A 57671-nucleotide genomic window follows, 5' to 3' on the forward strand; every position below is an offset into this window, starting at 1 on the left:
GGCGCTGTATGCGCCGTCGTCGGCCCTTCCTTTGCTGCGTGGGGCTAAAGCTGTGGCTTAGTTGAGGTAGCCGTTCGGGTTCAGGACATACTTCGTGGCTGCTCCGGCGTCGAACTCTGCGTAACCCCGGGGTGCGTCCTCCAAGGAGATGGCCGTAGCGTTGACGGCCTTGGCAATGTGAATCCGGTCATGCAGGATGGCCATCATCAGCTGCCGGTTGTACTTCATCACCGGGCACTGGCCGGTGGCGAAGGAGAGGGACTTTGCCCAGCCGGTGCCCAGCGAGAGGGACAGGCTGCCCTTCTTGGCGGCCTCTTCCGTGGCGCCGGGATCGCCCGTGACGTAAAGCCCCGGGATGCCCACGGAACCGCCGGCGGTGGTGAGGTCCATCAGCGAATTGAGTACCGTGGCCGGAGCTTCCTGGGCGCCGTGGCCGTGGCCGCGGGCCTCGAAGCCGACGGCGTCGATGCCGGAGTCCACCTCCCGGACGCCGAGGATCTGTTCGATCTGGTCGGCGGGGTCGCCGTTGGCCACGTTGACGGTTTCGCAGCCGAAGGACCGGGCCTGGGCCAGGCGGTCCTCGTTGAGGTCACCGACGATGACCACCGCGGCACCCAGCAGCTGCGCACTGGCGGCCGCGGCGAGGCCCACGGGTCCCGCTCCGGCAACGTAGACGGTGGAGCCGACGCCGACGCCGGCCGTGACGGCTCCATGGAAACCGGTGGGCAGGATGTCCGAGAGCATGGTCAGGTCCATGATTTTCTCGAGGGCCTGGTCCCGGTCCGGGAAGCGCAGGAGGTTCCAGTCGGCGTAGGGGACCAGGACGTATTCGGCCTGGCCGCCCACCCAACCGCCCATGTCCACGTAGCCATAGGCGGAACCGGGACGGTCCGGGTTAACGTTCAGGCAGATGCCGGTCTTGCGTTCCTTGCAGTTGCGGCAGCGGCCGCAGGAGATGTTGAAGGGGACGGAGACGATGTCTCCCACCTTGATGAACTCGACGTCCGGCCCGGCCTCAATGACTTCACCGGTGATTTCGTGTCCCAGGACCAGGCCGGCCGGAGCCGTGGTGCGGCCGCGGACCATGTGCTGGTCCGAGCCGCAGATGTTGGTGCTCACGGTGCGCAGGATGACCCCGTGCGGGACCTTCCGGCCAACATTGATGGGGTTGACGCCGGGGCCGGCCTGCAGTTCAAAGGTGGGGTAGGGGGTGTCGATGATTTCGACGACCCCGGGCTCCTTGTACGCAACGGCTTTGTTACCTGACATGGGCGTTCTCCTTTGGTTGGTGTTCCGATTGCCACGGAAGGCCTGACGCTTGGTTGCATCAGACCTTCCGTGGGACAGCTATTGACAGTTTTGGTGCAGCGGGTCGGGTTCAGTCGTTGATGCCGCAGCGGGTGGCTACGCGTCGATGACCATGTCCGTGCGGGCGGTGGAACAGCAGGGCAGGAACTTGCCGGCGTCGATTTCCCGCTTGCGGATTCCACCCTGGTGGTTCATGTCCACCTCACCGGACAGCTTGACCACCTTGCAGGAACCGCACATGCCCTCCTTGCAGTTGGCGCCGATCCGGACACCCGCACGCTGTGCCACCTCGAGGATGGGGAGCTCCGGGTCGATCCGCACATTGATGCCGGTGCGCATGAATGACAGCGTGAGGCTGCCGGTTCCCACGGTGTCGAAGCTGGACGCGTCGGGAGCGCTGGTTTCCGGCGCGGTGCCGGTGGTCTCTGCGGCCGGAGCATCCGGGTCCACCGCTTCAAGCGGCATGCCGCTGGCCTCCAGCGTGCCATCCTCGTCGTAGCCCGGCTCGTACATGCCGAACGCCGCAGGCTGGCTTTCGTAGTAGTCCTCGGCGGAATCGGCGATCTCCTCGGCGATTTCTTCGGCAATGTCCGCTGCCAGCGCCAGCTCCGCCTGGTACTCCAGGAGGGTCTGCCGGTCACCCGAGAAGAACTCCATGTAGATAGAGGTATCGTCGACGCCCACCTTCTTGAGCAGCTCGGTAGCGGTGTTCAGGTAACCCTCCGGGCCGCAGGCGTAGACCTGCCGGCCGTTGGCGTCGGGAGCCACCTCGTCGATCATCGCCGCGGACAACCGTCCCTTGAACCCCTCCCATTCCTCGGGCAGGCCGCGGTCACCCAGGGCGTAGAAGACCTTGACGCGCGAGTCCACGGACGCGATATAGGCCAGCTCCTTGTGGAAGGCAAAGCCTCCGGCTTCCGCACCGTGGTAGAGGACCACCACGTCAGCGGTCCCGGGCAGGTCGTGAATGGTCCGCAGCATCGACATGATCGGTGTGATGCCCGCGCCGGCCGCCAGGAAAAGGTACCGTGCGCGCCGGTCCGCATCAGGCAGGTGGAACGCGCCCACGGGGCCCAGCATGTCCAGGACCGTGCCGGGCCTGACGTTCTCATGCACCCACGGTGAAACCAGTCCGCCGGCGTCCTTCTTGACGGTGACGCTGAAGGTCCAGGGTTCCGTGGGTGAACTGGACAGCGAGTAGCTGCGGTCCACCGGTTCCTGGTCGTCGCCGTTCACGGGGAAGGCAATGTTCACGTACTGGCCCGCGCGGAACGCCAGGGGAGCCCCGTCGCAGCGGCGGAACACGAACGTCATCATGCCGCCCGCTTCGGGAACGGTCTCGACGCATTCGGCCATGAACTCCTGAGGATGCCACGGACCCAGGGCCTTGGCTGCGCTGGCGGGTCCCTCGAGGCTGCCCATGACCCGGTTCCACGGCATCTCCAGGCCGCGGATACGCTGCGGCTCCTGGGTTGCCGCCGTCTCAGTGAGGAGCTCAATCATGCCAAGTGCTCCTGCACCCGCTGCGTGTACCAGTTGATGAAGGCCTCAACCTGGTATTCGCTCTTCATGTACGGGCCGGGCTCGTAGGCGGGGCTGGCCGCACCCTGCTGGCAGAGTTCCACGAACGCCTTGTCCTGGATGTTGGTCTGCTCCCAGGTGTAGGTCAGCTTCTCACGGTCGTAGTCGACGCCTTCCACGGCGTCGTCAGCTACCAGCCAGGTGGTGCGGACCAGGGTCTGGTGTTCGTTGATGGGGAAGACGCCGAACGTGATCACGTGGTCGCTCTGAAAGTGGAACCAGCTGTTGGGCTGCAGGTGCATGGAGCAGCGGCCCAGGCGGAAGTCCCGCAGGTCGCCGAGCAGCTTCTTGGAGAGCCGGCGCCCATCGGCCGAGAAGGATTCGCCTTCTCCGTCAAGGGATTCCCGCGAGATCCGGATGCCCGCGATGCGGGTGTCCAGTTCCTCAACCACCTCGTAGGGGAGGCCGTAGCGGCGGCACCGCTCCTCGAGCGAGGACTGCGCTTCCTTGTTGCGTTCCCAGACCTCCTCGAGGTGGGTGGGGATCAGGCCTTCCGTCAGGCCCCAGGTGGGGAAGAGGGAGCAGGCGAGTTCCGGGTGCCCGTCGCAGTGGTAGCACTCACGGTTGTTCTCCATGACGAGCTTCCAGTTGCCCTCTTCGATGATGTTCTGCTGGTAGGCAATCTTCGTCTTGGACAGGTCGTGCGGGGCGAGGTAGGGCTCGAAGATCTTCGAGGTCTCATCGAAGTCTGTGGGCGGTTCGTCAGCGATGCAGACGAAGATGAGGCCGGCAACCTCGCGGCTGTGGGCCTTCTTGAGGGCGAAGCAGTTCTTGTCGAACTTGGCCTCGCCGGGGGCGGAGGCGTGGATCAGGTTGCCCTCGGGGGAGTAGGTCCAGGAGTGGTAGCCGCAGACCAGGTTTCCGGTGGAACCGGTGGCTTCGGTCAGGACGCGGGCGCCGCGGTGGCGGCACACGTTGTGCAGGACGTTGACGCCGCCGTCATCGTTGCGCAGCACGATCAGGGAGTAGGGGCCGTAGTCGACGGTGATGTAGTCGCCTGGCTCGGGCAGCTCGGCAACGCTGCCGGCAAAGATCCAGTGCTGGCCGAAGATGGCCTCCATGTCGATCTTGAAGATCGTCGGGTCAGTGTAGAAGGGGGCGTCGAGGGAGTAGCCCGTGCGCCGGAACTCGAACAGCGCAGCGATCTCTGCCTGCTGCTCTGCAGGCAGCGATGAAGCGAGTTTTCCGCGTGTGTTGAGGGGCACGTTCACTGGAGCAGTCATTTTTTCCTCCCGGGAGGCTGGGTAAGTATGCGGTTGGTGGGGAGACTTTGGAGTTGGTGGAGACAACTCGCGGTGTCGGGAATGTCGCCGTTACGCGGTGGGGGAGGATCGATGCGGAAGAAGGCCCGGCGTACGGATTGAGCTTGTGGCAAGCATCTCCATGTTTGGGTCCTTCCGTATGCGTCTTACGCAACAACAATCATGATGTGCAACAGCGTGACGTATGCCACGCCGACTGTCAAGTAGTTACAAATGCATGGCGGGGGCCACAGAAATGTCTTGACATCGTGGTGCGTCGCGCCGCCGCGGCCTGGCGGTGGATTGGCCCGCCGGGCGCCGGTGGGTCAGCGTCAAAAAGCCTCGAAATCCGTCCCGCAGGCGGGCAGCACGGAAGGGCCGACGACGGCCTGGCGAGTGCCGTCGTCGGCCCTTCAAAGTGCGTTGTGCAGCAGGCGGTGGTGCCACCTAGGGCACCTTTGCCGGGACGGCCTCCTCCTTAGCCGGGGCGGCACCCAGTACGGCGTCATGGGCCGGGCCTGCGGACGGGTGGGCCGCCACCGCGGCGGCGTGCTCGGCCAGCACGCCCGTCTGGTGCCTGATCTTCAGCCGGTACAGGAGGGCCCCGCCGCCGGTCACTGCAGCAACGAAGAGGACCCCGCCCCACTGGAGGTACCACTCGAAGGGCGGCACCGAGTTGTAGATCTCCGGCCGCGGCCAGATCAGGTTTACGGTCATGGCGCCACCCCACAGGACCGCGAGGATGTTCACCGGCAGTCCCCACTTGCCCATGCAGAACCCTGGCTCGGCGCCGTCGGCATCGGCCAGCGGCCACTTCTTCAGGAGCCGCTTGCGCAGCAGGGGCACCGTCACCAGGAGGTAGGACAGGTAGATCAGCACGATGCTGATGCTGGACAGGATGGTGAAGATGGCCGGCTGCATCACGTTGATGAGCAGCGGAAGAACCGCAAGGATGCCGATGACAATGGCGGCCACGGTGGGGGTGCGGCGGACGGGGTCAACCTTGCTGAGTTGCCGGCTGAACGGCAGGTTGTTGTCCCGGGCCATGGCAAACATCATCCGGATTGCGGCCGCGTGGACGGCCAGGGTGCACACCACCACCGCCACCACGATGCATGCCAGGAACGCCTTGCCGAACGGTCCGCCCAGGACACTGAGCACGATGTACTGCAAGCCTCCGTCGGCCGCTCCCACCTTGGGGTCGGCCAGGTCCGGGGCCGCAAGGATGCCGAACAGCAGGATCAGGCCGCCCAGAAGGAATGACGCCGTGACCGCCCGGAGGATGGCCTTCGGTGCCGTTTTCTTGGGGTCCTTGGTCTCCTCGCCCAGCGAGCTCGCGGTGTCGAAGCCGTACATGACGTAGCCGGAGGCCATGGCCCCGATCAGGAAGACCCCGAAGAAGCCGAGGTCATGCCCTTCGCCGAAGCCCGCCGTATCGAAAAAGACCTCCGGGCCGCGCACCACATGCCAGCCGAGGGCCAGGATCAGCAGCACCGCCGCCACCAGCTCCACAAAGACGCCGATGCTGTTGATCCGCGTCATGAGCTTCACGCCGAAGGCGTTGATCAGGGTGGAGATGGTGATCATGATGGTGGCCAGCACCACGCCGTTCATGGCGAAGTCGTACGGGCCTGTACCGTCGCCGACGAACTGGAAGCCGGACCAGAGCTGCGGCAGCGTGATCTGCAGCGCCAGCGCCACCGATCCCAACGCCATGATGGATGAGAGCAGCAGCAACCAGCCGGCCAGCCAGGAGGAGGTCCCGGACGCCAGCCGCTTGGCCCAGTTGTAGACGGAACCGGCCACCGGGTAGCGGCCGGCCAGTTCGGCGAAACAGAGGGCCACCATCAGCTGGCCCACGAACACGATGGGCCAGGACCAGGCATACGCCGGGCCGGCCATGGAAAAGCCGAAGTAGAACAGCTGGAAAACACCGGTGAGGATGGAGATGTAGCTGACACCTGCCGCGAAGCTGGCAAACTTGCCGATGCTTCGGTCCAGCGTCTGGGTGTAGCCGAATTCGTCCATGCCGCTTGAATCAATACTCTTGCTGGGTTCCATATGGACTCCTAGATCAGAAAGCACGATGGGAACGGCCGCCCTGGGGTGCGGCGGGATAAACGTTCTGCGGGGGGCCGGCGCTGTTGGGAACGCCGCCCCCTTTTCCTGCCGCTTAGGCGAAGGACGTGGTGAGCTCCTTCTCTTCCAGTGCGTCAGCTCCGGCATAGTCCGCCTTGATGAGATCGGCACAGCGCTCGCCGATCATCATGACGGTGATGTTGGGGTTGACCGTGACGTGCTCGGGCATGACAGAGGCATCGGCGACCCGGAGGCCGGTGACCCCCTTGACCCGCAGACGGGCATCCAAAGGTGACATGCCGTCGTCGTCCGCTCCCATGCGGACGGTGCCCACCGGGTGGTAGACGGTGTTGTGGGTCTTGCGGATATAGTCCTGCAGCTCCTCGTCCGTCTGCGCCCCGACGCCCGGCGAGAGCTCCCGGCCGGTCCATTCCGCCATGGCGGGCTGGGCAGCGATCTCGCGGGCCTTACGAATGCCGGCCACCATCACGCGCATATCGTGGCCCTCGGGATCGGTGAAGTATCGCGGATCCACCATGGGCTTGTCACGGAAGTCGCGGCTGCGCAGCCGGACCGTACCCCGGGAGCGGGCGTGCGTGACGTTCGGGGTGAGGCTGAAGCCGTTCTCCGTGGTGGGGTAGCCATACCGCAGCGTGTTCATGTCGAACGGAACCGAGCCGTAGTGCATCATCAGGTCCGGGCGGTCCAGGCCGTCCTCGGTGGGCGTGAAAATGCCGATCTCCCACCACTGCGTGGACGTCTCCACCATGGGCTGCTTCGCCTCGAACTGCACCACGCCCTCGGGGTGGTCCTGCAGGTTCTCACCGACGCCGGGGGAGTCCACCAGGACCTCGATGCCGTGTGCGGCGAGGTGGTCTGCCGGGCCGATGCCGGAGAGCATGAGCAGCTTGGGGGAGTCGATGGCGCCGGTGGACACAATGACTTCCCGGTGGGCGGTGATCCGGTGCGTCCGGCCGAACGCCCCGTCCACCACGTCCACGCCGGTGCAGCGCCTGTCCGCGTCGATCACCAGCTGGCGGGCGCGCAGGCCGGTCAGCAGGGTGAAGTTGGGGCGGTCCACGATCGGGTGGATGTAGGACACCGAACTGGAGGAGCGGGTTCCGTCCGCCCGGCGGTTGATCTGGAAGAAGTTGGCGCCGTTGACCACGGTGGCGCCGGTGTTGAACTTCGCCCGGGGGATGCCCGCCTGCTCACAGGCGTCCAGGAGCGCGACGCCGGAAGGATCCGCCGGGGGCACGTTCATCAGGTGCACGGGGCCGGAGTCGCCGTGGTGGGGTGCGTCCGGGCCGGCGTCCTCATTGGTCTCCAGCCGCTTGTACAGCGGCCAGGCGTTGGCGGCGTTCCAGCCGGCGGCGCCGTACTTGGACTCCCATTCGTCGATGTCCTCGCGCGGGGCCCAGAAGGCGATGCAGGAGTTGTGGCTGGAGCAGCCGCCCATCACCTTGGCGCGGGCGTGCCGCATGAAGGAGTTGCCGTTCTCCTGAGGCTCGATGGGGTAGTCCCAGTCGTACCCGGATTCCAGCAGCTCCATCCAGCGGTCCAGCTGCAGGATCTCGGGGATGTTCCGGTCGTCCGGGCCCGCCTCGACGAGGGCCACGGTCACGTCCGGATCCTCGCTGAGCCGGGCGGCGACGGCGGCCCCGGCGGACCCGCCGCCGATCACCACGTAGTCGAACGCGCGGTCGCTAAGGTCATCGATGTTGTCGTAGTGCATCTAGTTCTCCTTGCTGTGGTCAGCGAACCAGCCGGTGACCTGCGGGCTGGTGTTCTGGTAGATGTGCTTGGCTTCCTGGTATTCGGCCAGGCCGGTGGGGCCCAGCTCGCGGCCGACGCCGGACTGGCCGAAGCCGCCCCACTCGGCCTGGGGGAGGTAGGGGTGGTAATCGTTGATCCAGATGGTGCCGTGCCGGAGCCTGCCGGCCACGCGCTGGGCCTTGCCGGCGTCCTGGGTCCAGACAGCGCCGGCCAGGCCGTAGACGGTGTCGTTGGCGGTGGCCACGGCTTCGTCCTCGGTGCGGAAGGTTTCCACAGTCACCACCGGGCCGAACGCCTCGTCGGTGACCACGGACATGCCGCGGGAGACGCGGTCCAGGACGGTGGGCTGGTAGTAGAAGCCGGCGTCGTACTTCTCGCCCTCCGGTGCAGCGCCGCCGGTGCGGAGCCGGGCACCCTCTTCCATGCCGCGCTGGACATATGCGTGGACTTTGTCCCGGTGCGCGGCGGAGATTAGCGGCCCGGTCTCGGCGTCCTCGTCGAAGGGGCCGCCGATCCGGATGTCCTTCGCGCGGCGGACCAGTTCGTCCACGAAGCGTTCGGCGATGGATTCCTCCACCACCAGCCTGGCCCCGGCGGAGCAGACCTGGCCGGAGTGGACGAAGGCGCCGTTGAGGGCGTTGTCCACGGCGGCATCGAAGTCAGCGTCCGCGAACACCACGTTGGGGTTCTTGCCGCCGAGCTCCAGCGCCACCTTCTTGACACTCCCGGCCGCGGCTGCGGCGATGCGCTTGCCGGTTTCCAGGCCGCCCGTGAAGGAGACGAGGTCGACGGCGGTGTGTTCCGAAAGGGGTGCGCCCGCCTCGGGGCCGGCTCCGGTAACGAGGTTGGCCACCCCGTCCGGCAGGCCGAGGTCCTGCAGCAGCTGCATGGCCAGGATGCTGGTGGATGGGGTCAGCTCGGAGGGCTTGAGGACGAAAGTGCAGCCGGCGGCCAGCGCGGGGGCGATCTTCCAGGCGGCCTGCAGCAGCGGGTAATTCCAGGGCGTGATCAGACCGCAGACGCCCACGGGTTCGTAGGCGATCCTGCTGACGACGGCGGAATCCCCGGCGTCCACCAAACGGCCGGCCTGCTGCCCGGCGAGCCTGCCGAAGTACTCGAAGCACGCGGCGATGTCGTCCATGTCGATGCGGCTTTCCACCATCCGCTTGCCGGTGTCCAGCGATTCCGCGCGGGCAAACTTCTCACGGTGCTCGCGGAGCCCGGCGGCAACCTTGAGCAGGAAGGCGCCGCGCTCAGGGGCCGGGACATTGGACCATACTCCGGAGTCGAAAGCGGCACGGGCCGCCGTGATGGCGCGTTCGGCGTCTTCGCGGCCTGCCTCGGACACTGTTGCGACCAGTTCGCCGTCGGCCGGGTTGCGGATTTCACGGACGGCGCCGGTCGCGGCGGCCTCCCACGAGCCGTTGATGAACAGGGTGTTTGCTGTAGCTGTCATGTGTCTCCCTAGGTGGTAGGTCACGGGCCGCGCCGGCGCTCGCCGGATGGTGCGGCGGCCGTGCTGCGGGCACGGCGGAGCAGCGCCGGATGGTGCGGCGGCTGTGCTGCGGAGGTGACTTGTGCGGTGCGCGATGTCCGTGGTGCGGACAACGCGCCGGGGGTTTTGAGCCGGTGGGGCTTAGCGCGGCGCGGCGCGGAGGGTGAAGCGCCGGGCCTTGTCGGCGGGAACCCGGCCAGGTGTGGCGTACGTCATAGAAGGACAGTAATGCATGTTGAACGAGTGTTCAATAGCAAGTTGAACACTCGTTCAAATATGACTCCTGAAATGGGAGTTTGTGGTGCTGCTGCCTAGCCGGCGTCCGGTGCAGGGGCGAAGGCGATGTCCTCGGTGCGCTGGATGCTGCGCTTGATGGAGGCTTTATCCACGCCCAGGAGGGAGGTCAGCCACATGCCGTTCTGGATGACGACGATGTCTGACGCGCGGTCCCGGCACTCCGCCCAGCTAAGCCCGGGCCGGGCGTTGGCCACGAGGGTGGCGAGGCCGTCAATGTACCGGTCGAAGGCGGCGGCATTGATCTCGGCATAGCCCTCATCAGCCTGGGCGAGGGCCCAAAGGTGGAGGCGCAGCGACAGGTACTTGGTGGTCAGCAAATCCGCGCCCGCCACCCGGCGCAGGGCCGTGCGCAGCTGTTCATCGGGCGTCAAGTCCGGATCCGGCGTAACCAGCAAGAGATCATGCTCGTCGACGCGGTGGAGGGCAGCCCGGATCAGGCTGGTCTTGTCGTCGTAGTAGTAGTTCACCAGGCCCAGCGCAACCCCGGCCTCCCGGGCCACGGAGCGCATGCTCACCCCGGAGATCCCGTGCCGGGACAGCAGGTCCAGGGCCGCTTCGAGGATGCGGGACTGCCTGTCGAGCTGCTCGCCGGAGTTCACGGTATTAGTCCCCATCTGGCCAGACTATTGCCAAACTTGCCGGCAGTGCACCTTCCCGGGCCGGCGGGACCTGAAGGGTTACGCAAACGGCGCCTTGGTATCGCCGGATAACGCAGAATCCCCGTCCGGGCAGTGTTACCACTGCCCGGACGGGGATCCATTCGTCGGCGGTCCGCTTACTTCTTGGGCAGGCCCGCCGGGTTCAGTTCGGACTTCGGGATTGCCTCGGAGGACAGGCCCCAGCGGTCCAGGATCTTGGCGTAGGTGCCGTCCTCGATCAGGTGGTTCAGGGCACTCTGTGCGGCGACGGCCAGGCCGTTGCCCTTCTTGGTGGTGAACGCGATCTCGGCCTTCAGCGGCCAGCCGCCCTCCAGGGTGCCCACCTGCTTGGTCTTTCCATCCTTCGCCGCCTTGTAGGCAGCGCCGGCGTTGGGCCCGAAGGTCAGGTCCGCACGGCCCGACTGGAGGGCCAGTCCGGAGGCGGAGTCGTCGTCGTAATACTGGAACTCCACCGGCTTGAGGCCGTTCTTCTTGTTCTCCTCGTCCCAGCGCACCAGGATGGCTTCCTGGTTGGTGCCGGAGCCCACGATGATCCGCTTGCCCGCCACGTCCTTGGCTTCCTTCACCTCGGTGATGTCCGAGTCACTCTTGGCATAGAAGCCGAGCAGGTCGTTACGGTACGTGGCGAAGTCGAACTTCTCCTTGCGGGCCTCCGTGACGGTCACGTTGGAGAGAACGGCTTCGTATTTGGCCGACTCGATGCCCAGCGGCCAGTCCGCCCACGCGACCGGGAGGACCTCCACCTGCAGGCCGAGGGTCTCGCCCACGGCGTAGGCAATGTCCACCTCGCTGCCGATCAGGGTCTTATTGTCGGAGGCGAACGTGCTCAGCGGGGCCGTGCCGCCGGTGGTTACCACGGTCAGCTTGCCATCTGCCTTGATGGCGTCAGGAACCTGCGCGGCCGCTGCCTGGTCCACGTCCACCTTGAAACGGTTCTGTTCAGGGGTCAGGTTGAAGGTCTTGCCGGCTGCGGTGGCGGTAGCTTCCGACGTCGGCGCTGTCGCCGCCGTCGCGCCCGGATCGGCGCATGCGGCCAGGCCCAGCAGAGACACTGCCAGGGCGGCAATAAGGGCCGGTTTCGGCGTGGGGATGGCCATGGTTTCCTCCTTGGAGGTACGAAGTAGATGCGGCGGATGATGCGCGTTGCAGCAACTATCCGGGAGTGCCACCGGCAGAATCAAAGGCCCCGAAACGGAGCGATACGGGAAGTAACCGCAGTTAACCGGGGGACCGCTGCGGTCACAATCCGGATGCGCAGAAGGAGGGGACCAGCTCAAACGAGCTGGTCCCCTCCTTCAGTAAATCGGCGTCAGGCCGCCCCGCCGGAAACCGGGGAAGCCTGTCAGCCCAAAGCCTTGATGACTTCCTTCGCCACGTCCTCGCTGGACTGCGGGTTCTGGCCAGTGATCAGGTTGCCGTCGCGGACCACATGGGAGGACCAGGCAGCGGCGTTGTTGACGATCGCGCCCTTCTCCTTCAGCGCGTCCTCCACGAGCCAAGGCGTGTTCTCGCCCGTGCCGCCGTTCAGTTCCTCTTCGTTGCTGAAGACCGTCAGGCGCCGGCCCGCAAAAGTGAACGTCCCGGCGTCGTCCGTTGCGCTGAGCAGGCCCGCCGGGCCGTGGCAGAACGGCGCGATGACCTTGCCATCCTTGTCCGCGGCCACCAGCAGGCGGCCCAGGTCGGCGTCCTTGTAGAGGTCCGCCATCGGGCCGTGGCCGCCGGGCATCACCACGGCGTCATAGGAAGCGATGTCGACGTCGGCCAGCACCAGGGGTTCGGACAGCTCGCCGCCGATCTTGGCCAGGTAGTCGCGGAAACCGTCAGCGCGTTCCTCGCCGCCCGCGGACTCCGGTGCCAGGCTGACCTGGTCCACTGTGGGCTTGGCGCCGCCAGGTGTTGCGATGTGGACTGTGTGTCCCGCGTCCACCAGGGTCTGGTGGGAGACCACCAGCTCCTCAGCCCAGAAGCCGGTGGGGTGTTCGCTGCCGTCCTTCATGGTGAGGGAATCGGCTGCTGAAACGACCATCAAAACGTTAGCCATGCTGTTCTCCTGCCTGTTGTGTTGCTGGGCACTGCGTGGAAAGCCGCCGCTACTTGCCGGCAGCCTCCAGCCCAGCGTACGTGTCGTCGTCGAGCGTGATGCCCGCCGCTGCCATGTTCTCCTCGAGGTGGCTGACGGATCCGGTGCCGGGGATGGGCATCATGACGGGGGAACGGCGGAGCAGCCACGCCAGCGCCACCTGCGACGTCGTGGCACCAAGCCGCTTGGCCGCTTCGTCCAGCGGACCCCCGGGCTGCGCCAGTTCGCCCGCGGAAATCGGGGCCCACGGAATGAAACCGATGCCGTTTTCCTCGGAGTAGCGCAGCACGTCCTCGGAACTGCGGTCGGTCAGGTTGTAGCGGTTCTGGACGGTGGAAACCGTGAAATGCTTTCCCGCGGCCTCGAGTTCGGCCACGCTCACCTGCGACAGGCCTAGCGCCCGGACCTTCCCTTCGTCCTGGAGCTCGCGCAGCACGCCGAACTGTTCCTCGGCGTCCACCTTGGGATCGATCCGGTGCAGCTGCAGCAGGTCGATGCTGTCCACCTTGAGCTTGCGGAGGCCCAGTTCGGTCTGCTGGCGCAGGTACTCCGGTCGGCCTACAGGAATCCACTTGTTGGGCCCGGTTCGCGTGAAGCCCACCTTCGTGGCGATCCTCAGCCCGTCCTTGTACGGGTGCAGGGCTTCGGCGATGATTTCCTCGCTGATGTTCGGGCCGTAGGAGTCCGCGGTGTCAATGAAATCGACGCCGAGTTCGACGGCGCGGCGCACCACGGCCACAGCAGCCGCCCGGTCCGCGGGCTCGCCCCACACGCCGTCGCCCACGATGCGCATGGCACCGAAGCCGAGCCGCTGTACGGTTCCCAGGTCCTTGAGGTCGATGGTGGCGGACAGTTCCAGCTGGTTCGTTGAATCTTGGCTCATAGGGGCGGCAACATCATCAGTGTGCTGAGTATTCCGCAGATCACAGAAATAAGCCGGGTGCCGCCGTCGTTATGCCCTTAGTGCCCGCCGCGACCCGGTGGGCCCGACTACGCAACGTTCCCTATACGCGACCCATTGAAAGGCCGGCACCCGACGTGACCCTCCCGCTTTCCATCCTTGACCTGGCAACCATCGGCAAAGGCCAGACGGCGGCGGAGAGTTTCGCGGGCAGCGTGGCCATGGCGCAGAGCGCCGAGAAACTGGGCTACCGGCGGGTCTGGTACGCCGAGCACCACAACATGTCCTCGATCGCTTCGTCCGCCACCAGTGTGCTGATCGCCCACGTGGCCGCCAATACCGAGAGCATCAGGCTCGGCGCCGGCGGCGTCATGCTGCCCAATCACTCGCCGCTGACCATCGCCGAGCAGTTCGGCACCCTCGAAACCCTGCACCCGGGCCGGATCGACCTTGGCCTGGGCCGCGCCCCCGGCAGCGACCAGAACACCATGCGCGCCCTCCGTCGCGACCCGATGTCCGCAGACAGCTTCCCTCAGGACGTCCTAGAACTTCAGGGCTACCTCACCGGGCCCACCCGGATCCAGGGAGTGGAGGCAACCCCCGGCAAGGGCACCAACGTTCCGCTCTACATCCTGGGATCCTCCCTGTTTGGCGCCCGGCTCGCCGCCCAGCTGGGCCTGCCCTACGCCTTCGCCTCGCACTTTGCGCCCAACGCGCTGAAGGACGCGGTGGCCGTCTACCGCCGTGAATTCAAACCCTCAGCCCAGCTGGACGCCCCCCACGTCATCGCCGGCGTCAACGTCATCGCAGCCGATTCCGCGTCCGAGGCGCAGGAAATGATGCAGGCCACCAAGCGCGCCCGCGTGTCCCTGTTCTTCGGCGGGGGAACCCGCGAATTCACCGACGACGAAGCGGACATGATCCTCGACTCCCCGCAGGGCCAGCACGTCTCGCAGATGATGACCTACTCCGCTGTGGGCACGCCCGACGTCGTCCTGGATTACCTCGACGGCTTTGGCAGGCACGCTGATGCCGACGAACTCATCGTGGCCCACCAGAGCACCGGAACGGACGCGCGGCTGCGGTCCGTGGAACTGCTGGCCGAGGTAGCCGGACTGGCGCGCGTCTGAGGTTCCACTCCCGAACTTTTACACATACGCAATGAAGGGGATATTCGGGAGAAACCGCCGGGGATGACCATGGGTAATGCTCCCCCGGGAATCCGCCAGGATCTCCGGGAGGGGCGCCAACCGGTAGTCCGCAGGTGACCCAGCGGCTGCAGTCCCGGCCTGGTTCTGCCTCGAAGGGGTTCCCCGATGCCCACGCCTTTGAACCAGAGCGTGGCGGATTCCGCCCTGCTCACCCGGTCCCTTCCGCTGGACGTACTCCGGTCCTTCGTCCAGGCTGATGCGGCGGACAGCGGGCTGACCCCGGCGCTGCTGGACGAACTGAAGGTTCTGGCCCGTGTCCCTGCGCTTTTGGTGGCCTGCAACTACGGCGGCACCTTGTGCGACGCGGAAGGAATTTCCACCGAGATCCTCCCGCTGGGCAGCGCTGCCATCGCCTTGCGGGCGCTGGCCGCCCTGCCCAGCACCCACGCCGCCATCATCTCCGGCCGCTCACTGAGGGACCTTGCGGCTGTCTCACGGCTCCCCGTGGAGGTCCACCTCATCGGATCGCACGGCGCGGAGTCAGACATGGGCTTCGCGCACACCCAGACGCTTGCCACCGAATCGGTCCTGCAGAAGGTCAACGCCGCACTCAACGAGGCCGTAGGCTTCCAAAGCGGCGTGTGGATCGAACGCAAACCGGTAGCGGTCTCGGTCCACACCCGCCCGGCCCCGCCAGACGTCGTGGCGTCCGTGACCGAAACTGCCCGGGAGATAGCTCGCGCCCACGGACTCTTCTTCATTGTGGACGGCTCGGTGCTGGACCTCTCCGTGGTGGAACCGTCCAAGGGTGAGGCACTGGAAACCCTCCGGTCCCGGCTCGGCGCCAGTGCCGCCATGTTCGCGGGCGACGCCGACAGCGACGAACTGGCCATCGCCACCCTCCGCGGCCCGGACCTGGGCCTGCGGGTCGGCGGAGGCGAAACCGCAGCGGCACACCGGGTCCGCGACCCCGAGTCCTTTGCCCGGGTCCTCGCCCTGCTCTTCGAACTGCGGCGGGCCTGGCTGTTCGGCGAGGACGCCGTGGGCCTCGAACGGCACACCATGATCGGCAACGGCTCCTCCACCGCGCTGCTGACCCCGGACGCCAAGGTCTGCTGGATGAGCCACCCGCTGCCGGACTCCGGCTCGGTGTTTGCCCACATCCTGGGCGGTGACGCGGCCGGCCACTTCTCCGTGGAACCGGCCAAGGCATCGCAGGTGCTGGGCCAGCGGTACGTGGACAGCACGATGATCGTCGAAACCCGGTGGGCGGACGTCACGGTCACCGACTACCTCGAACCGGCCCCGGACGGCATCACCAGCCTGGTCCGGGTGCTGACCGGCACTGGAGCTGCCCGGATCACTTTTGCGCCGCGGCCGGACTACGCCAACGCCCCGTTCGTCATGGAGGCCCGGGGCGACGAGCTGCATGTGGTGGGTACGTCGGAACCGATCATCCTTTTCGCGCCGGGCGTGACGTTCAGCATTTCCTCGGACGGCAGGCACGGTACCGCCACGGCCTCGGTGAACCTCCAGTCCGGGCCAGTGGTGCTCAACCTGCGCTGCGGTGACACGGAACCCCAGCCCGCAGACCCGCAGGGGGAGACCGACCGCCGGGCAGAGGTAGCCCTTCATGCCCGCAAGTGGGTGCAGAAACTTGCCCTCCCATCCGTGAAACCCTCTCTGGTCAGGCGCTCGGCCCTGGTGCTCCGGGCGTTGGTCCACGAACCCACCGGCGCAGTCCTCGCCGCCCCCACCACCTCGCTGCCCGAGGGCATCGGAGGAACACGGAACTGGGACTACCGGTACTGCTGGCTGCGGGACGGATCCATGACCGTCAATGCCCTGGCGGACCTGGGCTCCACTGCGGAGGCCATCGGGTTTCTCGCCTGGCTGGGGCGGATCCTTGAGCATGCCCCCGGCCCGGAGTGGCTGCATCCTCTGTACTCCGTCACCGGTGCGCCGCTGTCCACGGAAGCCGTGGTGGACAGCCTCCCGGGCTACGCCGGTTCCCGCCCGGTGAGGATCGGCAACGCGGCGGACCATCAGGTCCAGCTGGACGTCTTTGGCCCCGTTGCAGAGCTGATCCATACCCTGAGCGAGAAGGAGGGCACACTCGCCGACGAGCATTGGGAGCTGCTGGTCCAGATGGCCTCGGCAGTCCTGGCCCGCTGGCATGAGCCGGACCACGGCATCTGGGAAGCCCGGCGCCCGGCACGGCACCACGTCTACTCCAAGGTGATGTGCTGGGTGACCCTGGACAGGGCACTGCGGACAGCTGACCGGCACGGCAGGGAGCCTGACCCTGCCTGGGCTCCGATGGCCGCCACCATCCGGGACGAGGTCCTGCGGGAGGGCTGGGACGAATCGGCCAGGTCCTACACGGTGGCTTACGACAGCCCGGACCTCGATGCCGCCGTCCTGCATATCGGTCTTTCCGGTTTGCTGGATGTCACCGATCAGCGCTTCCTGGATACGGTCACCGCCGTGGAACGGGAGTTGAGGGTGGGGCCCACAGTCTTCCGCTACCGGTACGACGACGGCCTGCCGGGCCTGGAGGGCGGCTTCCACATCTGCACCACCTGGCTGATCGAGGCGTACGTCGCCGTGGGCCGCCTCGATGAAGCCTGGGATCTGTTCGACCAGTTGGTCAACCTTTTTGGGCCAACCGGGCTGTTGCCGGAGGAATACGACCCCGGCACCGAGACCCACCTGGGCAACCACCCGCAGGCGTATTCCCATCTGGGCTTCATCCGCTGTGCCCGCCTCCTGGATGCGCACCAGGCCGGACGGTAGGCAGCGTTCGTCCGGGGTACCTAGAGTGGAAGGACAAGGGATACAGAAACCGAATCGAGACTCATGAAGACCGCCCGCGCCCAGGGGGTGGGGTTCCGCTCGGAGCGCGGCCCCATCCTCATCGCCTTGATGCTTTCCACCGGACTGGTGGCTATCGACTCCACCATCGTGGCTACCGCCGTCCCGTCGATCGTCCGCGATGTTGGCGGGTTCTCGTCGTTCCCGTGGCTGTTCTCGGCGTACCTGCTGGCCCAGGCTGTCTCCGTGCCCATCTACGGCAAGCTGTCCGACATGGTGGGCCGCAAGCCGATCATCCTGACCGGCATCGGACTGTTCCTGTTGGGATCCGTCCTCTGCGGCGTGGCGTGGAGCATGCCCTCCCTGATCGCCTTCCGCGCGCTGCAGGGGTTGGGCGCCGGCGCGGTCTTGCCGGTCAGCATCACCATCGCCGGTGACATCTACTCACTTGAGGAGCGCGCCAAGGTCCAGGGGTACCTCGCCAGTGTGTGGGCTGTGTCCTCAGTGGTGGGACCCAGCCTGGGCGGCGTCTTCTCGGCGCTGGGAATTTGGCGTGGAATCTTCCTGGTCAACATCCCGCTGTGCATCCTGGCCGGCTGGATGCTGGTGCGGACGCTGCACGAGAAGGTGGAGCGCGCCAAGCACACGGTGGATTACGCCGGCGCGGCACTGATGGCAGGCTCTTTGGGCCTGCTGATCCTCGGCGCTTTGCAGGGCGGCGAGGCGTGGGCGTGGGATTCGCCGGTGAGCTTTACCGTCTTTGGCGTCGGCGCGGTGCTCCTGGTGGTTTTCATCCTGGTGGAACGGCGCGCCGCGGAACCCATCCTGCCGTCCTGGGTGGTGCAGCGGCGCCTGCTGGTGACTACTGCGCTCGCATCCTTTGGTGTGGGGGCGGTGATGATTGGCCTGACCTCCTACGTGCCCACTTTCCTTGAGGGAGCACTGTCCGTCTCGCCGCTGGTCGCGGGCCTTGCCCTGGCGGCACTGACCCTCGGCTGGCCGCTCAGCGCATCACAGGCCGGCCGCCTGTACCTCCGGATCGGGTTCAAGGCCACCGGCCTGATCGGCATCTCCATCACCGTGGCCGGCCTGCTCATCCTGGCGCTGACGGCCGGCACCCCGAACGTGGCGCTGATCGCGTCCAGCTGCTTCGTGGTGGGAATGGGCCTCGGCCTGCTCGCAACGCCCACGCTGATCGCCGCGCAGTCCAGCGTGCGGTGGAACGAGCGCGGCGTGGTGACCAGCACCAACATGTTTGCCCGCTCCATTGGAAGCGCCCTGGGCGTGGCGGTGTTCGGCGCCGTTGCCAACGCCATCTACTCGGGCAATCCGGGCGGGGAGGAGAACGGCCAGGCTGTGGTGGCCGCATCCAGCGCCGTCTTCCTGGCGGCCCTGGTGGCCGGGCTCCTGACCGTCCTGGCCGTGTTGGCCATGCCCGGGATGAAGGCCGCGGGGGCCGGGGGAGATGCCTTGGGGCAGGACCAGCCTTCCGAACAGGGCACAGCTTCGAAACAGGATGCAACCGACGGCATGCACGAGGGCAACGACGCCGGCGCGTCCGGCGCCGGGCCGGGCCGCGCCGAAGTGGAGGATTCCGGCCGCCGCGGCAGCTGATCCGGGCCAGCCAAACCAGGCGGCTGTTGTTAGCGCGAGGCGCTAAAAATAGCGGGGGCCGGGCGGGTGCCCGTGGCGAGGTCGGCAAGGATCCGGCCCACCACGGGCGTGAACTTGAATCCGTGCCCGGAGAACCCGGCGCCGATCACCACCGGTCCAATCCGGTCCAGGACGAAGTCCTCGTCCGGCGTAGTGGTGTAGGTGCAGCTGATGGCCTCGAAGGCATCCGCGTCCACGCCCGGCAGCCACGTCCTCGCGTAGGTTTGCAGGGCGGCCAGCTGGACTGGCTCGGGCTGGAAGGACCGCCGGTCCGGATCCACCACCGGGCCAACACCATGCCAGCCTGCCTTGACGCCCTCGCCGGGGGTGTGCATGCCGTAGACCGGGGAGTACCACCCCGCGTACTGTGACCCGCCGCCCGGGTAGTGGTTGAAGCCCGGCCACACCGCACCGGAATCGGTAATCCGGAAATGCGCGGGCTGTTCCTGTGTCACCCTGAGCTTCGGCGTCCGCAGGCGTCCGCCCACGGCAGCGCCCAGAAGCTTCTCCGTCCAGCCGCCGGCCGTCACCACAACCTGCGCAGCGGTGACCATCTCGGTGCCGGCAGCGGACTCCAGCCCCAGCCGGACGCCGTCGTCCGCCACCTCGAAGGACACCACTTTGGTGTGGTGCCGGATGTCGGCGCCCCGGGCCGCGGCGAGGCGATGGAATGCCGGCAGCGCAGCTTCCGGGTTGAGCTGGCCGCCGTCGGGCATGTAGAGAACCTGCTGGTCGAACCGAATGCCGCGCCAGCGCTCGCCTGCCTCGTCCGGATGCAGGAACTCGGCACGCAGGCCGGCTTGGGTTAGCGCCGCCGCGGCGTCCGGCAGCATGGGCTCGGGTCCGTGCGTGACAATGCCGGTCCGTGCCAAGAGCGCCTCGCCGCTGTCCTGCTCCAGTTCGTTCCAGAGGTCCAGGGACTCGGCGATCATGGCCACGTACTCGGGCCGGTGGTAGCCGGGATTGAAGTTGCGCGTGGTGCCGTGGGAGGCGCCGATCTTGTGCCCCGGCCCGAACTGCTCCACCAGCGTCACCTGGCGTCCACGCCGGGACAGCGCCCACGCGGCAGCGGAACCCATGGCGCCGCCGCCGATCACCACGGTGTCAAGGGTTGTTGTCACAGGTTCTCCGTTTCCATGGGGTTATGCCAGCAGAAGCGCGACGCCGATCATCGCCGGAACAGCCACTACGGTAGTGATCAGCACGGTGTCCTTGGCTACTGTGAGGCCGGTCTTGTAGCGGCTGGCGGCCACGAACACGTTCTGCGCGGTGGGCAGGGCGGACGTCACCACCACGGCGAACAGGGCGTGGCCGTCCATCCCCAAGGCAAATCGGGCAAAGACATAGGCCAGTGCCGGCTGGACGGCCAGCTTGAACGCGCTCGCCAGCAGGGTGTCCACTCGCCGTCCGGCCGCTGCCTGCAGCGGCCGGGTCCCGTTCAGGCTCATGCCGAAGGCGATCAGCATGGCCGGGATCGCGGCACCACCGATCAGGTGGATGGGCTCCATGACAAGCTCGGGCACCTTGAAACCGGTGCCGGCAACAATCAGGCCCAGCGCCGAACCCACGATCATCGGATTCCGCAGGATCATCACCACGAAGCCCAGTGGAGTGGTCCGGTGCGAGCTGGTGCTGGAGTCCAGGATCATGAGGAACATCGGCGTGAAGAAGGCCAGCTGGAAGATCAGCAGCGGCGCTACATAGCTGGCATCGCCCAGGACATATACCGCAATGGGAATACCCAAGTTCGCCGAGTTCGCGAGCGACGCGGACATTGAGGACATCAGCGATTCGGGCAGCGAACGCTTCAGCCAGAACTTGACGATAGTGAAGAAGATGGCAGCCGTGGTGATGGCCGCCACCGCGGTTACCAGCAGCGGAGCGGCGAACACTTCCTGCAGCCGGGCCTTGCTAAGGGTCTCGAACAGCAGGGCCGGGCTGGCCACGAAAAAGGTGAGGGAGCTGAGGACCTGGCGGGCGTTCTCACCAAGGATCTTCTGCCGACCAACAAACCAGCCCACCAGGATGATGCACCAGACAACGAAGAAACCGGCGAGTACCCCTAGCACGGAGGAACCCGTGGCGGGCGGCGGAGGAGGGTACCGGCTCTCACGCCCCGGCTACAGGGCGGCGTTGTTGAGCGCGAACGGCGGACGCGTCATGCCGGGGGCGATGCCTTCGGCGGGGTCGTTCCCCAGCTGGATAATGCGGTTGTCCTGGTCCACATGGACCACCTTGGGCTCGTAGGCCTTGGCTTCCTCGGTGGTCATCTGCGCATAAGTGATGAGGATGACGAGGTCGTTCTCGTGCATCAGGTGCGCGGCGGCACCGTTGATGCCGATGACACCGGAGCCGCGTTCACCTGCAATGGTGTAGGTCTCCAGCCGGGCGCCGTTGGTGATGTCGACAATCGAAACAAGCTCGCCCGGCAGGATGTCCGCTGCCTCCAGCAGGTCCAGGTCAACGGTGACGGAACCTACGTAGTGCAGGTCGGCGTGGGTGACGGTGGCCCGGTGGATTTTGGACTTGAACATTGTTCGATTCATAACGGCTCCAGTCTAGCGCCGGGGCCGGGCCGCCGCAGTGACGCAGGGAACACGCGGCAGGCGTACGACGGCGGGTGGTTACGTTGGGTCATTCCCCGCCACCGCGGCGGCAGCGGCAGCAAGGGTTTCCCTTGCTGCGAGGATGGCGGGCCGCTGCACGCTGGACCGGCGGACGGACGTGAAGATGGTGCGGTGCGGCTTGCCCGGAAGCTCCAGCAGCCGCGCGGTGGTGCCGCGGCCCGTCCATACAAGGTCCGGCATCAGGGCCACAGCGTTGCCGGATTCGATCAGCCGGGCTTGGGCCTGCAGGTCTGCCGTTTCAAAGCGCACGTCCGGTTCGAAGCCTGCGCTCCTGCACGCCTGTTCCGCCCAATGGCGCGACGCCGCACCCCGCGGTTCCATCACCCACGGGAGTCCAGCAGTGTCCGCCAGCGCGCGGATGGCTGTGCCGCCGTCGGACGCCGGAACTGCAAGCCGGATGGCGTCCGTAGTCAGCTTCACGCGGTCCAGCTCCGGGTAGTGGGGAGCCGCGTGGCCGGGGTACTGCTCGGCGATGACCAGGTCGAAATCCCGGGCCCAGGTTTCGTGGAGCGCCGTCTCCGGTTCCCGCTGGATCATCTCGATCCGCACTTCCGGGTAGGTAGCAGCCATCCGGATGAGGGTATCCGGCATCAGCGCCAGCGCTGCCGACTGGAACACGGCAATCCGCACCGTGCCCGTAACGGTGGTCAGTGACGCCGCCAGGTCCGCCTCCGCCTGTTCCATGGTTTCAAGCAGCTGCGCCGTATGTGCCACCAGCACCTCGGCCTGCGGGGTGAGCTGCACGCGGCGGCCGGTCTTCCGCAGCAACTCCACGCCCACCTCCTTCTCCAGGAGGGCAAGCTGTTGGGAGACCGACGACGGGCTGTACTGCAGCGCCTCAGCCACCTCGGCGAGTGTTCCCCGGATGCTCAGTTCCCGCAACAGGCGCAGCCGGCGAACGTCAAGCATGGGGAATTCCTAACTGAAACTAATGAATATAGGTTAGAAGTAGTCACTTTATCTAATGCAAGCAGGCTTGCATACTGTTGGGACTGAGTTACCCCCGTCACAGCCTTTACAGGCGTGCCGCGGCGGGGCAGCACCCCACAGCAGGAGTTCCTGATGAGCACTAGAGATATGAGCCAGTCCATCATGCGGCGAAAGCCCATTGATGACATCGAAGAAGAAAACAAGCACAGCGGCCTGTTCAAATCGCTGGGCCTGTGGCAGCTCACCGCCATTGGCGTTGGCGGCATCATCGGCGTCGGCATCTTCTCCCTCGCGGGGCTGGTGGCCGCAGGAAGCGAAGGCAACCCGGGAGTGGGGCCCGCGGTGCTGATCTCCTTCCTCGTGGCAGGCCTGGCCTCGGCGGCCGCGGCCCTGTCCTATGCCGAGTTCGCCGGCATGATCCCGCGCGCCGGCTCGGCCTACACCTATGGCTACGTGGCCCTGGGCGAGGTGATCGGCTGGTTCATCGGCTGGGACCTGCTGCTCGAGTACATTGCCATCGTGGCTGTGGTGGCCATCGGCATCTCCGGCTACCTGGACGCGTTCCTGTCCGGCATCGGCATCCACATGCCCATCTGGATGACGTCCACGGTGGATGAGGGCAAGGGCGGCATCGTCAACATCCCGGCCATCCTCGTCTGCCTCCTGGTGACGTGGATCCTGTCCCGCGGCACGAAGGCGTTTGGCCGGTTCGAGCTGGTGGCGGTGGCCATCAAGATCGTCCTGATCCTCTTCATCGTCGGCCTGGGAATCTTCTACATCGACACCAACAACTACAACCCGTTCATGCCCTCCGGCTTCGGGCCCGTGCTGGCCGGTTCTGCCACCGTCTTCTTTGCGGTCTTCGGCTACGACGCCATGAGTACCGCGGCCGAGGAAGCCAAGGACGGCAAGAAGCACATGCCCAAGGCCATCATCCTCTCGCTCATCATCGCCATGCTGCTCTACGTGGCGGCCACCCTGGTGCTCACCGGCATGCAGAACTACAAGGACATCGACCCCAAGGCCGGATTCGCGTCCGCCTTCACTTCCGTTGGCCTGCCGGTCATTGCCACCATCATTTCCGTCTTCGCGGTGCTGTCCATCCTCACCGTGATGCTGACCTTCCTCCTGGGCGTTACCCGCGTCTGGTTCTCCATGAGCCGCGACGGGCTGCTTCCCGGCTGGTTCGCCAAGACCGACCGCCACGGCACGCCGCAGCGCGTTACGTGGATCGCCGGCATCGCCTCGGCGTTCCTGGCCGGTGTGTTCCCCATCAAGGAGGTCGCGGACCTGACCAACATCGGCATCCTGGCCGCGTTCGTCGTCGTCTGCCTGTCCGTGATCATCTTCCGCTACAAGCGTCCGGACGCGCCCCGCACGTTCCGGCTGCCTCTGATGCCCCTGGTCCCGGCCGTCGGTGTCCTCGCCTCGGCCTTCCTGATGTTCCAGCTGCACTGGGAAACCTGGCTGCGGTTCGGGGTGTGGCTGGTCATCGGCCTGGTCATCTACTTCTTCTATGGCCGCAAGAACTCGCTGATGAACCCCAACAGCCCGCGCCACCAGGAGATCGAGGAAATGCACCGCCCCCTCGCCTGACCCCGCCCCGGGCGCGTCACTCCCGCGCGTCCCCCAGCCCGCCGGCAGGCGTTCCACCCATGCAAACCCCCGCGTTGCCCTATCACTTTTGGTCCCTAAACAGGCCTTTTGACGACCAAAAGTGGTAGAGCAACCGGGGAGGGTGGGGCGCTTGCCGTTTGGCATTTAAGGACGTCTTCAGCCGCCGCTTTATTGGTTGGCTTTCCTAACCTGTATTGGTTGGAAAAGATCGCTTTATCTTATGTGATTAGGCGCGCATACTGATGAAAAGACCTCCTCCCACCCAAGGAAAGATCGGGAAAACCATGACCCACATTGCAATGGAACCGGCAGTCACCCACGCGGCCACCCCGCAGACGGTCGACGTCGACGTCCCCCAGGCCAAAGCCCTCGCCACTGAGGCGGTCGACTTGGTCCGTCGCTGGCTTACCGAGGCCGCGAAAGTTCCGGTGGATGCCTCCGCCGAACAGCTCGCCGGAGTGCTGAAGGATCCCAACGGCTTGGACTTCACGGTGGGCTTCGTGGACGGCGTGGTCCGCCCCGAGGACCTGAACGTCGCCGCCCGCAACCTGGCGGCACTGGCCCCGAAGGTTCCGGCCTTCCTCCCCTGGTACATGAAGAGCGCCGTGGCACTTGGCGGCACCATGGCCCCGGCCATGCCGCAGGTGGTTATCCCCGTAGCCCGCAAGGTCCTGCGCGAAATGGTGGGCCACCTGATCGTGGATGCCACCGATGCCAAGCTTGGCCCTGCCATCGCCAAGATCAAGAAGGACGGCATCAAGCTCAACGTCAACCTCCTGGGCGAGGCAGTCCTCGGCGAGCACGAGGCATCCCGCCGCCTCGAAGGCACGCACGCGCTGCTGGCGCGTCCCGACGTCGACTACGTGTCCATCAAGGTCTCCTCCACCGTGGCCCCGCACTCTGCCTGGGCCTTCGACGAAGCCGTGGAACACGTCGTCGAAAAGCTCACCCCGCTCTTCCAGCGCGCCGCTTCCTTTCCCACGTCCAAGTTCATCAACCTGGACATGGAGGAATACAAGGACCTGGACATGACCATCGCGGTCTTCACTAGGATCCTGGACAAGCCGGAGTTCAAGGACCTCGAGGCCGGCATCGTGTTGCAGGCCTACCTCCCGGATGCCCTGTCCGCCATGATCCGCCTGCAGGACTGGGCCGCGGAACGCCGTGCCAACGGCGGCGCCGGCATCAAGGTCCGCGTGGTCAAGGGCGCCAACCTGCCCATGGAACAGGTGGAAGCGTCGCTTCACGATTGGCCGCTGGCCACCTGGGGGTCGAAGCAGGACTCCGACACCAGCTATAAGAGCGTCATCAACTACTCGCTGCATCCGGAGCGGATCAAGAACATCCGGATCGGCGTTGCCGGCCACAACCTGTTTGATATCGCGTTCGCGTGGCTGCTGGCCAAGCGGCGCGGGATTGCGGATACCGCACAGCAGAGCATCGAATTCGAGATGCTGCTCGGGATGGCGCAGGGGCAGGCCGAAGCCGTCAAGAAGGACGTCGGCTCGCTGCTGCTGTACACGCCCGTGGTGCACCCGGCCGAGTTCGACGTCGCCATCGCCTACCTGATCCGCCGCCTCGAAGAGGGCGCCAGCCAGGACAACTTCATGTCCGCCGTCTTCGAGCTCGACAAGAACGAAGCCCTGTTCGAGCGCGAGAAGCAGCGTTTCCTCTCTTCGTTGGAGTCCCTGGACAACAGTGTGCCGCGGCCCAACCGCCAGCAGAACCGCAGCCTGCCGCCGGTCGCGATGCCGCACGATAGGTTCAAGGACACCCCGGACACTGACCCGTCCCTTCCCGCCAACCGCACCTGGGGCCGGGCCATCCTGGACCGCGTTCCGGGCTCCACACTGGGCAACGCCTCGGTGAAGGCAGCCTTCATCAACGACGAAGCCACCCTCAACACGGCTATCGAAACCGCGGTCGACAAGGGCAAGGCCTGGGGCGCACTGTCCGGCGACGAACGTGCCGCCATCCTGCACCGCGCCGGCGATGCCCTCGAGGCCCGCCGTGCCGACCTCCTCGAAGTCATGGCCAGCGAGACCGGCAAGACCATCGACCAGGGCGATCCCGAGGTCAGCGAGGCAGTGGACTTTGCCCACTACTACGCCGAGTCCGCGCGCAAGCTGGACGCGGTCGACGGCGCCACGTTCGTCCCAGCGAAGCTCACCGTCGTGACGCCGCCGTGGAACTTCCCGGTCGCCATTCCGGCAGGGTCCACCCTCGCGGCACTCGCCGCCGGCTCCGCCGTCGTCATCAAGCCTGCCAAGCAGGCCGCCCGCAGCGGCGCCGTGATGGTCGAAGCCCTGTGGGAAGCCGGCGTCCCGAAGGACGTCCTCACCATGGTGCAGCTGGGCGAGCGTGAACTGGGCACCCAGCTGATCAGCCACCCGGCCGTGGACCGCGTCGTCCTCACCGGCGGCTACGAGACCGCCGAACTGTTCCGCTCCTTCCGCAAGGACCTGCCGCTGCTGGCCGAGACCAGCGGCAAGAACGCCATCATCGTCACCCCCAGCGCCGACCTGGACCTGGCGGCAAAGGACGTGGCGTACTCAGCATTCGGCCACGCCGGCCAGAAGTGCTCCGCCGCCTCCCTGGTGATCCTGGTGGGCTCGGTGGCCAAGTCCAAGCGGTTCCACAACCAGCTGATCGACGCTGTTACCTCGCTGAAGGTTGGGTACCCGCAGGACCCCACCAGCCAGATGGGCCCGATCATCGAGCCCGCCAACGGCAAGCTCCTCAACGCCCTCACCACCTTGGGCGACGGCGAAAACTGGGCCGTGGAGCCGAAGAAGCTGGACGGCACCGGCAAGCTGTGGAGCCCCGGTGTGCGCTACGGCGTCAAGCGCGGTTCCTACTTCCACCTCACCGAGTTCTTCGGCCCGGTCCTGGGTGTCATGACCGCCGACACCCTCGAGGAGGCCATCGCCATCCAAAACCAGATCGAGTACGGCCTCACCGCAGGGCTGCACTCGCTCAACTCCGAGGAACTCGGTATCTGGCTGGACGGCATCCAGGCCGGCAACCTGTACGTCAACCGCGGCATCACCGGCGCCATTGTGCAGCGGCAGCCGTTCGGCGGCTGGAAGAAGTCCGCTGTTGGCGCCGGAACCAAGGCCGGTGGGCCGAACTACCTGGCCGGGCTGGGCGACTGGACCCCCGCCGAGGCATCCGCGAAGGCTGAGGTCACGCACCCCGGCGTCCGGCGGATCATCAACGCCGCGGGCGCCGCCCTTGAGCCGGCGCGCCTTGAGTCCGTGCAGCGGGCCTTGGCGTCCGACGCCGAGGCCTGGGCCAACGAGTTCGGCACCGCCAGGGACGTCTCGGGCCTGAGCGCGGAGCGCAACATCTTCCGCTACCGGAACCTGCCCGTCACCATCCGCCTCGCCGAAGGTGCGCCGCTGGCGGACCTGGTCCGGACCGTGTCGGCCGGCGTACTGGCGGGCTCGCCGCTCACGGTGTCCACCGCCGTCGAACTTCCCGCCCAGCTGCGGGCCGTGTTCCTCGGCCTCGACGTTGACCTGACGGTGGAGTCCGACGCCGGCTGGCTGGCTTCGGCAGGGCGGCTCGCCTCGGCCGGCAAGCTCTCCGGCGCCCGCATCCGGTTGCTGGGCGGCGACGCTTCGGCCCTGGCGGAAGCGACCGGCGGCCGGCCGGACATCGCTGTCTACTCCCACGCCGTGACCGAAGCCGGCAGGGTTGAGCTGCTTCCGTTCCTGCACGAGCAGGCTGTCAGCATCACCGCCCACCGGTTTGGCACCCCGAACCACCTCTCGGACGCGCTGATCTAAGTTCTGGCAGGGCATTAAAAGACCGGTGGTTGGGCTTGTCGAAACCCGGGTTTCGACAAGCCCAACCACCGGTTTTGTGTATCAGCTACCCCAGGTACCAGCCCGGCGGAGTCCAAGTCACGGGCACGCTATGGGCCGAGAAATCCTCGCACCGGGTGCAGGTGTAGGCCACCTCGCCCAGTGCGGCGACCGACCCGTCGTGCCGGTAGGTGGGGGGAATATAGGACTCAAGGTAGATGAATTCGTCCGTCCGGCACTTTTCGCAGGTCGGCTTGCCGATGTATCCCGAATCGGTGGTGCTAAGGCCGGTGCCGAGGTTGGACTGACGCGTGGCCGGCCGGGCGCTGGTGTGCGGGCGGGCGTGTGCGGCACTGATGTGGGTGTTCCTGGCTGTCGTCATTGGCTGCCTGTCCCGGGCGGCGTGCCATGGTGTGCAGGCGCGCCCGTAGTATAGAACCGGCCTGCTGCTTGACCCTGGAGAAACCAGCATAGATTATGCAACGATCTGACATCAATGAAAGTTTTCTCCGGTCTTCGGCTTGCCGGTTCACCCTTGCCGGTTGATGATTCGCCCAACAATGGACTGTGTGAGCGCGTCGATGACTTCGGCATTGGCCAGCGGGTTCCGGATGAGGGTGAAGTCCACATCTCCAACCGCCGGCAGGTCGAACCGGCGGGTGATGATCTTCAGGTCCTCCGGTACCAGCGATGACGGCATGACTGCCACCCCGATCCCGGCCCGGACCGCGGCCAGGACACCGCTGATCTGGCGGGTGGTGCAGGTGATTCGCCAGGTCCGGCCGTGTGCTTCGAGTGCGTCGATGGCGAGTTTCCGGCTGAGGCTGGGGGAGGGGTAGGCAATCAGCGGCACCGGCGCGCCCGGTTCGAGGGACGTCTGCTCCAGCCCCACCCAGGAGAAGGAATCATGCTGGACCACCGTGCCGTCCTTGGCCCCCGCCACCCATTTGACGAACACCAGGTCCAGTTGGCCGGCGTTGAGCTTGCGGTAGAGCTGGTCGCTTTGCCCCACAGTGAGTTCAAGGTTGATCTGCGGGTAGATCTGCCGGAACTCGCGCAGGATCCGGGGAAGCCCGGTGATGGCCAGATCGTCAGCGGTACCGAAACGCAGCCGGCCCCGCATCGCCGAACCCGAAAAGTAGCGGGCTGCGGCGTCGTGGGCCGAGAGGATGTTCCTGGCAAACCCCGCCATGGCGTCCCCGTTGTCCGTCAGCCGCACGTCCCGGGTGTCCCTGGTGATGAGGACACGCTTGGCGGCGGTTTCCAGCTTCCGGATGTGCTGGCTGATGGTGGGCTGTGCCAGCCCCAGCCGGTCCGCGGCCTTGGTGAAGCTCAGGGTTTCGGCGACGGCCAGGAATGATCGGAGCTGGGCTGGTTCGAACACTGTGGACTCCATCGGCTGCACGTTGTATTGCGGTTTGCAATACGAGTTATAGGGACAATACGTCTCCATAATCTGTTAGCGCCACCATAGCGTTAAGGGCATCCCGGACCGCACCCACTTTGAGGACAAACCTGTGGCACCCCCACCGCCGTCGTCGGCAACCGTCAGCCAGCCCGTCATCGATTCCGCGAGTTCAGCACCAGCCCTGCCGCCCACCACGCAAACTTCCGACGTCCGGAACCGGGACGCACTCACCCAGCCGTTGCCCGTCGTCGCGGAACGCCTGCCGTGGAAGCACACGTTCATCTCCCTCAGCGTGCCCAACTTCCGCATCTTCGCGGTGGGCCACTTCATCGCCGTGATCGCCATCTGGATGCAGCGCATCGCCCAGGACTGGCTGGTCCTCCAGCTGTCCGGCTCCGTCACCGCCGTGGGATTCACGGTGGCGCTGCAGTTCCTGCCGTCGCTGCTGCTGGGTCCGTGGGGCGGCATGGTTGCCGACCGGTTCGCCAAGCGGAAGATCCTGATCCTGTGCCAGAGCATGGCCGCGGTCCTGGCGGCCCTGCTGGCCACGCTGGCCCTGACCGGCGCCATCGCGGTGTGGCACGTCTACGTCATCGCCCTGGTCCTGGGCCTGGTCACCGTGCTCGACCAGCCCGCGCGCCAGGTGTTCGTCAACGAACTGGTGGGTCCCACCCACCTGCGCAACGCCATCAGCGTCAACTCCACAACGTTCCAGCTGGGCGGGCTGATCGGACCGGCGCTGGCGGGCCTGCTCCTCACCGCGGTGGGTGCAGGCTGGGCGTTCGCAGCCAACGCCGTGGCCTGCTGCTCCACCGTGGCGATGCTGCTCATCCTCCGCAAGGACCAGTTGCACGTCAGCGCTCCCACTCCCAAGAGCAAGGGCATGCTGCGCGAGGGACTCCGGTATGCGCTGGGCAAGCCCACCATCTACTGGCCGTGGCTGATGGCCGGCTTCATTTCGGTCTTCGCCATGAGCCTGCCGGTGATCCTCGCAGCCTTCGCAGACCATGTCTTCCGTGTGGGCGCCGGCGGGTATGGCCTCCTGAACGCGCTGGTGGCGCTCGGCGCCCTCGCCGGCGCCATAGCCTCGACCCGGCGCCGCCAGCTGCGGCTGCGCTCGGTGGTGTTCTGCGCGGGCATGTATGGGACCATGCTGTGCCTGGCGGCGCTGGCGCCCTCGCTGGCAACGTTCGGGGCTGTGATGGTGCTGTCCGGGTTCTGGTGCCTGATGTTCCTTACAGGCTCCAACCAGCTGGTGCAGATCAGCTCGAACATGGGGATCCGCGGGCGCGTGATGAGCCTGTACATCATGGTGCTCATTGGCGGCCAGGCGCTCGGCGGGCCAATGCTCGGGTGGATCGCCGAACACGCCGACCCGCACGTGGCCCTCCTGGTATCCGGCGGGGTGCCTGCGGCCGCGGCCGTTGTGGTGGGAATCGTGCTGGCACGGAAGGGCTCACTGTACCTGAAGGTGGACGTGCGGAACCGGCGCCGGCCGATCCGGATCGTGGACCGGACGGCGCCCGCCTAGCCCTATCCCTCGGGTGTTCCTACCCAAGCCAACGCGGCCACCACCAGCGCCGAGATCCCGGCGTCGAGCGTGGGGCGGATGACGGGGGCAAAAGTCGGCGAGTGGTTGGACGGGATGGTGGATGCCACCGTCCCGTCCTGGACCGCCCTGCCGTAAGCCTCGGGATCGGTGCCGCCCAGCAGCCAGTACACCAAAGGTGCCCCTGCAGCTGTGGCGAGGGTGCCCACGTCCTCGCTGCCGGTGACGGGGCCGGGATCGACGGCGCCGCCCAGCTTCGCGGCGAACGCTTCGCGTACGCGGGCGGTGGCGTCGTGGTTGTTGACCACAACGGGAAAGTGCTGCCCGGCGGTGATCGACGGCGGTTGGGGAGCCCCGGACGCTGCGGCCTCGCCGTTGATGATGCGGGTCATGCCGCTGATCATCCGCTCCCGGACTGCCGGATCCGCGGTGCGTATGCTGATGCCCAGCCGGGCCTCTTCGGGAATGATGTTGTCCTTGGTGCCGGCGTTGAGCTGGCCGACGGTGAGGACAGCCGTCTCGTTGCCGCCGATTTCGCGGGATACCAGCCCCTGCAGCCGCATGATGGTGGCCGCGGCCATCACCACAGGATCCACGGTGGTTTCCGGACGGGAGCCGTGGCCGCTCCGGCCGAACAGCGTCACAGCAAAGCTGTCGGACCCGGCGAAGGCCGGTCCGGCATGCACGCCCAGTGCACCGGCCGGGAACGGCGCCACGTGCTGTCCCATGACAACGTCCGGCACGGGGAAACGCTCAAAGAGGCCGTCCGCCACCATGTCGCGGGCGCCGGCGCCGGTTTCCTCGGCCGGCTGGAACACCGCCACGATGGTCCCGGACCAAGCCGGGAGATGGTCGCTGAACAGCGTGGCCGCACCGAGGAGGCAGGTGACATGGATGTCGTGGCCGCACGCATGCATCACGGGAACGTCTGCTCCGTCGGGACTGGTGCCGCGCGCCGTGCTGGCGTAGCCAAGCCCTGACTTTTCCAGGACAGGGAGGCCGTCCATGTCCGCACGGAGCATCACCGTGGGGCCGTCCCCGTTCCGCAGGACACCCACGACGCCGGTTCCGCCGACTGCGGTGGCGACCTCCCAGCCCAGCCCGGTGAGCCGTTCGGCCACGATCCCGGCGGTCCGGACTTCGGCTCCGGACAGCTCGGGATGCTGGTGCAGATCCTCGTAAACTCCGGCGAGGTCCTGTGCCACCCCGGCAACGTCGTCCAAAACCTTTGTCATGACAGTCCTTACTAACGGGTTCGCTTGCCTTGCGACCCTACGCCCCTAGGCAGGCAGCGAGGGGGCCGAAGGCCGGGCGTTCACCGACCGCAAAACAGTCGCCGGAACGGGCAAAAGTGTGGCCATGCCGGCGGCAGCCCGTCAGGAGCGGGCCGAACGATCACCGGCGCAGGAAACGGCAGCACGGTTTGGCTGATCTCCTGCTGGAGGAGTTCCGGAGGTTGGAGGGGCTGGTCCAAAGCGCCGTACTTATCGTGGCGGCCCACCGGATACATCACTCGGCAGTGCCGGCCTGGGGAAACTGGAGCGGCTGACGGGAATCGAACCCGCGTATCAAGCTTGGGAAGCTAGCGCTCTACCATTGAGCTACAGCCGCGTTGCCGCCGCATCTGCGGGGCAGAACTTAGCTTAGCGCAGATGGAACGGCGGTCCGGCCACGGTGCCGGCAGTTCCAGCCGTGTCTGTGATCCGGCACGTCATCCCGTAACTCTTCAATAACGTCGCCGCATCTGGCTAGGTGGGCACCCGGCGGGCTGGTTAACCTGAACCGGAATGCTGTGGCGCCAGGGGGAGGCGGTCCGGGCAGCATGCCGCGTCAACCAGAGAAAGATCCCCCATGGCATCCGCAGAACACGAGGTCCTCATCCGGCGTGACGCCATGGCCGTGTACCTGTACTTGATGGACGCCACCAACCTGCCGCACTGGCGCGAGGCTGTGCGCAGCGTAAAGCTGGTGCAAGGCTCTGCCGGTACCAAGGGTGCCGTTTACCGCAAGATGGTGGCGGGACGGTCCGGGCTCAGCATTCCCGCCGAGCTGGAAATCACCCAGGCCAGGCCCGGCGCCGAAATCCAGTTCCGCGTGACCTCCGGCCCGTCGAACCGTTCGGGCGGCTACTACCTCAGCACCGAGAACGACGGCACCCGGCTCCGCTACGCTCTCGAAGCCCGGCCGGAAGGCTCATTCTCCTTCCTGGACCGGTTCGGCCTCCTGAACAAGATCGCCCAGCGACGGGTCCGGGCCGAAGTGTCCCAGCTGGACCGGCTCAAGGACGTACTGGAGCTGCAGACCGTCAGCTAGCCAGGCGACATCCGGCCGGCAGCTTCCACCGCTGCCGTTCCAGTGCGGGTAACCAGCCTTTTGCCCTGGTACCTATGCTCAGCGCCTATTGCGCCAGCCGCTGGCCGGTCCAGGGCCCTGCAATGTTCGACGGCGACGCCAGGCTTCCGCCCGAGAGGTCCCAGTACTGCACAACGTCCGAAGCCCTGCGGAGCGCGACTCCGGTGGAGTTCAGGCCGGTAACGTTCTTCAGCGCCCTGATGCCGGTGACATCCTGCCAGCCGGTGGCCACCGTAGGCCGTGCCTCGGCGCGGAGGGTGGTGGTTCCCCAGCCACGGTAGAGCTGTACTGCGCCATCAGCACGGAGGGCGAGGACATCCTGGAAGCCGTCGGCGTCGTAGTCCACCATCGCGAGGCGGGACGCGTTGATGCCGCCCGTGATGAGGGCCCTTGACGACAAATCGCTGGTGCCCTTGTTGGGGTACAGGAAGAGGTTGCCGCTTCCGTCCAGTGCGAGGATCTGCGGCATCCTGTTGTTGGCGCACCAGCCGCCTACCGCGAGGGTAAGGGACTGCCAGCCGCCGGATCCCAGCGTGATTGCTGCCTGGAACCCTCCGGTGGCGATGCCGCGGTGCAGGGTGAGGTTGCCGTTGGTCCACTGGGTCACGAGGTCGTAGGCGCCGTCCCGGTCCCAGTCGGTGACGAAGACTTCCTTCGCGCCGCTGAAGCCGGAGCCGATGACCTTGGCGGCGCCGTAGGTGCGGACACCTGTTGACGCCCTGTTGAGAAGCTGGCCCGAAGAATTTACGGTCACAAGGTCGCTTGGCCCCGTGATGGCCGCGGCGCTCAGGTCCAGGGTGGGAGGCATGTGCCGCCCCGTGGCATCGCACAGTGTGGGTGCCGGCGGCGGGAAGGCAGAGCCTCCGCCGGACCCGCCGGACCCGCCGGGCGAATCCACGGTACCGGCAGGGAGGGTGGTGTAGCCGAAGAAGTTCACCACACCCCAGATCTGGTAGGTGGAGTTGGTGTATGAGATACCTGCGCCCATGACATTGAAACGGGGATCGATGAGCATGGCATTGTGCCCGGGGGAGCCCTTCCACCACTCCACCAGCTGCGCGGCATCCCGGTCCGTCCGGATGGCGATGACCTCGCCTGCGCCGTTGTTGGGGTTCATGGCGCGCGGATCTGTCCAGAAGCTGGCACGGTGCTCGATGACTTCGCGTGAGGCAATGCTGTCCGACCACTCCTGCGCGAGGCCGGCAACCGTGGGGTTGTACTTCACCGGCTTCAGGCCCTTCGAGGCCCGGTACTCGTTGATCCTGGTGAAGACGGTGAGGATTGCTGCCGAGTTGTTGTCCTTGACCAGCGCCTCTGTGGCCGGCGTCGCAGCCAAGGATTCCGAGGTTGCCGGCCCGGACTGTGTTGGCACGGCTGGTGCCGGCGGCGGGGAGGCCAGTTCAGCGTCCGGTGCCCACAGCGGGGGGATGGACGGGACCTCGGACGCGGGCTGCGCTGCAGCGGGACCCGAAGGGCCGGTGGAACTGGCTGACGGCGCCGGGGACGGTTCCTGGACCGGCCTGATGTCCAGCGCTGGTCCGGCGGCGGCGGACACCGGAGCTGCCGCCTGCAGCGGCGGGGTTGGCGAGGCCACCCGGATGTCCGGATCAACAGCCGGGGTGAGGGCGGTGCCTGTGGGGCTGTTGCCCGCGCCTGACGAGCCGTCGCCATCCCCGGTGGCCGCCCCCAGAGAGACGCGGGACGGCCCTGACGATGCCACCTGCCGGCCGGTATCCACCGGCAGCGGGGCTGGCCCCGCCGTCGAGGAGGCGAGCACCAGCGCGCAGAGCACACCAATAAAAGAGGGCGCGACTAATTTATTCACAACATCCCCAGCTCTGTTGGGCCATCCGGGAGACCATCCGGCGCCTGTGTATCTGAGGCAACATTAGCCCCACTGGACTACAGCAACAACGAAAAAATGTGGTTGTGGATATCCCGTACGGTAATTTGGGACGGTGCTGATCTCAGACCGCGATATTCGTGCCGAAATAGACTCCCAGCGGATCGTGCTGGAACCGTTCGAGCCCGCGATGGTGCAGCCGTCGTCGGTGGACGTCCGGATCGATAAGTTCTTCAGGCTTTTCGACAACCACAAGTACGCCCACATCGATCCTGCGCAGGAGCAGCCGGAGCTGACGCGGCTGGTGGAAGTTGAGCAGGACGAGGCCTTTATCCTGCACCCGGGCGAGTTCGTCCTGGGGTCCACCTATGAGACCGTCACACTCCCGGATGACATCGCCGCCCGGCTGGAAGGCAAGTCCTCCTTGGGCCGGCTGGGCCTCCTGACGCACTCCACCGCAGGTTTCATCGACCCCGGGTTCTCAGGCCACGTCACCCTGGAGCTGTCCAACATGGCCACGCTGCCCATCAAGCTGTGGCCCGGCATGAAGATCGGCCAGCTCTGCTTCTTCCGCCTCAGTTCCTCGGCGGAGTTCCCCTACGGCCAGGGCGAATACGGCAACCGCTACCAAGGGCAGCGCGGTCCTACCGCAAGCCGTAGCCACCTCAACTTCCACCGCACCCGCATCTAGAGCAAACGGGTACTCCGTACCAATAGCGGCTACGCCTGCGCCGGGACCTGCCGGCTCCGCGTGGATGCTTTGACCAGGGGTTCCACGAAGCGCGCGGCCAGTGGGCCGATGACGGCCATCAGCAGGACGTAGGCGGTGGCCAGGGCGGCCAGGTTGGACGGCACGGCGCCTGAGGCAACGGCCAGTCCGGCGATCACGATAGAAAATTCGCCGCGGGCTATGAGCGTGGCACCCGCGCGGAAACGCCCGGGCTTGGCAATTCCTTCGCGTTTGGCTGCCCAGATTCCGGTGGCCATCTTGGTTCCGGCGGTCGCCACCGCCAGCACCAGGGCCCAGCCCAGTACCGGCGGAATGGACGTGGGGTCGGTGTTCAGGCCGAAGGCCACGAAGAAAATGGCGGCGAACAGGTCGCGCAGCGGCTCGAGGATACGGGTGGCGTTGTGGGCGGTGGCGCCGGAAATGGCGATGCCGAGCATGAAGGCGCCCACCGCTGCTGAGACCTGCATGGCAGAGGCCAGCCCGGCCACAAGGAGCGCGGCGCCCAACACATTGAGCAGGAACACTTCCGAGTTTTCGCTGTGCACGGCCTTGGACACATGGTGGCCGTGCCGCAGCGCCACCATGAGCACCGCGGTGACCACGGCCAACGCAATGGCCACGGTGGTCAGTCCACCCAGGAAGCTGACGCCCGCGAGCGTGGCAGTCAGGATGGGCAGGTAGACGGCCATGGCCAGGTCCTCGAACACCAGGATGGACAGCACCACAGGTGTTTCGCGGTTGCCCAGCCGGCCCAGGTCCGTGATGACTTTCGCCGCGATTCCGGACGAGGAAATGTAGGTGACGCCGCCCATAACCATGGCCCCCACACCGCCCCAGCCCAGGAGCAGGGCCAGTGCCGCTCCCGGAAGAAAGTTGAGCACGAGGTCCAGCACGCCGGCCTGCCACGACCGCCGCAGGCCTGTGAACAGCTCCGCCGCCGTATATTCCAGTCCGAGCATAAGCAGGAGCAGGATGACGCCGATCTCGCCGGAGAGGTGCGCGAACTCGTGCATGCCTTCGAGCTTCACCACGCCACCGGCGCCGAAAGCGAGCCCGCCCAGCAGGTAGAGCGGGATGGGTGACATTCCTATCCGTCCGGCCAGCCTGGCCAACAGGCCAAGGCAGAACACAACGGCCCCCAGTTCAATGAGGGTCAGGGCCAGCGGGTCCATAGGAGTCAGCCGTGGCGCAGGATGTCGGCCGCCGAGTCGAGGCCTTCCAAGGTTCCAACAGCAACCAGCAGGTCACCGGTATGCAGGATCACGTCGGGTCCGGGCGAGGGCAGGACCTCCCCCTCACGCATGATGGCCACGATGGAGACGCCGCACCGGGTACGGATGCATGCCTTGCCCATGGGCTGGTTCTGGAACGGGGACTCCGGGGCGATGGAGAACTGCCGGGTAACGATGCCCGGGACGTCCTTGTGTTCTTCCGCCAGCTTCATGGCGAGGTGCTGGCCACCCAGCAGGTTGCCCAGGGTGGCGGCTTCGTCGCTGGTCAGCGGAATGGAGGCCTGGCAGGTATCGGGATCGTCCCACGTAGAGACGATGAGCTCAGTCTGGCCTTCCCTCAGCTCCACCACGCCGATCCGGCGTCCGGAAGCTGTCATGAAGTCCTTCCGGCGGCCGAGGCCGGGAAGGTTCGTTTCGTCCACGTTCATGGTTAAAGCCTAGTCTTCCGGATCGATCCGTGGTGGCTGTCAGGAGGAGGGGACGACGGCGATGGGAGCCTTGTCCGGCGACTTCACCGGCAGCAGGACCAGCAGCCCGGCGAGAAGGACCACCATGATGCCCAGGATGCCCCAGCGCTGCGCCTCGCCGGGCGCCACCAGCGGGGTTGCCACCGTGATGCACAGTGTGAAGAGGGCCGGTGCCAGGAAGCTGACGGCCCGGCCGGTGGTGGCGTAGAGGCCGAACAGTTCCCCGGACTCCCCGTGCGGTGCGAGCCGGGCGAGGTAGGCCCGCGATGACGACTGCGCCGGGCCCACGAAGAGGCAGAGGAACAGGCCGAACACCCAGAATGTGGTGCTGCCCGCCCACTCCATGCCGAAGAAGGAATAGTCGCCGTTACCCAGCACCAGGATCACGGTCCCTGCTACCAGGAGGCCTGCCAGCGAGCCGATGATGACTGCCTTCGGGCCCGCCCTGTCGTCCAAAAACCCGCCAATGACCGCGCCTACTGCCGCCACCACATTGCCGAAAATTGCAAAGAAGATGACCTGGGAAAGCTCGAACCCGAAGGTGCCCGCGGCGATGATGCCGCCGAAGGTGAATACTGCGGCCAGCCCGTCACGGAACACGGCGCTGGCCAGCAGGAAGTAAATGGTGTGCGGACTGGTGGCGTAAATGGCCCGGATCCGGCGGAAGAGCAGCCGGTAGCTGGCCACGATGCCAAGGCGGGCTCCCTGCCCGGTCCGGGGCAGTTCCGGGACGGCGAACAGCACCGGAAGGGCAAAAATGAAGAACCACAGGGCGGAGAACACGGCCACCAGCCGGATGTTCAGGCTGTCCTGGGTGGATGCTCCGAACCACTCGAAGCTGGGCTGGACGAACAGCTGCAGGACGATCAGCAGTGCCACGATTCCGCCCAGGTAGCCCGCACCCCAGCCGAGGCCGCTGACCTTGCCGATGTTCCGGGGAGTGGAAATCTGGGCCAGCATGGCGTTGTAGTTGACCCCGGCGAATTCGAAGAACACGTTGCCCAGGGCGATCAGGGTGACGCCCAGCAGCAGGAATTCCGGCTGCGGGAAGACGAAGAAGCACAGCCCGGTGAGGACCGCGACGGCGGCCGTGTTGACTCCCAGCCACAGCTTCCGCCTGCCGCCGGCGTCGGAGCGCTGCCCGGTCACCGGCGCCAGCAGCGCGATGGCGAGGCCCGCCACGGCGAGGGCGCCGCCGAGGACCGCCGAGGCTTCGTCCTTGCCGCCGAAAGCGTTGGACGTCAGGTAGACGGTGAACACGAAGGTGGTCATCACGGCGTTGAAGGCCGCCGAACCCCAGTCCCAGGACGCCCAGGCCAGGATCCGGCCCTTGCTGGAGGCCTGGTTGCCGGATGCGAGTTCCGAGGACGGCTGCATGGCCCGGGGAGCGCTGGCGCTGTTCATAGCTGCATCGTATCCGCCGAGCGCGAACAGATGGCGGACTATGCCCCGGACTGGCGGGGTTGGCAGGCGGCCGCAAGGAAATATGGGGCAGGAAGCATGCTCAGACTTGATAAACTGGGGACTCCCGAACCCAACGCTTTGCCGCCTGCTCCAACTTTTGACAATCGAATTCCTGACGTTGCGGAGATAACCAGTGATCACAGTCCTTGCCGTGCACTTTTCGGTGGCTGTGCTGGCGCCGTTGTTCTTCAGGAGGTGGGGCCGCAACGCATTCTACGCTCTGGCAACCGTCCCCGCCGCCTCCTTCGTCTGGCTGCTGTTCCAGCACGGCCCCGTCTACTCGGAGCAGGGCGCGGTGGCCGAGGTCATTCCCTGGATTCCCGGCCTCCACCTCGAGTTCGCCTTCCGCATGGACCCGCTGGCCTGGGTGATGTCGCTGCTGGTGCTGGGCGTTGGCGCCCTGGTGCTGCTGTACTGCGCCCGGTACTTCAAACGGAAGGACCAGGACCTCGGCGCGTTCGGCGCGCAGCTCCTGGCCTTCGCCGGTGCCATGTTCGGGCTGGTGGTGGCCGATGACCTGCTGCTGCTGTTCATTTTCTGGGAACTCACCACCATCCTGTCCTACCTGCTCATCGGCTTTGCCCGGACCAGGCTGGCGGCCCGGCGCTCGGCGCTGCAGGCCCTGATGGTCACCACCGCCGGTGGCCTGGCCATGCTGGTGGGACTCATCATGCTGGGCCAGACGGCCGGAACCTACCGCATCTCAGCCATCCTCGAACAGGCCCAGGTACTCGCGGAAGGCCCGTCCGGCGCCATGGTGAGCGCCGCCGTCGTGCTCATCCTGGTGGGCGCCATCACCAAGTCCGCGCTGGTTCCCTTCCACTTCTGGCTGCCCGGCGCCATGGCCGCACCCACCCCGGTCAGCGCGTACCTGCACGCCGCCGCCATGGTGAAGGCCGGCATCTACCTGGTGGCACGGCTGGCGCCCGGATTCGCGGAGACGGCCTACTGGCAGCCCGTGGTGCTGGGCCTGGGCCTGGCCACCATGCTGGTGGGCGGCTACCGGGCGCTGCGCCAGACCGACATCAAACTCATCCTCGCCTACGGCACCGTGAGCCAGCTTGGCTTCCTCACCATGGTGGTGGGCCTCGGCACGCCGGACGCCGCGCTTGCCGGCCTGGCAATGCTGCTGGCCCACGGCCTCTTCAAGGCGACCCTCTTCCTGGTGGTTGGCATCATCGACCACCAGTCCGGAACCCGCGATGTCCGGAAGCTTTCGGGCGTCTTCAGGTCCTCCCGTGCCCTGGGGATCGTGGCCGGCATCGGCGCCGCATCCATGGCCGGCGTCCCTTTCCTTGCCGGGTTCGTGGCCAAGGAATCCGTGCTGGAAGCGTTCGTCCACCACGCCGGGGACCCGGACGCCGGACCGTGGGGCATGGTGGTCCTGGCGGGACTGGTCCTGGGTTCGGTGCTCACCTTCGCGTACAGCGCGCGCTTCATGTGGGGCGCCTTCGCCGTCAAACCCGGCGTGGAGCCCACCAAGTTCAAAGCTGTCCGTCCTTCCTTCATCGCAGCCCCGGCCATCCTGAGCATCCTCACCATCGCCTACGGCCTGTGGCCGGCGCCGGTTGACGCCTGGATCCAGCCCTACGCCGCGCTGTTCGCATCCACCGCGCCCGACGCCGGAACACCGGCCGAGCAGGCAGGGCACCTCGCGCTGTGGCACGGGCTGACCCCGGCACTTGGCCTGACGACGCTCACCTTTATCCTCGGCGCTGCCATGTACTTCGGCCGCAACGCCGTGGCCCGGGCCCAGGCGCTGGTGCCGGACTGGGTGGATGCCGACCGCGCCTACCAGCTGACCATCGGTGCGCTGGACGACATCGCCGTGTGGATCACCGGCCGGACCCAGCGCGGTTCGCTCTACTTCTACCTCGCCGTCATCCTCACCGTGGCGTTTGTCCTGCCGCTGACCGCGATCCTCTTCGCCGGCAAGCCGCTTCCGGACAACATCTACCTGGTGGATCCGGGCTCCCCGCTGCAGATCGTCGCTGGGATCGGCATCGTGATCGGCGCGCTCGCAGCCGTCAAGGCGAACAAGCGCTTCCTTGCCGTGCTGATGGTTTCGGTTACCGGCTACGGCATCGCCTTGGTGTTCGCCCTCCAGGGCGCCCCGGATCTTGCCCTGACGCAGATGCTGGTGGAAACCATCATCCTGGTGGCCTTCGTCCTCGGCATGCGCCGCCTCCCGCCCGAGCTGCGGGACCGTACGGGCGGCAAATACCGGGTGGTGCGTGTGATCATCGGTGCAGCCTTCGGGGCCACCATGGTGTTCGCGGCCATCTACGCCATGGGCGCCCGCGTGGCCCAGCCCATCTCCCTGCAGTTCCCGCAGTTGGCCTACGAAGGCGGCGGCGGGCTGAACATCGTCAACGTCACGCTGGTGGATATCCGGGCCTGGGACACGTTCGGCGAAATCACCGTGCTGGCACTGGCCGCCACGGGTGTTGCGAGCCTGATCTTCGTCCGCGGCCGCGGTGACCGCCTGCGTGCCTCCGCTTCGGTGGCGGAAGGAACCGTGGGCCGGTTCCACGGCGTGGACCCGGGTACGCGGGACGGCGCCGCACTGGCCATCAGCAGGAAGTTCGCCACAGCCACCCGGGACGCCTGGCTGGTGGCCGGGCGGACGCTGGCACCGGAACGCCGCTCCATCATTTTCGAAGTGGTCACCCGGCTGGTCTTCCACTCACTGGTGATCTTCTCGCTGTACCTTCTGTTCGCCGGCCACAACCTGCCGGGCGGCGGCTTCGCCGGCGGCCTGACGGCCGGCCTGGCCCTGACCATCCGCTACCTGGCAGGAGGGCGGTTCGAACTCAGCGAGGCGACCCCCGTCAGCGCCGGTGGCCTGCTGGGCATCGGCCTGGCCACGGCCGCAGGCTCCGGTGTTGCCCCGCTGTTCCTGGGCGGCCAGGTGTTCCAGAGCGCCATCATCCAGTTTTGGCTGCCCGTGTTCGGGGACATCAAGTTCGTCACGTCCACCATTTTCGACATCGGCGTGTACATCGTGGTGGTGGGACTGGTGCTGGACGTGCTGCGCAGCCTCGGCGCTGAAGTGGACGTACACATCGAGGAGCGGGGCTCCGAACCCGCAGAGTACGAGGAACCCGAAGACATGCCAGCCGAAACCATCTCAGGAGGCAAGGCATGAGCATCAACCTCGCCCTGCTCCTGGTCATGGGTGCCCTGTATGCCTGCGGCATCTACCTGATCCTGGAGCGCAGCCTTACCCGCGTCCTGCTGGGCCTCATGCTCCTGGCAAACGCCACCAACCTGCTGATCCTGGCCACCGGAGGATACTCCGGCCTGGCCCCGCTGTTCTCCAAGGACACCGCTGCGGGGGACTACAACGATCCGCTGCCGCAGGCGCTGATCCTGACGTCCATCGTGATCTCGTTCGCGGTTACCGCCTTCATGCTCGGCATCATCTACCGGACCTGGGTGCTGGCACGCGAGGACGAAATCCAGGATGACGTGGAAGACCTCCGCGTCGCCGAAACCCCCAGCTTCGACGCCGAGGACGACGCCGAGATCCCCGCCGAAACGTCCGAATTCCCGCTTACCATGCTGGGCGGCGACGGGCAGGACATCTCAGACCACGGACCCGGCTCCGGTGACGGCGATTCAGGCACCCGCGAGGCCGGCGCCCGGGCGCACGGCGGCACCGACACCGTGGTGGCGGGCGACCGCGAGATGCCCACCGAGCACGCGGCCGAGGAAGAAAAACCCGGTTCACCCAACGTCAAGCCCAGCCCGGAAGGAGGCGGACAGTGAACATCGCCAGTCTGGCCCCGCTCGCCGTCGTACTTCCCATCCTGGGCGCCGCCCTGACCTTCCTGCTGATCCGGCACTCCCGGGCCCAGCGGGCCGTCAGCATCGGGCTGCTGTCCCTGACCCTGCTGCTCGAATGCTTCCTGATGGCGGCGGTATGGGACGGCGGCACCGTGGCCGTCAGCATCGGCGGATGGATTCCGCCCTGGGGCATCGTGCTGGTGGTGGACCAGTTCTCGTCACTGATGCTGGTGGTTTCCTCCGCGGTGAGCCTCGCGGTCCTCGTCTACGCCACGGGGCAGGGCATGGCCGACGGCGACAAGGACGCACCGGTGTCCATCTTCCACCCCACCTACCTGATCCTGGTGGCCGGGGTGTCCAACGCCTTCCTTTCCGGCGATCTTTTCAACCTGTATGTGGGCTTCGAGATCCTGCTGACGGCAAGCTACGTCCTGATGACGCTGGGCGGTACCGGGCCCCGCATCCGCGCCGGCGTCACCTACGTGGTGGTGTCCGTGGTGTCCTCGGTGCTGTTCCTGATTTCCATCGCCATGGTCTACGGGGCCACCGGAACCGTGAACATGGCGGACCTGGCCATCAAGCTTGGCGAACTGGACCAGGGCACCAAGACCCTCCTGCACGTCATGCTGCTGGTGGCGTTCGGCATCAAGGCCGCCGTCTTCCCGCTGTCCTTCTGGCTGCCTGACTCCTACCCCACGGCCCCCGCCCCGGTCACCGCAGTGTTCGCCGGCCTGCTCACCAAGGTGGGCGTTTACGCCATGGTGCGCACCGAGACCCTGCTGTTCCCCGGAGACACCCTGAACACACCGCTGATGATCGCGGCGCTACTCACCATGGTGGTGGGCATCCTGGGCGCCCTGGCGCAGAGCGACATCAAACGTCTGCTCTCGTTCACCCTGGTCAGCCATATCGGCTACATGGTGTTCGGGCTGGCCATGTCATCGGTTGTGGGCCTGGCAGCCGCCATCTTCTACGTGGCCCACCACATCACCATCCAGACCAGCCTGTTCCTGGTCACCGGCCTGATCGAACGCCGCGGAGGCAGTTCTTCCGTTGACCGGCTGGGCGGGCTGGCCAAGATCTCGCCGCTGCTGGCGCTCCTGTTCTTCATCCCCGGCATGAACCTGGCGGGCATCCCGCCCTTCTCGGGCTTCCTTGGCAAGGTGGGACTCCTGCAGGCCGGCGTGGAACTGGGAACCCCGCTGGCCTACGCCCTGGTGATCGGCGGCGTGGTCACCAGCCTCCTCACACTGCTGGCGGTGGCCAGGGTCTGGAACCGTGCCTTCTGGCGGCGTCCTGCCGACGCCGAACACCCGGATCCCGTGCTGCTGGCGGCACCGGGGCAGCCGGTGGAGGAGGAAGTCCTGGACGACGAACCCGTGGCCGACGGTGCCGGCAGGACCGGCCTGGCCACTCCGGTCCTCAGCCGGGCCGGAAGCGGCGGCAGCAGCACGCTGGTCCGTTCCACCCTGATGCCCCGCACCATGGTGGGGCCAACCGCCGGCCTGGTGGTCCTGGGCATGGCGCTGACCGTCTTCGCGGGACCCCTGTTCGGGCTGTCCGACCGGGCCGCTGCAGACATGCTGGACCGCGGCCCCTACATCCATGCCGTCCTCGGTGAGGACGTCACGGTTCCGGGCGCTGGAGCACCCGCGGGAGGAGGAAAATGAGCCGCCGCCGTATTTCCCTGCGCCAGGAGCTTCCGCTCCTGGTCTGGCTGGTCATCGTCTGGGGCGCCCTCTGGCAGGATTTCAGCCCCGGCAACCTGCTCTTCGGCGCGCTGCTGGCCATCGCCGTCGCCCGGCTGTTCTACCTGCCGCCCGTGGAGCTCAGCGGCCGCTTCAACGTCCGGCATGCCATCCCCTTCGCGCTGATGTTCCTGGGCCGGGTGGTGGTGGCCAGTTTCCAGATCCTCTACCTCGCCGCCGTCCGCGGGCCCAAAGTGCACAACGCGGTGGTTGCCGTGACGCTGCGGAGCCACCAGGACCTCATCGTTACCGCCACCGGCCACGTGATCTCGCTGATCCCGGGCTCGCTGGTGGTGGAAGTGGACCGGTCAACCTCCACCCTGTACCTGCACGCCATCAACATCAGCACCGTCGAGGACGTGGAAAACCTGCGCAACGAAGTGCGCTCCATCGAAGCCGGGCTCATCCGGATCATGGGCACCAATGAAGAACTCGCTATCGTACAGGCGGAGGCGGCAGCATGATGCAGGTGGTCCTGGCCGTTACGGCCGTCATCCTTTCGCTCGCCGCCGGCGGGGCAATTATCCGGATCGCCCGCGGCCCGTCGCTGCTGGACCGGGTGCTGGCTTCTGACGTCCTGCTGGCCATCCTGGGGGCGGCGCTGTGCATCGATATGGCCGTCAACCGGCACCTGAACAACCTGATGCTGGTGGTGGCCATCTCCGTGATCGGTTTCATCGGGTCAGTGACCGTTGCACGCTTCGTCTCCGACCGGCGGGAGCACCCCAGTGAGCCCTGACATTATGACCCCCGACCTGACCAGCCTGGACGGCTGGATTGACGTGCTGTCCGCCGTGTTCATGGTGGTGGGAGCCATCATGTCCCTGGGTGCCGCGGTTGGCCTGCTGCGCTTCCCGGACCTGCTGAGCCGTATGCATGCCGCCACCAAGCCGCAGGTGTTGGGACTGTTCCTGCTGCTGGCCTCCATCGGGTTGCAGATGCGCACGTGGTGGGTGTGGCCGGTCCTGGTGGTTGCCTGGATCTTCCAGCTGCTGACGGTTCCCGTCTCCGCGCACATGGTGGGCCGTGCCGGGTACCGGACCAAGCACCTGCACCGGGAACTGCTGACCTCGGACGAGCTTGATGCGGTAGTGCAGAAAGCCGCCGCCCAGGCCGCCCGTGAGGGCGGCGAGGACGACGGCCCAACCCGCTGACGCCGGCCGGCGTGCGGGGACAGCGTGGGTGTTTAGACGATGTCCTGCGTCTTGGCGAAACGGGTGATGGCCCGCTGCGTTCCGCGGTTGGCCAGGACCTGGATGATGGTGCTGACGAACGCGGAGATCAGTGCGAACGTCAGTGCCGAGCGAAGGCTGGTGGGGACGTCCTCGCCCTTGCCGGTGGGCGGCTTGTTGCCGGTGGTCTTTTCCCAGATGGTGTTGACCAGCTTGGTGCCGGCAAATCCTGCACCCAGGCTTACGCCGGTGCCGAGCAGCTTGATGAGAAGGTTCATTCCTGGTACTCCTTGCGGGCGGTAAAACGGTCTGCACCCCACCCTACTGGCTAAGTTCCTACGGCGCGGGGATGAGCCCTTCCCATGCCACCGTCCAGCCCGGCGGGAAGCCGGGAGCGTGCCGCGCCGGGCCGCCATCCCATCCCGCGGCCATGAGCGCCACCGCAGCCAGCACCCCGCCGTTGCCGGGCAGGTAGAGCGGGAGCGAATCCGTCTGCCGGTTGTGCCCGCTGGGCAGGACCAGGTTCTTCGCTGCGTCCATCAACAGCGCGTCCACGGCGGCCTCCGGGTCTTCCAGCCGGGCGGCCGTCATGGCCATCACGGGGTAATCCCAGCCCCAGGTGCTGTTCCAGTCCCAGCCGGCCAGTACGTCATCCAGCGTGGCCCGCATTATCTCCGGGTCCACAAGGTCCGTGCGCGGCAGGACGCCCAGGGCGCACAGCATTGAGGGGTGGTCCGTGCGGATGGTGAAGGGCTCGACGTCGATCGCCGCGTACACGCCGTCCACCACCCTGGGCGGGACCATGCCGTCCGCCACGGCCGCCCAAGTGCGCTCGGCAGGCAGGCCCAGCCGTTCCCTCCACACATTGGCCACCCGGAGGGCCCACTGCCAGTAGGCGAGTTCGAATGTGGGGTTGGTGACTGTGCCGCGCACCGACTCGTAGCTTTCCTGCGCCGGCACCAGTGGCGGGCCCAGTTCGAAACCCCGGTCCGTGGGATGCGCGAAGGCGGCCATGAATTCAGCCGTTTCGAAAACCACCGTGCTGAATTCCCCAAGGAGTTCCCGCGATGGTTCGGCCCGGTAGGCCAGTTCCGCCAGGTGGATGGGGTGCGGCTGCTGCCAAACCAGGAAGGTGCCGATGGGACTGGGGCTTTCCCGCCCGTCCGGACCCACCTGCTTGGGCCAGCGGACGCCGTCGAACCCTTGGGCCTTGGCCGTCTGCCGGGCCGGTTCCAGGACGGACGCGTACCAGCGGAGGGCGGGCAGCAGGAGCTCCGTCCTGTTCCACGTGGCGAAGTGGGCGGCATGCCACCAGTGCATCTCGAGGTGGAAGCGGCCGCGCCACGAATTGCAGACCAGCCCCGTTTCCTGCGGCGGCAGTGACCCGGAGCAGTTGATGGCCGTGAGGTACTGGGAGAGCACCGCCCGGCGTTCGATCTCACCGGCGCGCGGATCGGCTGTTCCGGAGAGGTCGACGGCGCCGCCTGACTTCCAGAATTCCGGCCACGCCATGCGGGACGCGGTAATGGCGGCACTGCCGGGTGCCGCTGCCACCTCTGGGGCCGGTGCCGGCTCCGGTGCCGGCACTGAATACCTGCCGATGCCCCCGTTGCCGCGGGGCAGGCAATCACCCTGTCCGGTGCTGATGAAGTGGACGCTGAAGTCGAGGCTGTCCTGCCCATCGGCGGCGTGGATGAGCACTTCGTGCGGGCCGGCCTGCTCGAGCTCCAGTCCCGCGCCGCTGATGGCCGCCTGGTATCCGGAGCCGTCCAGGCAACGCGAAATCAGCCAGCACCGGTTGGGGCCGCCGGCGTGCCGTTCTTCGAGGGTGGTGGTGTGTGCTGCGGGGCTGTCCCAGTCGGCCGCGTTGTGCCAGGCCTCGGAGCCGTAGGGGAAAGCCAGGGATACGGCGAGGCCGTCCGCGAGGGCAGGGGAGAGGATGCGGAAGCCCAGCTCGTCCCTGTCCGGGCGGCACGCGGTGGTGACATTGACCGGGGTGCCGTGCAGGGTGAAGATGCTGGTGGCCGTGCCGGTCCAGAGGTCCAGCACCTGATGGGCGTCGGTGATGTCGTCCCGGGTGAGGGCAGGGGCGTCCCTGCCCGGGAGCGCAAAACCAATCCGGCCCAGGTCCAGCCGGTGGGGGTTGGCGCGGAGCCAGGTTTCCGCCTGCGATGACTGCGTCTCGCGGCCATCCACGATGGCGCCCACCATGTCCACATAGGGGACCGGGCCGCGCGGCGAATCGTAGAGGACTGTGGAACCGGCGAGGGTGTACTCCTGTTCCGGCGGGACGGCGTGCCAGCCCCACTGGGCCTGCGTGCCCAGCAGGGTACCGGGCGGCAGGTCGTCGCGGGCGGCCACCGGATACTCTCCGGGAAGGGACTGCATGCCGGTCAGGTCCATGGTGAAGCAGAACTCTCCATTGCCCACGGAGGCGGGGCTCCGCGGGTCGAGGCCGTCCTGTTCCACGTTGTGGCGCCGTACCAGCGCTTCGCGGTTGATCACGGTCTGCTGGGTGTGCACGTCGCACTCCTTGGCTCATGCCTGCGTCCGGGGTCGGAGTCAGGCAGCTCAGAAAACGCTTTCCCAAACCATCCTTGTGAGAACGCCGGGCAGTGTCAACCAGCCAAGCCGAGGGTCCGCCGGCTTGGCCTTGGCGGAGCGGGGGTCGGGGTCAGTCACATCCGGCGGGTTGACGGTCACGGCCCGCAATCAAGCTCCTCCCAGGTGTAAACTTGAGCACGCCCGGAAGGGCGCCAAGAAGTTCGAACGCAATACATCCACAGCATCATCAACAACGTATTTACGACAGGGGAGCGCCGCCATCGGCCCCGGCACCAGCCGGGAAACGCAGGTGGGCGCTGAGAGTGCGGACAGCCGCAGACCCTCGAACCTGATCCGGTTAGTACCGGCGCAAGGGAGTCGAGTTCTCGAAGTGCGCGGAGAATGGCGGCAGCAGCCGGCATCCGCGTCCACTTTCCCCTCCTGTTTCCAGGAGGATCACATGACTACTTCAGCAATCAAAAAGCCCGCCAGCAGGTCCTGGCGCGTCGTGGACATCGTGGTGGCGGCCCTGATCGCCATCGCCGGCGGTGTCATCTTCTGGGCCTGGTCCCAGGGCGCGACGGCCCTGTCTGGTCCGATCAAGATCGTTTACCCACCACTCTCCGGCCTGCTGGCCGGCGGCTGGATGATTCCGGCCGTCCTGGGCATGCTCATTATCCGTAAACCGGGCGCTGCCGTGTTCTGCGAAACCGTCGCCGCAACCGGGGAACTCTTTATGGGATCGCCTTACGGCACATCCGTCCTGTTCTCCGGGTTTGTCCAGGGCCTGGGCGCCGAGATCATCTTCGCCATTTTCGTCTACCGGAAATTCAACCTTCCGGCATCGCTGCTGGCTGGTGCCGCGGCGGGCTTCTTCTGCGGCCTGAATGACGCCTTCGCACCCTGGGGCTGGAACGTCGCCGACTCCGGCGAATACAAATTGGTGTACATCGTCTGCACCGTTGTTTCCGGAGCCATCATCGCCGGGGCCCTCTCCTGGATTGCCACCCGCGGCCTTGCCCGGACCGGGGTGCTGAGTTCCTTCGCTTCCCGGAAGGCCGCTACGGAGCCTGTCTTCTCCTGATGGCGGCACCCTCCCACGCCGCCGCACCCCACACGGTGCGGCCGGCGGCAGTTACTGCCCGTGGCTGGGGCTGGCGGCACGCGGGCCGCACCAGGCCCGCTGTCCATGCCCTCAACCTCGACATCAGCCCCGGCGAGCGGGTGCTCCTGCTGGGCCCCTCGGGTGCCGGCAAGTCGACGCTTCTGCACGCCCTCGCCGGAGTCTTGGGAGACGTGAACGACGACGGCGAGGCCAGTGAGTCCGACGAATCCGGTTCGCTGCTGGTTGACGGCGGTCCGCCCCGCGGCCAGCGTGGCCGGGCGGGACTCATGCAGCAGGATCCCGAGACCCAGGTGGTCCTCTCCCGGGTAGGCGACGACGTCGCCTTCGGCGCCGAAAACCTCGCCGTGCCCCGCGACGCCATCTGGCCGCGCGTGCACGAGGCGCTGGCCGACGTCGGGCTTTCGCACCTCCCGCTGGACCATCCGACGTCGGCTCTGTCCGGCGGGCAGAAACAGCGGCTGGCCCTGGCAGGCATCCTCGCGATGCGGCCCGGGCTCATCCTGCTCGACGAACCCACTGCCAACCTGGACCCCGCCGGCGTGCTCGACGTCCGGGACGCCGTGGCCCGCTGCCTGGACAAGACCGGCGCCACGCTGGTGGTGGTGGAGCACCGGGTGTCCGTGTGGAAGGACCTGGTGGACAGGATCGTGGTGCTGCAGCCCGGCAGCGGCGCCAATCCCGCGGTGCTCCTCGACGGCCCGCCGGACCGGGTGCTGGCCGAAGCACGGACCATGCTGGCGGCCGCCGGCGTCTGGGTTCCCGGGTACGTCCCGGCCACCCGCGGGCGCGCCGCTGCAGAGTCGCCAGGGGCCGGGGGCCTCCTGCTGGCCGCCGAGAACCTGGCTGTCTCGCGCCAGCGCCCGCGCCGCAAAGGCTTCCGCAAAGTTCCGCCGGCGCCGGTGCAGGAGGGCATCGTTGCCCAGGTCCGCGCCGGGCAGGCACTCGCTGTCACCGGCCCCAACGGCGCAGGGAAATCAACCTTCGCGCTGACCCTTGCCGGACTCCTCGAACCGGTCAGCGGGACGGTGTCCGCGACGATGGACCTCAGCCGCGGTGCCGGAATCACGCCGTACCAGTGGAAAGCGGAGCAGCTGATCGAGCGGATCGGCACCGTCTTCCAAGAACCCGAGCACCAGTTCGTCACCGGAAAGGTTTTGGACGAACTGCTCTTCGGGCCCCGGCACCTGGGGCACGGTGAGGACAGGGTTGACGAGCTGCTGGAACGGCTGCGGCTCACCCACCTGGTGGACGCCAACCCCTATACCCTGTCCGGCGGCGAGAAGCGCCGGCTTTCCGTGGCCACGGTCCTGGCGGCAAGCCCGCAGGTCCTGGTCCTGGACGAGCCCACGTTCGGCCAGGATGCCAATACCTGGGCCGAGCTGGCATCGTTCCTCTCCGAACTCCTGGACGCCGGAACGGCAGTGGTGTCGGTGACCCATGACGCCGAGTTCACCGCGGCGCTGGGTGGCACGGAACTCAAACTTGCTGGGGCGGAAGCGGTGGCGCCATGAGGCAGGAACTGAACCTTCGCGGAAACGCTGCGCTCCTGGCCCGGGCCAACCCCCTGAGCAAGCTGGCCGCCGTCGTGCTCATCACCGTGGTCCTGGCACTGTCCATCGACTGGGTGTCCGCGTCGGTGGCGCTGTTCTTCGAACTGCTGCTGTTTCCGCTTGCCGGGCTCACGCTGGCGCTGCTGTGGCAACGCGGCTGGCCCTTGATCCTCGCTGCCGCCGTGGGTGGCTGGAGTACCTCCATCCTGGCGCCGGACAGCGGCAGGACGCTGATCGACGCCGGCATCTGGACCATGAGCGAAGGTTCGCTGGAGACCGGCGTGGGCTTCCTCCTGCGCGGCCTGGCCATCGCGTTGCCCGCAATACTCCTGGTGAGCTGCACGGACCCCACAGACCTCGCTGATGCGTTGGCGCAGAAGGCCCGGCTGCCGCATCGCTTTGTCCTTGGCACGCTGGCGGCGATGCGCCTCGTGGGGCTGATGGCCGAGGAATGGCAGACCATCGGAATGGCGCGGCGGGCCCGGGGCGTTGGCTCCCGCGGCAGCGTGCTGCAGCGGGTGAAGGCCACGCTGGGGCAAAGCTTCGGGCTGCTGGTCCAGGCGATCCGGCGGGCGTCACGGCTGGCGGTGACCATGGAAGCGCGCGGTTTCGGCGGCGGGCCACGAACCTGGGCCCGCGAATCCACTTACACGCTGCTGGATGGGTGGGTCCTGATGGGCGGCCTGGTGATGGCCGGCCTGGCCGTTACTGCTGCGGTGTCAGCCGGGACCTGGACTATGGTGTGGGCCGGGAACTGACCCGCTAGGTGCAGGCGTGGTTGTAGTCCAGCCCGGCGTGGATGAACTGCGTCAGCACCACTTTCCCGCCGCCCGTCAGGGGGGACTTCGAACAGGCGGTGACCGCTGAGGCTGCGTTTCGGGATCCCGCCAGCCAGCTTGGCAACGGGTAGAGGTTGCTGGAACTGCTGACGTTCCCCACGATCCTGTGCCACTGCTGGCCGGTGGAGTAGATGCCCACGCCCGCTGCGTCGATGCTGTGGAAGAAATCCGTCATGCCTTCCAGGACGGTGCGGTTGGCGTCCTTGCTGCTGGACCAGGTGTTTTCGGATTCCACATCCAGCCACCAGACGTAATCCGCGGGGTCGATTACACCGCGGACGTAGGCGGCGTCAAAGGCCTTGGCATAGCCGTACATGTAGGCGCAGGCCGTGCCGTAGTCCCCGGCTTTGCAGGAGCCGTACGGGTTGTGCACCTTCGAGCCCGTGGGGTATTCGTCGCTGACCGGCCACCAGGAACCGGCCCGCCCGGGGTTAGCGGTATTGATGTAGAGCTGCGCCTTGGGCTGTGAGGCTACCGCGCCGGATGACGATGTGGCCCATTCGAGCTGTTCCTGCAGGCACGGGTTGGTGTTGTTGGCCAAACCGTTATTGACGCCAATGATGGCGAACGCCTGGTCCCGCGGCAATTCTGCGTCGCACTGCGGCCAGGAAACATCGTTGCCGAGGAGGGTCTGGCCGCTGCTGCCCCCTTGCGGCGCTGCGGGGGAATCCGTCGGATCAGCCCACGCGGGCCCGGCGCAGGTGAAAAGTACTGCTGCCACCAGCAGCGATGCCAGCCTGAACACTGGCAAGTGGGCTTGAGTCCGGGGCATGTGGGGGCTCCGTTTACTGCTTGAAGAAACTTATATTCCAGTCTCCCGCGGGATCACGGAGAGGACAAGGCGCAACGCCGCACACTCCCCCTATCGCATAGAAAAGATAAAGATGGTGCTTGATAGAGCCGTAACCTGCGCAATTGGTCATAAATAACTCATAGATGATATATTCGCTGCATGACCCAGGAAACCGCTGAACACGTCGCCGTCATGCTCCGGAACGCCCGGAGCGAGAAGGGCTGGACCCAGGGCCAGTTGGCCGCCGAGCTGGGAACCAGCCAGAGCGCCGTGGCCCGGATGGAGCAGGGTAAACAGAACCTGAGCCTGAAGATGATCCAGCGCCTTGAGACCATTTTCGACCGGAGCATCGTCAATGTGGGCAAGCCGCAGATGACGCACCTTCGCGTGGAGGGCGGCCGGACCCTGTCGGGTTCTGTTGACGTCAACAGCAGCAAGAATGCCGGCGTTGCCCTGCTGTGCGCCAGCCTCATCAACCGCGGCACCACCGTCCTGCGGCGCCTGGCCCGGATCGAAGAGGTCAACCGCATCGTGGAGGTGCTGACCAGCATCGGCGTTGAATGCACCTGGCTCAATGCCACGGACCTCCGCCTGCGCCGGCCCGCTGTCCTGGACCTCGACTCGATGGACGTGGAGGCTGCCCGCCGCACCCGCAGCGTCATCATGCTGCTGGGCCCGCTGCTGGATGAATCCGCGGAGTACAGGCTTCCCTACGCGGGCGGCTGCGACCTCGGCACCCGCACCGTTGAGCCGCACATGCAGGCCCTGCGCCAGTTCGGCCTGTCCGTGGAAGCCACAGCCGGTTTCTACGCGGTCCAGGCCCCGGCGGCGGACTCACATGACCGCTCCTTCGTCCTCACCGAGCGCGGCGATACCGTCACGGAAAACGCCATCATGGCGGCCGCCCACCGTGAGGGCACCACGGTCATCCGGAACGCCAGCCCCAATTACATGGTGCAGGACCTCTGCTTCTACCTGCAGATGCTGGGCGTCACCATCGAAGGCGTGGGCACCACCACCCTGAGGATCACCGGCAAACCCGTCATCAACGCCGACATCGAGTACTTCCCGTCCGAGGACCCCATCGAGGCCATGAGCCTGATCACCGCGGGCATCGTGACGAACTCCGAGGTCACCGTCCGCCGGGTGCCCATCGAGTTCATGGAGATCGAGCTGGCCACGCTGGGGCAGATGGGCCAGCAGCTGGAAATCTCCGGCGAATACGTGGCACGGAACGGCCGGACCCGGCTGGTGGACGTGACCACCAAGCCCTCCGAGCTGAAGGCCCCGGAGGACAAGATCCACCCCATGCCGTTCCCCGGCCTCAACATCGACAACCTGCCGTTCTTCGCCGTGATCGCCGCCAACGCCACCGGCCAGACGATGATCCACGACTGGGTGTACGAGAACCGCGCCATCTACCTGACGGAGCTGAACCGGCTCGGCGCGCAGGTCCAGCTCCTCGATCCCCACCGGATCTACATCAACGGCCCCACCAAGTGGCGCGCCGCCGAAGTGGGCTGCCCTCCCGCGCTGCGTCCTGCCGCGTGCCTGCTGCTGGCCATGCTCGCGGCACGCGGAGTTTCCGAGCTGCGCAACATCTACGTGATTGAGCGCGGGTACGAGGACCTGGCCGAGCGGCTGAACACCATCGGCGCCAGGATTGAGTACTTCCAGGGCTGAGATTCACTCTTCGTCATGAAGGGGCGGGGCACTTCAAATGTCCCGTCCCTGCCGCAGAATGTGACTATGCGTACCTTCGGCGTTGAGGAAGAGCTCCTGATTGTTGATCCGGAGTCCGGCGAACCGCTCGCCCTTGCTGACGCGCTCCTGTCCGGGCGGCACGTGGCAGCAGATGATCTGCCGCAGGTTCCGCAGGCGCAGGCGGCCACGGACAAAGCGGACGACGGCGAGATGGGCCTGAGTGCCGAGCTGAAGCTTGAACAGATCGAGACGCAGACGCGCCCGTGCCGGGACTACGGCACCTTGCTGGACCAGATCCGTGCCGGGCGGTCCCTGGCCGATCAGGCCGCGCAAAAGAACCAGGCGCGGGTAGCGGCGCTGGCCACATCACCGCTGGGTCTGAACAGCCACACCACCCCGGATCCACGGTACGCGAGGATGCTGGAACGCTTTGGCCTTACTGCGCAGGAGCAGCTGACCTGCGGCTTCCACGTCCACACCTACATCGAGTCGCCGGACGAGGGCGTGGCAGTGCTGGACCGGATCAGGGACAAGCTGGCCGTCCTGACTGCCCTGAGCGCCAACTCGCCCTTCTGGAATGGGCAACCGACGGGCTTTGAGAGTTTCCGGACCCAAGCCTGGAACCGGTGGCCAACGTCCGGGCCCGCGGCGGTCTACGGGACTTACCCCGCTTACCGCAGGGTGGTAACGCGGCTCCTGGACAGCGGCGTGATGCTGGACGAAGGCATGCTCTACTTTGACGCGCGGCTCTCGCGGAACCACCCCACCGTGGAGGTCCGGGTGGCGGACGTCTGCCTGCGCGCCGACGACGCCGCCCTGATCGCCTGCCTGGTGCGGGCGCTGGTGGAGTCGGCCAGCAGGGAGTGGCGCGACGGTGTTGAACCCGCACCGGTCCCCACGGTCCTGCTGCGGATGGCATCGTGGCAGGCCAGCAACTCCGGGCTCACGGGTGAACTGCTGGACTTTGGCAACTTCCGTCCGGCCCCCGCCGCGGACGTGGTCAGGTCCCTGGTGGACTACCTCGCCCCGGTGCTGGACGAGCAGGGCGAGCTGGCACTGGCCCGGCAGGGCGTGGAGGACATCATTGCCCGCGGCACGGGCTCGGCCGAGCAGCGCCAGGTGCGGGAAAAAGCACTGGCAGGCCAGCCTGAAGATTTCGGCTTCGGCGCAGTGGTGAAGCACGCCGTCAGGGTGACCATGCGCGATGCCCTCGACCCTTCGGAAGTGGACACCGTACCCGAACTGCTGCGGGTACGGCAGTCCTGAAGAACCCTAGATCTGCTTCAGGGCCTGTTCCAGGTCGCGGATAAGGTCCTCGGCGTCCTCCAGCCCCACGGACAGGCGCACCACGCCGTCGCTCAGGCCAATCGCAGCCCGCCCCTCCGGCCCCATCGCGCGGTGCGTGGTGGTGGCAGGGTGGGTGATCAGCGACTTGGAATCGCCCAGGTTGTTGGAAATGTCGATGACCCGCAGCGCGTCCAGCAGCGCGAACGCGGCCTCCTTGCCGGTGCGGCCGCCCGACGGCGCCAGTTCCAGAGTGAGTACCGTGCCGCCGGCCTTCATCTGCCTGGCCGCAAGTTCATACTGCGGGTGGGACTTCAGGAGCGGGTACTTCACCCAGCTGACGGCGGGCTGCTGCTCCAGCCATTCGGCGATCCGCAAGGCGGTGGCCGAGGAGTGGCTGACGCGCAGTCCCATGGTTTCCAGGCCCTTGGTGAGCACCCAGGCGTTGAAGGCGGACAGGGCGGGCCCCGTGTGGCGCATCAGCTGCTTGACGGGGCCGTCAATGAATTCCTTGGATCCCAGGATGGCGCCGCCCAGCACGCGGCCCTGGCCATCGATGTGCTTAGTGCCGGAGTAGACCACCACGTCCGCGCCGAGCTGGCCGCAGCGCTGCAGCAGGGGAGTGGCGAAGACGTTGTCCACCACAACTGTGGCACCGGCCGCGTGCGCAAGCTCGCTGACCGCCGCAATGTCCACGATCTCCTGCATGGGATTGGACGGGGACTCGAAGAAGACAGCGGTGGTGGGTTCGGACAGGGCGGACCGCCACTGCTCCAGGTCGGGGCCGTCGACGAAGACGGTCTCCACGCCCCACCGCGGCAGGATTTCGTTGAGGATCACGAAGCAGGACCCGAACAGCGAGCGGGCGGCCACCACGCGGTCCCCGGCAGCCAGCAGCGCGCCGAGGGCCGTGAAGACGGCGGACATGCCGGACGCCGTCGCAAAGCATGCCTCGGTTCCCTCGAGCAGGCGGAGGCGTTCCTGGAACGTGGCCACCGAGGGGTTGCCGTAGCGGGAGTAGACGAAGCGTTCGTCCTCGCCGGTGAAGGCGCGCTCGGCAGCGGCAGCGGATTCGTACACGAAACCGGAGTTCAGGAATATCGCTTCCGATGTTTCCTGGAAGTTGGTGCGGTCCAGCCCGCCGCGGACGGCCTGGGTGTCAGGGCTCCAGCCGGCGGCGTCTTCGTTGAAGGTCACTTAGTTCTTTCCGAGGTTGGTGGGCAGGCCGCGGTTCTTCCAGCCGTTGACGGTGCGTTCGCCGTAACGGTCCGGTTCGCCTTCGAAGCCTTCCAGGACGTTGTAGGAGGTGAAGCCCGCCTGGGTGGCCGCCGTGGCCGCCGCGATGGAGCGCTGGCCGGAGCGGCACAGGAACAGCAGTTCGGTACTGCGGTTCTCCGGGCCCTGCTGCTCAAGGTCAGTGATGAATTCCGGGTTGGGAATGCCGCCCGGGAACGTCCACTGGATGAACAGGGGATCGTTGTCCGTGGCCTTGGTGTCCGGGATGCCAATGTGCGCCCACTCGCCCTCAGTGCGGACATCCACCAGGATGGCGCCCTGTTCCAGCTTGGCCCAGGCCTCCTCGGGTGTCAGGTCTCCTGCGTAGCTCATGCGTGGCCCTCGCCGTCGAATTCGGGTTCCTCAGTGGCGGATTCCAGGCTGTCCACAGCGGTGGCGACGGCGGCATCCGCGGAAGCAATGGCTGCCGGGAGCACCACGGCCTGGGCCACGATGACGTTGCTGCCGTTGAAGGTCGCGGCCGGGCTGCCATGCAGCACGTACCCTTCCGCCAGGGCGGCCGAGATCCGCTCGCAAAAGGCGCGGTCGTCCGGGCCACTGATCAGGCGGTAGGACAGTTTCTCTTCAGGGGCAGGTGCGTCAGACATGACGGATCTCCTTCTCTCACGCTTGCAGCTCGAATCGGTCGATATGCCGAGTATTCACCTGAGGCACCCCGCCGTGGAAGGAGGGTTGCCGACCGGCCAGTCAGGGCTTGGCACCGGTACTCATTACTCCCCAAAAACGTAACACCTGCCGCCGGGAGCCGCACCGCCGCCGTCGT

46 protein-coding genes, 1 tRNA gene and 2 riboswitches are annotated in these 57671 nt (G+C 66.7%); of the genes, 19 read left to right on the forward strand and 28 right to left on the reverse strand.

Annotated elements, in window-relative coordinates:
• Positions 1–57 precede the first annotated feature (57 nt).
• The 10 genes from fdhA to UC32_RS17495 all read right to left on the reverse strand — a co-directional run bounded on the left by fdhA (position 58) and on the right by UC32_RS17495 (position 13399).
• On the reverse strand, positions 58–1269 hold the full coding sequence (fdhA, locus tag UC32_RS17450) for a formaldehyde dehydrogenase, glutathione-independent (RefSeq protein ID WP_045732457.1): 1212 nt from the start codon (positions 1267–1269) through the stop codon (positions 58–60).
• Between the two features lie 135 nt (positions 1270–1404).
• A complete protein-coding gene (locus UC32_RS17455) occupies positions 1405–2811 on the reverse strand; it encodes a ferredoxin reductase (protein WP_045732458.1) in 1407 nt (468 codons plus the stop codon).
• Complete coding sequence (locus tag UC32_RS17460; protein WP_015938838.1) at positions 2808–4112, reverse strand: aromatic ring-hydroxylating oxygenase subunit alpha; 1305 nt, start codon at positions 4110–4112, stop codon at positions 2808–2810. The genes UC32_RS17455 and UC32_RS17460 overlap by 4 nt, the downstream gene beginning before the upstream one ends.
• 465 nt (positions 4113–4577) lie before the next feature.
• On the reverse strand, positions 4578–6191 hold the full coding sequence (locus UC32_RS17465; RefSeq protein WP_045732459.1) for an APC family permease: 1614 nt from the start codon (positions 6189–6191) through the stop codon (positions 4578–4580).
• A 112-nt stretch (positions 6192–6303) separates the two neighbouring features.
• Entirely contained in the window at positions 6304–7944 is a 1641-nt protein-coding gene (locus UC32_RS17470; protein ID WP_045732460.1) for a GMC family oxidoreductase, read from the reverse strand.
• Positions 7945–9441 carry an aldehyde dehydrogenase family protein gene (locus tag UC32_RS17475; protein WP_045732461.1) on the reverse strand — a complete coding sequence of 499 codons (1497 nt, stop codon included), beginning with the start codon at positions 9439–9441 and terminating at the stop codon, positions 7945–7947.
• 350 nt (positions 9442–9791) lie between these two features.
• Positions 9792–10391, reverse strand: a complete 600-nt coding sequence (locus UC32_RS17480) for a TetR/AcrR family transcriptional regulator (protein WP_045732462.1) — start codon at positions 10389–10391, stop codon at positions 9792–9794.
• Between the two features lie 161 nt (positions 10392–10552).
• Positions 10553–11533 carry an ABC transporter substrate-binding protein gene (locus UC32_RS17485; RefSeq protein ID WP_045732463.1) on the reverse strand — a complete coding sequence of 327 codons (981 nt, stop codon included), beginning with the start codon at positions 11531–11533 and terminating at the stop codon, positions 10553–10555.
• A 245-nt stretch (positions 11534–11778) separates the two neighbouring features.
• Positions 11779–12477, reverse strand: a complete 699-nt coding sequence (locus tag UC32_RS17490) for a type 1 glutamine amidotransferase domain-containing protein (RefSeq protein WP_045732464.1) — start codon at positions 12475–12477, stop codon at positions 11779–11781.
• 49 nt (positions 12478–12526) lie between these two features.
• Complete coding sequence (locus UC32_RS17495) at positions 12527–13399, reverse strand: aldo/keto reductase (protein ID WP_045732465.1); 873 nt, start codon at positions 13397–13399, stop codon at positions 12527–12529.
• Positions 13400–13554: 155 nt separating this feature from the next.
• Here UC32_RS17495 and UC32_RS17500 point away from each other — a divergent pair, with 155 nt between their 5' ends.
• The 3 genes from UC32_RS17500 to UC32_RS17510 all read left to right on the forward strand — a co-directional run bounded on the left by UC32_RS17500 (position 13555) and on the right by UC32_RS17510 (position 18996).
• Positions 13555–14547, forward strand: a complete 993-nt coding sequence (locus tag UC32_RS17500) for an LLM class flavin-dependent oxidoreductase (RefSeq protein ID WP_045732466.1) — start codon at positions 13555–13557, stop codon at positions 14545–14547.
• Between the two features lie 186 nt (positions 14548–14733).
• The gene (locus UC32_RS17505) at positions 14734–17364 is read left to right on the forward strand and encodes a trehalase-like domain-containing protein (protein WP_045732467.1); all 2631 of its coding nucleotides are present in this window, start codon (positions 14734–14736) and stop codon (positions 17362–17364) included.
• Between the two features lie 63 nt (positions 17365–17427).
• Entirely contained in the window at positions 17428–18996 is a 1569-nt protein-coding gene (locus UC32_RS17510; RefSeq protein WP_045732468.1) for an MFS transporter, read from the forward strand.
• Positions 18997–19025: 29 nt separating this feature from the next.
• On the opposite strand, the gene UC32_RS17515 is transcribed toward UC32_RS17510, so the two are convergent.
• From UC32_RS17515 to UC32_RS17530, 4 genes are all read right to left on the reverse strand, one after another.
• Positions 19026–20156: an FAD-dependent oxidoreductase gene (locus UC32_RS17515; RefSeq protein WP_082072203.1), complete on the reverse strand. Its 1131-nt coding sequence runs from the start codon at positions 20154–20156 to the stop codon at positions 19026–19028.
• Between the two features lie 21 nt (positions 20157–20177).
• The gene (locus UC32_RS17520) at positions 20178–21104 is read right to left on the reverse strand and encodes an AEC family transporter (protein WP_045732469.1); all 927 of its coding nucleotides are present in this window, start codon (positions 21102–21104) and stop codon (positions 20178–20180) included.
• A gap of 51 nt (positions 21105–21155) precedes the next feature.
• Positions 21156–21581 carry an aspartate 1-decarboxylase gene (gene panD, locus UC32_RS17525; RefSeq protein ID WP_015938825.1) on the reverse strand — a complete coding sequence of 142 codons (426 nt, stop codon included), beginning with the start codon at positions 21579–21581 and terminating at the stop codon, positions 21156–21158.
• 78 nt (positions 21582–21659) lie between these two features.
• Entirely contained in the window at positions 21660–22571 is a 912-nt protein-coding gene (locus UC32_RS17530) for a LysR family transcriptional regulator (RefSeq protein ID WP_045732470.1), read from the reverse strand.
• Between the two features lie 153 nt (positions 22572–22724).
• On the opposite strand from UC32_RS17530, the gene UC32_RS17535 reads away from it, so the two are divergent.
• Together UC32_RS17535 and UC32_RS17540 are read left to right on the forward strand one after the other, a co-directional pair.
• On the forward strand, positions 22725–24188 hold the full coding sequence (locus UC32_RS17535; RefSeq protein WP_045732471.1) for an amino acid permease: 1464 nt from the start codon (positions 22725–22727) through the stop codon (positions 24186–24188).
• Positions 24189–24493: 305 nt separating this feature from the next.
• Positions 24494–28000 carry a bifunctional proline dehydrogenase/L-glutamate gamma-semialdehyde dehydrogenase gene (locus tag UC32_RS17540; RefSeq protein ID WP_152642657.1) on the forward strand — a complete coding sequence of 1169 codons (3507 nt, stop codon included), beginning with the start codon at positions 24494–24496 and terminating at the stop codon, positions 27998–28000.
• An 85-nt stretch (positions 28001–28085) separates the two neighbouring features.
• Here UC32_RS17540 and UC32_RS17545 read toward each other — a convergent pair whose 3' ends face one another.
• A complete protein-coding gene (locus UC32_RS17545) occupies positions 28086–28400 on the reverse strand; it encodes a hypothetical protein (RefSeq protein ID WP_045732472.1) in 315 nt (104 codons plus the stop codon).
• Positions 28401–28547: 147 nt separating this feature from the next.
• Entirely contained in the window at positions 28548–29402 is an 855-nt protein-coding gene (locus tag UC32_RS17550) for a LysR family transcriptional regulator (RefSeq protein WP_045732473.1), read from the reverse strand.
• Positions 29403–29535: 133 nt separating this feature from the next.
• On the opposite strand from UC32_RS17550, the gene UC32_RS17555 reads away from it, so the two are divergent.
• Positions 29536–30957 carry an MFS transporter gene (locus tag UC32_RS17555; RefSeq protein WP_045732474.1) on the forward strand — a complete coding sequence of 474 codons (1422 nt, stop codon included), beginning with the start codon at positions 29536–29538 and terminating at the stop codon, positions 30955–30957.
• Positions 30958–30959: 2 nt separating this feature from the next.
• On the opposite strand, the gene UC32_RS17560 is transcribed toward UC32_RS17555, so the two are convergent.
• Together UC32_RS17560 and UC32_RS17565 are read right to left on the reverse strand one after the other, a co-directional pair.
• Positions 30960–32210: an amidohydrolase gene (locus UC32_RS17560; protein ID WP_045732475.1), complete on the reverse strand. Its 1251-nt coding sequence runs from the start codon at positions 32208–32210 to the stop codon at positions 30960–30962.
• A gap of 302 nt (positions 32211–32512) precedes the next feature.
• Positions 32513–32586, reverse strand: a tRNA-Gly gene (locus UC32_RS17565).
• Between the two features lie 240 nt (positions 32587–32826).
• Between UC32_RS17565 and UC32_RS17570 the strand changes: the two genes are divergently transcribed.
• Entirely contained in the window at positions 32827–33288 is a 462-nt protein-coding gene (locus tag UC32_RS17570; protein WP_045732476.1) for an SRPBCC family protein, read from the forward strand.
• Positions 33289–33373: 85 nt separating this feature from the next.
• On the opposite strand, the gene UC32_RS17575 is transcribed toward UC32_RS17570, so the two are convergent.
• Positions 33374–35152 carry a CAP domain-containing protein gene (locus UC32_RS17575; RefSeq protein ID WP_082072204.1) on the reverse strand — a complete coding sequence of 593 codons (1779 nt, stop codon included), beginning with the start codon at positions 35150–35152 and terminating at the stop codon, positions 33374–33376.
• A gap of 133 nt (positions 35153–35285) precedes the next feature.
• Here UC32_RS17575 and dcd point away from each other — a divergent pair, with 133 nt between their 5' ends.
• Complete coding sequence (gene dcd / locus UC32_RS17580; protein WP_015938813.1) at positions 35286–35861, forward strand: dCTP deaminase; 576 nt, start codon at positions 35286–35288, stop codon at positions 35859–35861.
• A gap of 29 nt (positions 35862–35890) precedes the next feature.
• Here dcd and UC32_RS17585 read toward each other — a convergent pair whose 3' ends face one another.
• The 3 genes from UC32_RS17585 to UC32_RS17595 are packed head-to-tail and all read right to left on the reverse strand — an operon-like array spanning position 35891 to position 39003.
• Complete coding sequence (locus UC32_RS17585; protein ID WP_045732477.1) at positions 35891–37072, reverse strand: cation:proton antiporter; 1182 nt, start codon at positions 37070–37072, stop codon at positions 35891–35893.
• Positions 37073–37077: 5 nt separating this feature from the next.
• A complete protein-coding gene (locus UC32_RS17590) occupies positions 37078–37560 on the reverse strand; it encodes a cation:proton antiporter regulatory subunit (protein WP_045732478.1) in 483 nt (160 codons plus the stop codon).
• A gap of 39 nt (positions 37561–37599) precedes the next feature.
• Positions 37600–39003 (reverse strand): MFS transporter, encoded by a 1404-nt coding sequence (locus UC32_RS17595; protein WP_045732479.1) that lies wholly within the window; start codon positions 39001–39003, stop codon positions 37600–37602.
• 193 nt (positions 39004–39196) lie between these two features.
• Between UC32_RS17595 and UC32_RS17600 the strand changes: the two genes are divergently transcribed.
• The 6 genes from UC32_RS17600 to mnhG are packed head-to-tail and all read left to right on the forward strand — an operon-like array spanning position 39197 to position 45754.
• Positions 39197–42211, forward strand: coding sequence for a Na+/H+ antiporter subunit A (locus UC32_RS17600; protein WP_045732480.1), 3015 nt, complete (start codon positions 39197–39199; stop codon positions 42209–42211).
• Positions 42208–42834, forward strand: coding sequence for a Na(+)/H(+) antiporter subunit C (locus tag UC32_RS17605; RefSeq protein WP_045732481.1), 627 nt, complete (start codon positions 42208–42210; stop codon positions 42832–42834). The genes UC32_RS17600 and UC32_RS17605 overlap by 4 nt, the downstream gene beginning before the upstream one ends.
• Entirely contained in the window at positions 42831–44522 is a 1692-nt protein-coding gene (locus UC32_RS17610; RefSeq protein ID WP_045732482.1) for a Na+/H+ antiporter subunit D, read from the forward strand. The genes UC32_RS17605 and UC32_RS17610 overlap by 4 nt, the downstream gene beginning before the upstream one ends.
• Positions 44519–45064 carry a Na+/H+ antiporter subunit E gene (locus UC32_RS17615; RefSeq protein WP_045732483.1) on the forward strand — a complete coding sequence of 182 codons (546 nt, stop codon included), beginning with the start codon at positions 44519–44521 and terminating at the stop codon, positions 45062–45064. The genes UC32_RS17610 and UC32_RS17615 overlap by 4 nt, the downstream gene beginning before the upstream one ends.
• Positions 45061–45339 carry a monovalent cation/H+ antiporter complex subunit F gene (locus UC32_RS17620; protein WP_045732484.1) on the forward strand — a complete coding sequence of 93 codons (279 nt, stop codon included), beginning with the start codon at positions 45061–45063 and terminating at the stop codon, positions 45337–45339. The genes UC32_RS17615 and UC32_RS17620 overlap by 4 nt, the downstream gene beginning before the upstream one ends.
• A gap of 4 nt (positions 45340–45343) precedes the next feature.
• Positions 45344–45754 (forward strand): monovalent cation/H(+) antiporter subunit G, encoded by a 411-nt coding sequence (gene mnhG, locus UC32_RS17625; RefSeq protein ID WP_045732485.1) that lies wholly within the window; start codon positions 45344–45346, stop codon positions 45752–45754.
• Between the two features lie 32 nt (positions 45755–45786).
• On the opposite strand, the gene UC32_RS17630 is transcribed toward mnhG, so the two are convergent.
• The gene (locus tag UC32_RS17630; protein ID WP_015938803.1) at positions 45787–46050 is read right to left on the reverse strand and encodes a DUF4235 domain-containing protein; all 264 of its coding nucleotides are present in this window, start codon (positions 46048–46050) and stop codon (positions 45787–45789) included.
• A gap of 58 nt (positions 46051–46108) precedes the next feature.
• Complete coding sequence (locus tag UC32_RS17635; RefSeq protein ID WP_045732486.1) at positions 46109–48295, reverse strand: hypothetical protein; 2187 nt, start codon at positions 48293–48295, stop codon at positions 46109–46111.
• 277 nt (positions 48296–48572) lie between these two features.
• Positions 48573–48710: riboswitch (TPP riboswitch) on the forward strand.
• A 66-nt stretch (positions 48711–48776) separates the two neighbouring features.
• On the opposite strand from UC32_RS17635, the gene UC32_RS17640 reads away from it, so the two are divergent.
• From UC32_RS17640 to UC32_RS17650, 3 genes are read left to right on the forward strand one after another with little or no spacing between them, the layout of a single operon-like run.
• Entirely contained in the window at positions 48777–49400 is a 624-nt protein-coding gene (locus tag UC32_RS17640; protein ID WP_045732487.1) for an ECF transporter S component, read from the forward strand.
• Positions 49400–50953, forward strand: a complete 1554-nt coding sequence (locus tag UC32_RS17645) for an ABC transporter ATP-binding protein (RefSeq protein ID WP_045732488.1) — start codon at positions 49400–49402, stop codon at positions 50951–50953. The genes UC32_RS17640 and UC32_RS17645 overlap by 1 nt, the downstream gene beginning before the upstream one ends.
• Entirely contained in the window at positions 50950–51750 is an 801-nt protein-coding gene (locus UC32_RS17650) for an energy-coupling factor transporter transmembrane component T family protein (protein ID WP_045732489.1), read from the forward strand. The genes UC32_RS17645 and UC32_RS17650 overlap by 4 nt, the downstream gene beginning before the upstream one ends.
• A 4-nt stretch (positions 51751–51754) precedes the next feature.
• Here UC32_RS17650 and UC32_RS17655 read toward each other — a convergent pair whose 3' ends face one another.
• Positions 51755–52603, reverse strand: a complete 849-nt coding sequence (locus UC32_RS17655) for a glycoside hydrolase family 25 domain-containing protein (RefSeq protein ID WP_045732490.1) — start codon at positions 52601–52603, stop codon at positions 51755–51757.
• A gap of 180 nt (positions 52604–52783) precedes the next feature.
• On the opposite strand from UC32_RS17655, the gene UC32_RS17660 reads away from it, so the two are divergent.
• Both UC32_RS17660 and UC32_RS17665 read left to right on the forward strand, forming a co-directional pair.
• Positions 52784–54307, forward strand: coding sequence for a UDP-N-acetylglucosamine 1-carboxyvinyltransferase (locus UC32_RS17660; RefSeq protein WP_045732491.1), 1524 nt, complete (start codon positions 52784–52786; stop codon positions 54305–54307).
• A 66-nt stretch (positions 54308–54373) separates the two neighbouring features.
• Positions 54374–55594: a glutamate--cysteine ligase 2 gene (locus UC32_RS17665; protein ID WP_045732492.1), complete on the forward strand. Its 1221-nt coding sequence runs from the start codon at positions 54374–54376 to the stop codon at positions 55592–55594.
• Positions 55595–55600: 6 nt separating this feature from the next.
• Here the strand turns inward: UC32_RS17665 and UC32_RS17670 are convergent, their stop codons facing one another.
• Genes UC32_RS17670 through UC32_RS17680 form a run of 3 tightly spaced genes read right to left on the reverse strand, consistent with a single transcriptional unit; the run spans position 55601 to position 57495 of the window.
• The gene (locus UC32_RS17670; RefSeq protein ID WP_045732493.1) at positions 55601–56809 is read right to left on the reverse strand and encodes an O-succinylhomoserine sulfhydrylase; all 1209 of its coding nucleotides are present in this window, start codon (positions 56807–56809) and stop codon (positions 55601–55603) included.
• On the reverse strand, positions 56810–57220 hold the full coding sequence (locus UC32_RS17675) for a rhodanese-like domain-containing protein (RefSeq protein WP_045732494.1): 411 nt from the start codon (positions 57218–57220) through the stop codon (positions 56810–56812). It lies immediately after the preceding gene.
• Entirely contained in the window at positions 57217–57495 is a 279-nt protein-coding gene (locus UC32_RS17680; RefSeq protein ID WP_045732495.1) for a DUF1737 domain-containing protein, read from the reverse strand. The genes UC32_RS17675 and UC32_RS17680 overlap by 4 nt, the downstream gene beginning before the upstream one ends.
• Positions 57496–57508: 13 nt before the next feature.
• Positions 57509–57623: riboswitch (SAM riboswitch) on the reverse strand.
• Positions 57624–57671 lie beyond the last annotated feature (48 nt).

This window comes from Pseudarthrobacter chlorophenolicus (genome assembly GCF_000962805.1).
Lineage (GTDB): Bacteria > Actinomycetota > Actinomycetes > Actinomycetales > Micrococcaceae > Arthrobacter > Arthrobacter chlorophenolicus_A.

Bases quoted from the DNA above. Each gene is read 5' to 3' on its own strand.
- UC32_RS17530 (WP_045732470.1), bottom strand. From the start codon at position 22,571: ATGCTTGACGTTCGCCGGCTGCGCCTGTTGCGGGAACTGAGCATCCGG.
- UC32_RS17470 (WP_045732460.1), bottom strand. From the start codon at position 7,944: ATGCACTACGACAACATCGATGACCTTAGCGACCGCGCGTTCGACTAC.
- UC32_RS17460 (WP_015938838.1), bottom strand. From the start codon at position 4,112: ATGACTGCTCCAGTGAACGTGCCCCTCAACACACGCGGAAAACTCGCT.
- UC32_RS17455 (WP_045732458.1), bottom strand. From the start codon at position 2,811: ATGATTGAGCTCCTCACTGAGACGGCGGCAACCCAGGAGCCGCAGCGT.
- UC32_RS17480 (WP_045732462.1), bottom strand. From the start codon at position 10,391: ATGGGGACTAATACCGTGAACTCCGGCGAGCAGCTCGACAGGCAGTCC.
- UC32_RS17620 (WP_045732484.1), top strand. From the start codon at position 45,061: ATGATGCAGGTGGTCCTGGCCGTTACGGCCGTCATCCTTTCGCTCGCC.
- UC32_RS17595 (WP_045732479.1), bottom strand. From the start codon at position 39,003: ATGAACAGCGCCAGCGCTCCCCGGGCCATGCAGCCGTCCTCGGAACTC.
- UC32_RS17645 (WP_045732488.1), top strand. From the start codon at position 49,400: ATGGCGGCACCCTCCCACGCCGCCGCACCCCACACGGTGCGGCCGGCG.
- UC32_RS17630 (WP_015938803.1), bottom strand. From the start codon at position 46,050: ATGAACCTTCTCATCAAGCTGCTCGGCACCGGCGTAAGCCTGGGTGCA.
- UC32_RS17490 (WP_045732464.1), bottom strand. From the start codon at position 12,477: ATGGCTAACGTTTTGATGGTCGTTTCAGCAGCCGATTCCCTCACCATG.
- UC32_RS17560 (WP_045732475.1), bottom strand. From the start codon at position 32,210: ATGACAAAGGTTTTGGACGACGTTGCCGGGGTGGCACAGGACCTCGCC.
- UC32_RS17680 (WP_045732495.1), bottom strand. From the start codon at position 57,495: ATGTCTGACGCACCTGCCCCTGAAGAGAAACTGTCCTACCGCCTGATC.
- UC32_RS17675 (WP_045732494.1), bottom strand. From the start codon at position 57,220: ATGAGCTACGCAGGAGACCTGACACCCGAGGAGGCCTGGGCCAAGCTG.
- UC32_RS17540 (WP_152642657.1), top strand. From the start codon at position 24,494: ATGACCCACATTGCAATGGAACCGGCAGTCACCCACGCGGCCACCCCG.
- UC32_RS17570 (WP_045732476.1), top strand. From the start codon at position 32,827: ATGGCATCCGCAGAACACGAGGTCCTCATCCGGCGTGACGCCATGGCC.
- UC32_RS17665 (WP_045732492.1), top strand. From the start codon at position 54,374: ATGCGTACCTTCGGCGTTGAGGAAGAGCTCCTGATTGTTGATCCGGAG.
- UC32_RS17585 (WP_045732477.1), bottom strand. From the start codon at position 37,072: ATGGACCCGCTGGCCCTGACCCTCATTGAACTGGGGGCCGTTGTGTTC.
- UC32_RS17510 (WP_045732468.1), top strand. From the start codon at position 17,428: ATGAAGACCGCCCGCGCCCAGGGGGTGGGGTTCCGCTCGGAGCGCGGC.
- UC32_RS17650 (WP_045732489.1), top strand. From the start codon at position 50,950: ATGAGGCAGGAACTGAACCTTCGCGGAAACGCTGCGCTCCTGGCCCGG.
- UC32_RS17660 (WP_045732491.1), top strand. From the start codon at position 52,784: ATGACCCAGGAAACCGCTGAACACGTCGCCGTCATGCTCCGGAACGCC.
- mnhG (WP_045732485.1), top strand. From the start codon at position 45,344: ATGACCCCCGACCTGACCAGCCTGGACGGCTGGATTGACGTGCTGTCC.
- UC32_RS17495 (WP_045732465.1), bottom strand. From the start codon at position 13,399: ATGAGCCAAGATTCAACGAACCAGCTGGAACTGTCCGCCACCATCGAC.
- UC32_RS17545 (WP_045732472.1), bottom strand. From the start codon at position 28,400: ATGACGACAGCCAGGAACACCCACATCAGTGCCGCACACGCCCGCCCG.
- UC32_RS17615 (WP_045732483.1), top strand. From the start codon at position 44,519: ATGAGCCGCCGCCGTATTTCCCTGCGCCAGGAGCTTCCGCTCCTGGTC.
- fdhA (WP_045732457.1), bottom strand. From the start codon at position 1,269: ATGTCAGGTAACAAAGCCGTTGCGTACAAGGAGCCCGGGGTCGTCGAA.
- UC32_RS17465 (WP_045732459.1), bottom strand. From the start codon at position 6,191: ATGGAACCCAGCAAGAGTATTGATTCAAGCGGCATGGACGAATTCGGC.
- UC32_RS17475 (WP_045732461.1), bottom strand. From the start codon at position 9,441: ATGACAGCTACAGCAAACACCCTGTTCATCAACGGCTCGTGGGAGGCC.
- panD (WP_015938825.1), bottom strand. From the start codon at position 21,581: ATGAATCGAACAATGTTCAAGTCCAAAATCCACCGGGCCACCGTCACC.
- UC32_RS17640 (WP_045732487.1), top strand. From the start codon at position 48,777: ATGACTACTTCAGCAATCAAAAAGCCCGCCAGCAGGTCCTGGCGCGTC.
- UC32_RS17485 (WP_045732463.1), bottom strand. From the start codon at position 11,533: ATGGCCATCCCCACGCCGAAACCGGCCCTTATTGCCGCCCTGGCAGTG.
- UC32_RS17605 (WP_045732481.1), top strand. From the start codon at position 42,208: ATGAGCATCAACCTCGCCCTGCTCCTGGTCATGGGTGCCCTGTATGCC.
- UC32_RS17655 (WP_045732490.1), bottom strand. From the start codon at position 52,603: ATGCCCCGGACTCAAGCCCACTTGCCAGTGTTCAGGCTGGCATCGCTG.
- UC32_RS17590 (WP_045732478.1), bottom strand. From the start codon at position 37,560: ATGAACGTGGACGAAACGAACCTTCCCGGCCTCGGCCGCCGGAAGGAC.
- UC32_RS17535 (WP_045732471.1), top strand. From the start codon at position 22,725: ATGAGCACTAGAGATATGAGCCAGTCCATCATGCGGCGAAAGCCCATT.
- UC32_RS17505 (WP_045732467.1), top strand. From the start codon at position 14,734: ATGCCCACGCCTTTGAACCAGAGCGTGGCGGATTCCGCCCTGCTCACC.